Here is a 57671-nt window from a genome sequence, read left to right on the forward strand (position 1 = left end):
TCGTATGAACACTCTTCATCGAGTTAAATCGTTTTGTCGATTTCTCAATGCCTGTGAGTGTCCACACAGATTGCTTGATATATTGTTAAAGAGCAGTACCGCGATGATTCTCATCGGGTCAGGGCTGCGTATTTTACAGAACCCTTTTTCAGCGTCAAGCCCTTTTTTATCTGGTTTCGAGTGAGTGATGATTTTATCTTCACACCTTTGAAACCAAGGCTTGTTGCCAACTACTGAACTTGAATTTGAACAGTTATTTTGTTCTCGTTCGCCGTGTCAGTGGGAGCGCATTATAGGGAGCTTGAACTTTTGTGCAAGGGCTTTTTTCAGCATTTTACGATCTTTTTTGAGGCCCTAGAGTTAGTCACACGTTAAGCACTTTTTACCCCCAGAGTTATCCACATTTGTGAGTTTGTGGAACAAAAAACGCGTTTTAAAAGCAACAAAAAAGGCAATCCGAAGATTGCCTTTAATGACTTACAGTGTGTTAGCTCAGTTTGCCATGACACTGTTTGTATTTTTTACCTGAGCCGCAAGGACAAGGATCGTTGCGCCCTACTTTCTCACCATCACGCACAACTGGAGTATGTGCGGCGACTTCGGCATCGTGTTCGGCTTCATTTAAAGCCTCAGAAGTGGCGTGCTGATATTGATGTTGGATCCGCGCTTCTTCTTCACGACGACGGGCTTCCATTTCATCTACATCCGATTGAGCCTGTACCTGAACCTTGGACAGAATACTAATCACATCGTGTTTGAGTGACTCCAACATCTGCTGGAACAACTCGAAGGATTCACGCTTATATTCCTGTTTGGGGTTCTTCTGTGCATAACCACGCAGGTGAATACCCTGACGCAGGTGATCCATGGCCGCCAAGTGCTCTTTCCACAGGCCATCCAGAGTCTGCAACATCACGGCTTTTTCAAACTGACGCAGCACCTCATGGCCCACCATCTGCTCTTTGGCCTCATAGGCCTTGAGCCAAGATTCGATGATCCGCTCACGCAAGGTCTCTTCGTGCAGGTCTTCTTCTTTATCCAGCCACTCCTGCAGCGGCAAGTCCAGTACAAATTCCTGTTTGAGTCGCTGCTCGAGGCCGGCAACGTCCCAGAGCTCTTCAACTGACTGTGGTGGAATGTATTGATCGATAACGCCTGTGATCACGTCTTCCTGAATATTCTTGATGGTATCTTCGATGCTTTCGGCATCCATCAGTTCGTTACGCTGAGCGTAAACCACCTGACGCTGGTCGTTGGCGACATCATCAAATTCCAGCAACTGCTTACGAATATCGAAGTTACGGGCTTCCACTTTACGCTGGGCATTCTCAATCGCACGTGATACCCAAGGATGTTCAATGGCTTCGCCTTCTTCCATGCCCAACTTCTTCATCATGTTGGCAACCCGATCTGAGGCGAAGATCCGCATCAGGCTGTCTTCCATCGACAGATAGAAACGTGATGAACCCGCATCGCCCTGACGGCCGGAACGACCACGCAGCTGGTTGTCGATACGGCGAGACTCATGACGTTCAGTACCCAGGATGTGCAAACCACCGGCGGCGACTACGGCATCGTGACGTTCTTGCCAGTCGGCACGGATCTTGGCAATCTGCTCCTCGGTTGGGTTTTCCAGTTCCTCAATTTCCGCTTTCCAGCTACCGCCCAAGACGATATCGGTACCACGACCGGCCATGTTGGTGGCCACGGTTACCGCTCCACTACGTCCAGCCTGAGCAACAATTTCAGCTTCTTTTTCGTGGAACTTGGCGTTCAGTACCTTGTGAGGGATCTTTTCCCGATCCAACAGGTTGGACAGCAGTTCAGACTGTTCGATGGAAACTGTACCGACCAATACTGGCTGACCACGTTCACGACAACCTTTGATGTCCTGGATAATGGCGTTGTATTTTTCTTTGGCGGTGAGATACACCAAGTCAGCCATATCGTTACGGATCATCGGCCGGTTGGTGGGGATCACTACGGTATCCAGACCATAGATATGCTGGAATTCAAAGGCTTCGGTGTCAGCAGTACCTGTCATACCGGCCAGTTTTTCATACTGACGGAAGTAGTTTTGGAAGGTGATAGAAGCCAGAGTCTGGTTTTCATTCTGGATCTTCACGCCTTCTTTGGCTTCCACCGCCTGGTGCAAACCTTCAGACCAACGGCGCCCCTGCATGGTACGGCCGGTGTGCTCATCGACGATGATCACTTCGCCATCCTGCACTACATAGTCGACATCCCTTTCAAACAAGGTGTGAGCACGCAGCGCGGCGTTAACATGGTGCAGCAGTGAGATATTGGCGGCCGAGTAAAGTGAATCCCCTTCGGCCAATAGGCCAGATTGGGTCAGCAGGAGTTCAATTTTTTCCTGACCGCGTTCAGTCATGTGAACTTGCTTGGCCTTTTCATCCACGCTGAAGTCCCCCTCACCGACATAGTCGTCCGAGTCTTCTTTATCCTGGCGGATCAGATTAGGGATCAGCTTATTGACCTTAATGTAGAGTTCAGAGCTGTCTTCTGCGGCGCCGGAGATGATCAGCGGTGTACGGGCTTCATCAATAAGAATGGAGTCGACTTCGTCTATCAGAGCATAGTGCAATGGACGTTGTACCCGCTCCTGCGGTGAAAACGCCATGTTGTCGCGCAGATAGTCGAAACCAAATTCGTTGTTGGTACCGTAAGTGATATCTGAGTTGTAGGCGGCTTTCTTTTCCAGCTGGCCAAGACCGGCGACGTTAACTCCGACTGTCATACCAAGGAATTCAAACAGTGGGCGGTTAGTATCGGCGTCACGGCGAGCCAGATAGTCGTTCACTGTAATAACGTGAACACCCTTGCCGGTCAGCGCATTGAGATAGGCAGGCAGTGTGGCGGTAAGTGTCTTACCTTCACCGGTGCGCATCTCGGCAATGCGGTTGCTATCCAGCACCATACCGCCTATCAACTGCACGTCGAAGTGGCGCATCTCGAACACCCGCTTGGAAGCTTCACGCACAGTGGCAAAAGCTTCAGCCATAATGTCATTAAGGGTTTCCCCTTTTTCAAGCCGGTCACGGAACTCCTGGGTTTTGGCCTTGAGCTGCTCATCGCTGAGTTGCTCATATTCACCTTCGAGCGCGTTGATCTTGTTGACTATCTTGCCCAGGGCTTTAAGGGTGCGGTCGTTACGACTACCAAATACTTTTGTCAGTAATTTACCTAACATCTGAATCACTTATTCTGTTGTAGGCCAAGCCTCTTACGAGTCTGGCGGCCAGTTCCAATTAACCTGCTTTGCGGTAGACGTACTTCTTGGGATCTATCTGCTGTCCACCCCGCAACACTTCATAATGCACATGAGGTCCTGTCGAACGCCCAGTGCTTCCCATGGTGGCAATTTTCTCGCCCTTGGCGACCACATCACCTACAGTTACTGACAAAGCTTTATTATGACCATAGCGGGTGCGCAATCCGTTACCGTGATCTATCTCCACCAACTCACCATAGCCAAACATATTCCCGGCCCATGTCACCACACCACCACCGGTGGCGATCACATCGGCTCCTTCTGTACCCGCAAAGTCTATGCCTTTATGCACAGTTCTGCGGCCATTGAAAGGATCATTACGTAAACCGTAGGGCGAGGATAACCAACCTTTGTTGATTGGCCGCCCTGATATATAACGCTCTTCATCTATATGGAGATTGGAAGCCACTGTTTCAAGCAGTGACAACTGAGCATTATTACTATCAATTCCTGATGCCAGCCGATCCATATCGGAGATCAGCTGCTCCAGCTCTATGCTGGTGCCCAGCTCGCTCAGGCCGCCAATACCTACCTCGGCGCCGAAATCGAACTGTTCTTCAAGCTGGTAATTCTGGGCAAGAGTTTGCCCGAGAGCCTCAAGCCGGGTCAGTTTGGCCTGCATTCTAGCGACATGTGCCACCAAGGTTGCCAACTGAGTTTCGGTTGCCTGCTTGAGTTCTTTGACTTGTTTCTGTTGCTGCTCACGAGCTTGGCGCTCGTTGTCGACGTTGGCCTGTTGCGACTCAAATCGCTCGGCGTTGTAATGATAGAGCCCTGTGCCCGCAGCGAGGAGCAATATAGGCAACAGCAACCAGCGTTTGCCAGGTTGCCAGCGCGTCACGCCATTCCGACCTTGAATAAAAACTGTTACACTCATAGCCTAATTCAGCCATCTTATTATCATAATGAAGAAGCTCCCTCAGCACCTCAGCCAATTACTGCATCAGTCGGGACGTCTGCCCGATCTGGCCGAGAAAGCGGAGCTTTTGTTGTATCTGAACCAGCATGTCAAACAACTGCTGTCAGGCCCTGTCAGCGAACAGCTGAAAGTCGCCAATCTGCGCCAAAGTGTGCTGGTTATTGAAACCCCTTCCGCCGCATGGGCCGCCAGGATTAACTTCCAAAAAACCAAACTTCTTGCCCAACTTCAGGCAGAAACGCTCCCAATGCTTACCGCTATTGAGGTTAAAGTCAACCCGGCACTGGCAACATCGGGGGCAAAACCCCAAGTGGTTCACAGACAGTTGAGTGAAACCGCGGCTTCACATATCAATGCACTGGCCGAACACACAGAAGGTGAGCTGGGCCAGAAACTAAAACGGCTGGCTGCATTAGCCAGCCGTAAAAGGCAGTCCTAGTTTTACGATTAAGCCATCACCACATTGGATGGCATCATAAAGCTGACAGGTACATCCGCTTCTTTTTCGAAGCTGACCAACTCCCAAGCATCCTGCTGGGCAAGCAGAGCCCGCACCAACCGGTTGTTAAGAGCATGCCCCGTCTTGTAGGCACAGAACTCTCCGACTATGGCGTGACCCGCCACATACAGGTCACCAAACGCATCAAGAATCTTGTGCTTAACAAATTCATCCTCATAACGCAGGCCATCGGGGTTGAGGACACGATATTCATCAAGCACAACCGCGTTTTCCATACTGCCACCCAATGCCAGATTGTTGGCACGCAGGTACTCGATATCACGCATAAAACCAAAGGTTCTGGCGCGGCTGATATCTTTCACAAAGGCGGAAGAGGAAAAATCCATCACCATATGTTGTTGACTACGGGCAATTTCAGGGTGATTGAAGTCAATAGCAAAGTCGACTCTGAAACCTTTGAAGGGTCGCAGTTCAGCCCACTTATCACCGTCTTCAACACGCACTGTGTGCTTGATCTTCAGATATTTCTTGGCCGCTGACTGATCTTTGATCCCCGCGCTTTGCAGCAGGAATACAAAGGGGCTGGCACTGCCGTCCATGATGGGGATCTCGGGAGCATCCACTTCAATAACGGCATTGTCGATTCCCAAACCCGCGAGTGCAGCAAACAGATGCTCAATCGTTGAGATGCGAACACCTTCATCATTGACCAGAGCCGTACACATAGTCGTTTCACGCACCTGCTCTGCCTTGGCAGCAATCTCCACTGCCGGCTGCATATCGGTGCGCACGAGTACGATCCCTGTATTGACTGGTGCGGGCTTGATAGTCAAAGTCACCTTATTGCCGGAATGCAAACCGACACCTGTGGTCTTTACTATTTTTTCAACAGTTCTTTGAAAAATCATTTAGTTACCCGTATTCATCTCAACAAAAAGCTCTGCCTTGGACGATAAAATCGACACTTCTCGGGCGCAGCTGGTCGGATATCCTAGCATAAATCGGCAATTTCACAAAAATTTACCTACCTTCGCTTCCTGGAAACAAAGGGGAACACCCAATTTACACCCGTGATAACCGCCAGTATCAGTCGGCTTGCTTACGCAAAAACGCCGGAATATCCAAATAATCAAGCTCGTTCTTATGCGGATTGGCCGCAGGTTGGGACGCCGGAACTGCATTGCTCTTGTGAGCAACAGGCATAGCAGCTTCTTCCTGAGGCATATAGGTTTCGACCTTGGGCTCTGGCACAGGTTCCTGGCGCGGAGCAGGTTTGGATACCAACTGGATGTCAGGTTTTCTTTCCGATCCTATGCCGGTAGCAACCACAGTAACCCGCAGTTCATCACTCATTTCTGGATCGATAACAGCACCGACAACCACAGTCGCATTGTCTGAAGCATAAGCCTTGACGTGGTTACCCACTGTCTCAAATTCTTCGATACTCATATCCATGCCGGCAGTAATGTTAACCAGCACGCCACGGGCGCCTGCCAAGTCGATATCTTCCAGCAGCGGACTGGCAACAGCCGCTTCGGCCGCTTCTTCGGCGCGGTCTTCACCACGAGCGACACCTGTGCCCATCATGGCGTTACCCATTTCGGACATAACGGTTTTCACGTCGGCGAAGTCGACGTTAATCAGACCGGGACGGGTGATCAGTTCGGCAATACCTTGCACCGCACCCAAGAGCACATTGTTGGCTGCAGCAAAAGCATCCAGCAGTGATGTACCACGACCCAATACCTTAAGCAGTTTCTCGTTGGGAATAGTGATCAGCGAGTCAACATGCTTGGCCAGTTCAGTGATCCCCTGATCGGCGAACGCCATACGCTTCTTGCCTTCGAAGGGGAAAGGTTTAGTGACCACGGCCACTGTCAATATCCCTTCTTCGCGGGCAATCTGCGCCACCACAGGTGCGGCACCTGTACCCGTACCGCCACCCATACCGGCCGCAATGAAGATCATATCCGAGCCCTTGATAGCCTCACGGATATTTTCACGATCTTCTTCGGCTGCTGCGCGACCGACTTCCGGGTTGGCACCAGCCCCCAAGCCCTTGGTGACATCTCGTCCCAGTTGAATAGTGGTGCCCGCGGCAGACTTACGCAATGCCTGGGCATCTGTATTGGTGGCAACAAACTCAACACCTTCGATGTTGTGTTTCACCATATGCTCGACGGCATTACCACCGCCGCCACCGACGCCGATGACCTTTATCACCGCCTCGTCAGAATGAGTATCCATGATCTCAAACATGGTTGAATTCTCCGTATTACCTGCGTTTACGTAAGTTAAAACTCACCTTTAAACCAGCTCTGAACCCGATTCCAGAGACTGGTCACCCCTTGACGCTCGGGTCGTTCAAACTGACGTTCGATAACCCTGCGCGCGCCGTAATGTAACAGCCCAACACCTGTGGAGTAGATGGGCTGATCCACATATTCATACAAACCTTTCACCGGCAGCGGTGATGCCACCCTGACCGGCATGCCGAAAGTGGCTTCGGCAACATCCACAGCCCCTTCAATAGAGGCGGTACCACCGGTCAACACTATGCCGGCGGCAATTTGATCTTCCAGGCCACTGTCCTTGAGCTCTTTGAATACCAACTCGAACAGTTCCTGATATCTGGGTTCAACCACTTCGGCCAGAGTATGACGCGACATGGTTCTTGATGGTCGCCCCCCCACAGACGGCACTTCTATGCTGTCTTCACGGCTCACCATGGAGCTGCGGGCACTGGCATGCTGCACTTTAATCTGCTCGGCATGCGACAGCGGCGTGCGGAAAATTTTGGCGATATCACTGGTTACCTGATTGCCGGCCACAGGCACCACGGCGCAGTGACGCAGAGCGCCATTGGTATACACAGCGATATCTGTAGTACCGCCACCGACATCCACCAGACAAACACCCAGATCTTTTTCATCATTGGTCAGTACCGCATCGGCCGAAGCGATACCGGAAAACACCAGGTCGTCCACCTTGAGGCCACAGCGTTCAACACTCTTGGTGATATTCTTGGCCATATCATTGGCGCAGGTGACTATATGTACCTTGGCTTCCATCCGCATGCCGGACATGCCGATAGGGCTGCGGATCCCTTCTTGAACATCTATTGCATATTCCTGTGGCAGTACGTGCAAAATGCGGCGCTCAGTGGGGATCTTCACCGAACGGGCCGTGTGGATAACGTTGTCCACGTCTTCCTGGGTCACCTCTTCATCATTGATGGAGACCATGCCGTTTTCGTTCTGACAAGCGATATGCTTGCCGGAAATGCTCAAATACACCGAAGACACCTGACAGTCTGCCATCAGCTCGGCCTGATCCAAGGCCCGCTGCACACTGCGCACGATAGAATCGAGGTCGTTGACCCCGCCTTTATCCATGCCGCGTGATGGATGATTACCCAGACCGACGACACTGATTTCGCCATCGGGCAAGACTTCACCTATGATCACAGCGACCTTGGATGTCCCTATGTCCAATCCGACGATCAGATTTCTATCTTGGTTCTTGGTCATTAATTAACGGCTCTCTTCTTGTGCGTCTTCCCAGCCTACTGCCAGACCCGTGTCATAGCGTAGATCCACTCTGGCGACACTCTTTTCCTGTTTAACCAACTCCGGATACACGTTGATAAAACGCTGTATCCGCGCCATCTTGTCCTCTCGTCCCAATTCCAGCATGATGCCGTTGCCCAAAGTCGCCTCCCAGGCATGTCTCGGGCTGAGACTCAATCTATCCAGCTTGAAGCTGTTTATCCGCAGCAGTTCATCCATCTGCCGAAAGGAGGTCAATACCTCCTGTGCCATAGGTTCAGGTCCCACCAACCAAGGCAAATTTTCCAGCCCGGGTTGCGGTGGCGCCAGAAACACCTCTCCGTGTTCATTGAGCCATTCATCCTGATTCCAGTGCGCCACGGCAACCTGTTCTTGCAGATAAACCTTCAGCTTGGCCGGCCATTCGCGCCGAACCGAGGCCCTGTATACCCAAGGCAGGGCCTCCAGCGCCTGTTGCACCTCGGCCACATCAGCGCTGAAAAAGCTACGCTGCATCAAGTCCTGCAAGGCGCCGCGGATTTCCGCATCCGTGGTGTACTGGCGCTCGCCTTTTATCGCCACTGCCTCAATGGGCAAGGCCTCGGCATCATTCAGCACCAGTCCCAATTTCCAAGCCGCCATGCCAAATGCCGCCAGTACCAACAGCAGAAAGCCAATCCCGCTGCAGAGATACCAATTGACTCCGGCAAGCCTTGCCCGGCCCTTGTGCAACCTGTCCTTCAGCGCCATGGTCCTGCCTGTTAGCTTGGCGGAAAACCGGCCATTATATAGGGCTGGTTTTCTTGGTCAAAAGATACTGTTTTCAAGCTATTAAGCGATGAAAATCTATTCAGAAATCGTATCTTTGTTATCATCACTAAACCCCAATTCGCTGCTCGCCAATTGGCGCGCCAGGGCCCCTATGTTACCTGCGCCTTGAGTCATCAGCAGATCGCCGTCCTTGAGTACATCCGGCAGTATCTCCTGCAACTGCTCCGGCGTAGCGACATAGATAGGGTCAACCTGACCACGCAATCTGATGCTGCGGCACAGCGCGCGGCTGTCGGCTCCCGCGATAGGTGCTTCACCGGCGGGATAGACCTCCAGCAGCAATAGGCCATCGACCTGAGACAATACTTCGACAAAGTCCTCGTACAGATCCCGGGTGCGGCTATATCTGTGTGGCTGATAAGCCATCACCAGGCGCTTATTAGGCCAACCGGCACGAGCCGCCTTGATAGTGGCTGCGACTTCGCTGGGATGATGGCCGTAATCATCAACCAACATCACCTCGCCCTTGGGAGTATCGAAGGCCCCCAGGTGCTGGAAGCGGCGGCCAATTCCCTGGAACTCCGCCAGCGCCTGCACTATGGCGGCATCATCTATATCATCTTCACTGGCCACGGCAATCGCCGCCAAGGCGTTCAGCACATTGTGCCGTCCCGGCAGATTCAGCAGCAGATCCAAGTCATCCCGGCCCTTGCGACGCACGGTAAAACGGCATTGAGGCCCTTCTTGGCTGAAGTTAAGTGCCTGCACATCAGCCTCATCACTGAAGCCATAGGTCACCATGTGGCGCCCAATGCGCGGCATAATCTCTTTCACCACAGGATCATCGATACAAAGCACGGCCACACCGTAAAACGGCAGATTATGCAGGAAGTCAACAAAGGTGGTTTTCAACTTCTCAAAATCGCCGCCGTAAGTATCCATATGATCGGCTTCAATATTGGTTACCACACTCACCATAGGCTGCAGATGCAGGAAGCTGGCATCACTCTCATCGGCCTCGGCGATAAGGTAACGGCTATGCCCCAAGCGAGCATTGGTGCCAGCACTGTTAAGCAGGCCACCTATTACAAAGGTCGGATCTCGCTCGGCCTGACCATAAACACTGGCGATAAGGCTGGTTGTAGTGGTTTTGCCATGGGTGCCGGCAATCGCCACCCCATGACGGTAACGCATTAACTCAGCCAGCATCTCGGCACGGCGCACTATCGGAGTGCGGCTGGCTCTGGCGGCCGCGACTTCCGGGTTATCCGCTTTAATCGCGGTAGAAACCACCACCACATCAACGTTGACCACAGCCTCGGCACTGTGGCCGATAATGATGCGAGCACCCAGAGCCGCCAAACGTTCAGTCACGGCATTTTCGGCAATATCCGAACCACTGACCTGATAACCTTCGTTAACCAGAACCTCGGCAATGCCCCCCATGCCGGCGCCACCTATGCCAACAAAGTGAATGCGACGCACCCGGCGCATTTCCGGGATCATGGCGCGAAGCTGGGCGTATTTCTCTGCTCTGTTATTCATCTATTTCCTTTCTCTGCCAGTTCGATACAGACCTGGGCGACTTTATCGGTCGCATCCAGCACAGCGGCCGCTCTGGCTCTTTGCCCCATCAAGGTCAATTCATTTCTATCACTGCCAAGCAGGGCCAGCTTATTCGCCAGCCTGGACACATCGACAATCGGCTGCGGCAACAGGAAGGCCGCGCCCGCATCCACCAACACCTGGGCGTTGCGGGTCTGGTGATCATCCACCGCATGGGGATAAGGCACCAACAGGCTGGGCAGGCCAACGGCCGCCAGCTCAGAAACGGTTAGGGCACCGGCGCGGCAGATGACCACGTCGGCCCAACGATAGGCGGCTTCCATATCATCGATAAACTCAGCGACTTTAACTCTGCCGTCCTGTCCCAGCTGCTGATATTCAGCTTCCACCGGCGCCTGATTGCCCTTGCCCACCTGATGCCAAACCGTCACTGACTGTGACTTGCTGACCTCGGCAACCACAGCTGGCATAAGGTCGTTGAAGACCTTGGCACCCAGGCTGCCACCGACAACCAAAATTTTCAGCGCATCCTGATGCTGGGCTCTGGGCTGTCCCCCCAGAGTAATAAGCTCCTGGCGAATAGGGTTGCCAACCACTTCGGCCTTACCCGGATCGAAGGTATTGGCAAAGGCGCACAGCACCTTGGTGGCAATACGGGAAAGCAGCTTATTGGTCATCCCGGGAATGGCGTTTTGCTCATGCAACACCAACGGAATACCGCTGAGCTTGGCGGCAACGCCGCCCGGACCGCTGGCAAAGCCGCCCATGCCCAACACCACATCTGGCCGAAATTCGCGGATAACCCTGCGCGCCTGAACAATCGAGCGCAGCACCTTGAAAGGCGCTGCCAGCTTGCGCACTATGCCGTTGCCGCGTACGCCTTTAATGTCAATAAAATCTATATCAAAGCCGTGCTGAGGCACCAAACGCGCCTCCATCCGGTCTGCTGTACCCAGCCAACGCACCTGCCAGCCCTGCTGTGCCAGGCGTCTGGCCACTGCCAACGCCGGAAAAACGTGACCGCCGGTACCACCGGCCATCACTAAAATACGTTTGTTATTCAAATTGTTACCCTTCATGACTTCAGCCTCCCCTGCACCGCCTGGATCAGGCTGAGACGCCGCTCATGATCTATCCGGATCAGCATCATGACCGCAGCCGTCATCACCCAGAGACTACTGCCGCCATAGCTGATAAAGGGCAGTGTCAGCCCCTTGGTCGGCAAAATGCCGATACTGGCGCCCACGTTCACCACAGTCTGGAAACAGATCCAGATCCCTATGGCGTAAGCCAGATAACCTTCAAATGCCCGATCCATGGCCAAGCATTGACTGCCGAGACGAATCGCCCGCAGCGCTACGAACAGTAGCACTGCCAGCACGGCAACTATGCCGATAAATCCAAGCTCTTCCCCTATAACGGCGAAAATAAAGTCAGTGTGCGCCTCCGGCAGGTATTCCAGTTTCTGGATGCTATTACCAAGTCCCTGACCAAACCAGTCGCCGCGACCATAGGCCATCAGCGACTGAGTCAACTGGTAACCGCTGCCGAACGGATCCTGCCAGGGGTCGAGGAAGGAAGTTACCCGCCGCATCCGGTAGGGCTCCAGCAGCACCAAAGCCACAAAGGCCATAACCCCGGTCAGGATCAGCGCGAAGAAGTCCAGCAAACGGGCACCGGCCAAAAACAGCAGCCCGACTGTGCCAACAAATAGCACCACCACGGTTCCCAGATCCGGTTGCATCAGGATCAAGAAGGCATAGACGGCAAAAACCGCAATCGGTTTGTAAAAGCCCTTGGCGTTTTCACGCACTTCCTGATGCCGCCTAACCAGATAACCGGCCATGTAGACCGCAAAAACAAACTTGGCTATCTCGGCCACCTGAATTCTCACCGGCCCCAGAGACAACCAGCGTGTCGCCCCGTTTACAGTGGTGCCTACTGCCAGTACGGCCACCAACATGACGCCGACCAGCAACAGCATCAGTGGACTCAGTTGCTGCCAGCGCTGCATCTCTACCTGCAACACCACTGCGGCGATCACCACGCAGCCCGCCAAATAGAACAGATGCCGGGTCACAAAATGAAATGGATTACCAGTCAGGCTCTGGGCTTCCGGCATAGAAGCCGACATCACCATCACAAAGCCAAAGGCGATCAACGACAAAACAGCAAGCAGCAAACGCCGGTCATACAGTTGCATGCCCTGCGATTGCTTTTCACCGAACCAGTCGGACCAGCGCCACTTGAGGCTGGTTCCGAACAGGTTAAGTTGTCGCTCATCACTGCTCATCCAGCGCCTCCACCAGATGGCGGAAGTCATCGCCCCTGGCCATAAAGTTACTGTACATATCCAAGCTGGCACAGGCCGGCGACAACATGACTATGTCTCCGGAACTCGCCAGTTCGGCAGCCTTGTTCACGGCTTCTGCCATGGAGCCAACCTTGATGGCGCCCTCTTTCAGCGCCGCTATCTTGTCACCGTCCCGTCCCAGGGTAATTAGGTGAGTCACAGAACCCAGCACATTGGCAAGCGGCCGGAAATCAGCCCCTTTACCATCACCACCGGCAATCAGGATCACATCACCGAGATAGTCACTGAGCCCTTCAAGTGCTGCCACGGTAGCGCCCACATTAGTGGCCTTGGAATCGTTGATCCAAGTGGCGCCATTCTTGACCGCCACCAGTTCACATCTGTGCGGCAGGCCTTTAAACTCGCGGGCCACTCTGGCCATGGCTTCTTTATCCACTCCTGCCGCATCGGCTAACGCCATGGCGGCCAGCAGGTTGGCGTGGTTATGGCTGCCGAGCAGCGCCACATCCAACAGATTCATGATTTCACTGCTGCCGTGGAAAATTTTGCCGTCGGTGATCCCCCACTCATCCCCTTCGGGGTTACCCAGACCAAAGCTATTGTTGTTCATGGGTGACATGGGCTGCGTTTGCGGATCATCCCGGTTGAAAATCGCCAGTCGACTCAGTTCATATAGCCGCAGTTTGGCCTGGCGATAGGCTTCCAGGTCGCTGTATCTGTCCATGTGGTCTTCAGAAATGTTCAGGCAAGTGGATGCCAAACATTTAAGACTATGGGTTGTTTCCAACTGGAAACTGGATAGCTCCAGCACATAGTGACTAACGTTTTCGCCCAAAAGCTCCAGCGCCGGCACCCCTATGTTGCCGCCGATGGCAACCTGTTTGCCGCCGGCTTTGAGCATTTCACCGACCAGGGTCGTCACAGTCGACTTGCCATTGGAGCCGGTAATCGCCAGCACACATGGGCCCTTGTCAGCTATGGCGCGGGCAAACAACTCCACATCGCCAATCACTTCTATGCCCATATCCAGAGCCGCCCTTACTTCGGGGGTATCCATGGGGATCCCGGGACTGATGATGATCTGCTCCGCCTGCACCAGACCACGGCAATCGAAGCCGCCAAAGCAAAACTCCAAATCCGGAAATTCATTTTTCAGCGCCTCGGCACCGGGAGGATTGCGGCGGCTGTCCATCACCATAGGGGCATAGCCCTGAGCCACCAGATAGCGCACCACAGACAAGCCTGTGGCCCCCAATCCCAACACTATGTGCGAACAGCGACTCATCATGACTGCTTACCTCAACTTCAGGGTGGCCAATCCCAGCAGAACCAGGAACAAAGAGATAATCCAGAAACGCACTATCACTCTGGGCTCAGGCCAACCTTTCAATTCATAATGGTGGTGTATGGGTGCCATACGGAAAATCCGCTGGCCCCGCAGCTTATAGGATCCAACCTGAAGGATGACTGACAAAGTCTCCATTACAAACACACCACCCATAATCACCAGCAAAATCTCCTGGCGTACCAGTACGGCCATGGTGCCGAGCGCAGCCCCCAGTGACAGCGAACCTACGTCGCCCATAAACACTTGCGCCGGATAGGTGTTGAACCAAAGGAAACCAAGACCGGCACCGACTATTGCGGTACAGACGATCACCAGTTCACCGGCCCCCGGCAGATGTGGAATATGTAAGTAGCTGGCAAATTGCGCGTGGCCAGAGAGGTAGGCAATAAGCGCAAACGCCGCCGCTACCATAACGGTTGGCATAATCGCCAAACCATCGAGGCCGTCGGTCAGGTTAACCGCATTGCTCGAACCCACTATAGTGAAATAGGCCAGTACTACAAAAAACAGCCCTAGCTGCGGCATCACATCCTTGAAGAAAGGCACCACCAATTGGGTTTCACCCGGCAGAGATGCGGTCGCGTAGAGATAAAAAGCCACAGCAATCGCCGCCAGCGACTGTAAAATGTACTTCCAACGGGCCACCAGCCCCTTGGGATCCTTACGAACTACCTTACGGTAATCATCGAGGAAGCCGATGAGGCCAAAGCTGCCCAGGACGAATAACATCACCCAGACATAGCGGTTACCGAGATCGCCCCACAGCAGGACACTGATAAAGATCCCCGCCAGCACCAGTAATCCACCCATGGTTGGGGTGCCGCGCTTACTGAAATGTGACTCGGGGCCATCGTTACGCACCACCTGGCCTATCTGCAGCAATTGCAAACGCTCGATCAACTTGGGCCCCCACCAGAGCGCAAAGCTGAGGGCGGTCAACAACCCCAGAATCGCTCTGAAGGTCAAATAGGAAAACACGTTAAACCCGGTATAAAACTGGGTTAGATACTCCGCCAGATACACCAGCATCTACACTAACTCCCCACGCCCGAAGGCTGATTTAAGGGCCTCGACCACACGTTCCATACGCATGCTGCGTGAGCCCTTGACCAATACAGTGACACTCCCTGACAACTGATTGATATATTCGATTAAATTTTCCACCAAACGCCCTTGGGTATCCAGATGTTCCGTACCAAACCCCTGGCTGGTGTTCTGGGTTAATTGACCGCAGCAAAACAGGGCATCTATCCCGGCCTCCCGGGCATACTCACCCAGCTCGCGATGCAAAAGGGGGGCATTGTCGCCTAATTCCCCTAAATCGCCCAGTACCAGAATGCGATTTCCGTGAATTTCGTGAAGCCAGTTGATCGCCGCCTTGACCGAAGCCGGATTGGCGTTGTAGCTATCATCGATCAGCTGCACCCGCCCAAGCTCAGTGGGCAGCATGCGTCCCTTGACCGGCTGCATCTGTTGCAAGCCAGAGATAATGCTTGCCATATCCAGGCCCAGCGCCAAGCAAACCGAAGTTGCCGCCAGAGCATTGGCCACCTGATGTCGGCCGGCCAGCGGCAGCGCCAGCGAATACTCCTGCTGCTGCCAGCAAAACGTGCAGCGATAACGCCCCGAGGCATCGGCCTGTAAATCTTTGGCCGTCAGTTCGGCTGCTGCGTCAATGCCATAGCTTAACTGACGGTAGCCTAACGCAGCCTGACGCATTACCTCGGCGTATCTGTCATCGGCATTGATAATGGCGCAGCCGTCCGGAGCCAAGTGATTGAAAATTTCGGATTTGGCGGCCGCCACACCGGCCTCTGAGCCAAACCCTTCGAGATGAGCGCTGGCGACATTGTTCACTAGGGCAACATCCGGGCGCACTATGGCCGAGGTGTAATCAATTTCACCCTTGTGATTGGCGCCAAGCTCAAATACCGCGTATTCGTGTTCAGGCTCCAGGCGCAAGGCTGTCAGCGGCACGCCTATATCGTTGTTGAAGTTACCGGCGGTGTAGAGCACCTTGGCATGTTGCGACAATATGGTCGCCAACATCTCCTTGACGCTGGTCTTGCCGTTGGAGCCGGTCAAGGCAACACACTTGAGTGATACCAGGCTGCGTACCATGGCCGCCAGTTGCCCCAGGGACTGGTGAGGGTCGGCCACCAGCAGCTGCGGCACATCGAGTGCCAACTCGCGGCTGACCAGGAGCGCTACGGCGCCATTTTTGACCGCAGTAGGGGCAAACTCATGGGCGTCAAAGCGCTCTCCCTTGAGAGCGATAAATAAACCTTGGGTGCCTATATCACGGCTATCTGTGCTGACACTCTCAATCAGCTGCATTGCAGCAGTTGCCGGAATCAACTTGGCATTCAGCGCCGTGGCTATCTGTTGCAGGGTCAAAGGGATCATGCCTTGCCTCCGCTAAGTTCAAACGCCAAGGCCCGCTCATCATAGTGATGACGGCTTCCTGCCACTTCCTGATAGGTTTCATGCCCCTTGCCGGCCAATAAAATCACATCTCCCGCCTCTGCCTGGGCGCAAACCTGTTTAATGGCTGTCACCCTATCGACACAGGAGAGTGCCGCCTCGGGGCGAGTCAGCCCGGACATGACTTCATCAATGATTGTTTGCGGCTCTTCACTGCGAGTATTGTCGCTGGTGACCATCAAGCGGTCGGCAAAAGCCTCGGCTGCACGAGCCATCAGCGGTCGCTTGCCCTTGTCACGATCACCACCGCAGCCAAAGACACACCAGAGGCGGTTGTCGGTATGCAGCCGCAGCGCCTTGAGCGCTTGCTCCAGCGCATCCGGGGTATGGGCATAATCCACCACCAGCGAAAAACCTTTTCTCGATGGGAAGCACTCCATCCGTCCAGGCACGGGCTTCAGGGCAGGTGACAACGACAGCAGCTTTTGCAGCGGATAACCCATGGCATAGAGCGCCGTCAACGCTGCCAACAGATTAGAAAGATTGAATTCGCCCAGCAGCGGAGTTTCCAGCACGCCTTTACCTTCCGGCCAGTGGATCTCGGCGCGTACGCCCTTGGCGTGATATTGAGAGTTAACGGCAACAACTGCCGCTCTGGGATCTTGCTTAATGCTATAGCCGAGCGACTTGGCCTTGGGCAGTTCCTCGAACCAGGCCTGCCCTGTGGCGTCATCCAAGTTAATTACGGCGTGTTTGAGACAGGCAAACCGCATCAGCCTCAATTTGGCGGCGGCGTAAGCCTCCATGGTCTGGTGGTAATCCAGATGATCCCGGCTCAGGTTGGTAAACACCGCCACTTCAAAGGGCGCGGCTTCTACCCGTCCCTGCACCAAACCGTGGCTGGACACTTCCATGGCGCAGACGCTGACATCCATCTGCTCAAAAGCCTTGAGCTGGGCCATTACGGCCAAGGCATCACTGGTAGTATTGGTCGCTTCCTGGAGTTCACCCAGCAAACCGTTCCCCAAAGTGCCCATGACACCGGCCTTTTCGCCCAGCAAAGACACCCACTGGACGATAAGCTGGCTGACAGAAGTCTTGCCATTGGTGCCGGTGATCCCCACCAGGCGAGGCTTGACCGCGTGAATGCCATAGAACTGGGCCGCCAGCGCCGATAGCTGCCGACTCAGTTGAAAAAAATAGATGGTTAAGCCTTGCTCCCGCTCCACCTTGCCGTGGGCATCCGGATCGTCCGTATGCAGCAAGGCAGCCGCAGCTCCCTTGTTGAAGGCGGCGGCAACATACTCCCGACCATCGGCCTGATGTCCGGGAACGGCCACGAAAAGGCCACCTTCAACCACTTTCCGACTGTCGAGACAGGGCTCGGCCACCGTCTCCGCGCCGGAGTAATGAAACCAGGGAGCCAGCAGATCCCGCAATAACATCATTCTGCTCTCCTAGGTACCTGAGCCAGTTGTACGCGAGCATCATCACTCACAGGCTCCACATTCAACATCTGCAACGCGCCGGACATCACCTTGCCAAACACAGGTGCCGCCACCACGCCGCCGTAATATCTGTCCCCTTTGGGCTCGTTGATCACCACTACCATGGCAAGCCTGGGGTTGTTTGCCGGCGCGACACCGGCAAACAGGGCAACATAGTCATCGCCATAGCCACCGGCTATCGCCTTACGACTGGTGCCCGACTTACCGGCAACCGGATAGCCTTCAATGTGCGCCCGAGTACCTGTGCCGCCCTTCTCGGTCACGCCCACCAGCATGTTGATCACATCGCGGGCCACATCCGGGGCTATCACCCGGGTGCCTTCCGGCGGTTGCTTCAGTTTAAGAATCGATACCGGGTAAAGTATGCCGCCGCTACCCAGAGTGGCGTACATGCGCGCCAACTGCAGCGGAGTGGCTGTCAGGCCATAGCCGAAGGACAGAGTCGCCCGTTCAAAGTCAGACCATCTGTGTCTGTCCTGCACCAAACCGGCACTCTCGCCGGTCAGGTTGATCCCTGAATAGTTGCCGAGCCCCATGGACTGATAGGTACCCAAAAGCTGCTGCACCGGCATTTCCAGCGCCAACTTGCTGATCCCCACGTTACTGGACTTGATCAAAATCTTCGCCAATGACATATCGCCATAGTTGCGGACATCCCGCACCTGCCGGCCACCAATACGCATCCAACCGGGTGATGTCGGGATCAACTCATCATTCTTGACGATCCCGGCCTCCAGCGCCGCCACCACCACAAAGGGTTTCACTGTCGAACCCGGCTCAAAGGTGTCTGTCAGGGCGCGGTTACGCATCCTGTGACTCTGCAGGTTTTCCCGCGAGTTGGGGTTATAGGAGGGAGTGTTAACCATCGCCAGCACTTCGCCCGTGTGTACATCCAGTACCACCACGGAACCGGATGTTGCCTGGTTCATTTCGGTGGCCCGCTTGAGCTCACGGTAAGCCAACTGCTGAATACGCTGATCTATGCTGAGCACCAGATCATTGGGGCTCTCGCCCTCCTGGATGATATCCAGCCGCTCAACCACCCGGCCGTCACGGGACTTACGCACCTTCTGCTTGGAGGGAGTGCCGGTCAGCCAGCTGTTGTAGGTGTTTTCAATGCCTTCGATGCCGACATCATCAATATTGGTGATCCCGACCAACTGAGCGCTGATCTCACCGGCCGGATAGTAACGGCGTGATTCAGACTTGAGGTAGATACCGGGTAGCTTCAACTGCTCGATATAGTGTGCCACCGCCGGGGTAACCTGGCGCTTGAGGTAGGTAAAGCGTTTCTTGGGGTTGGACTGCACCCTGGCCAACAGGTCATCCAGCGGCTCGTGCAATACATCGGCCAGCGCCCGCCAGCGGCGCATATCATTGAAGCCATCCTTGTCGTGAACCACCTTGGGGTCGGCGTAGACGGCACGCACAGGCACACTGACGGCCAGCATCTCGCCGTTGCGGTCGGTAATAAGCCCTCTTTGCACCTGGTTGGAAGTGGTGCGCAGAGTACGCATATCACTCTCGTGACGCAGTTTTTCCGGTTCTATTACCTGGATGTAGGCGGCGCGTCCCACCAGTGAGACAAACAACAGGCAAACAAAAGCCACCACCACCTGCAGTCGCCAGTGGATCAGTTGGGGCTTTTGAATCCTTTTAGCCTGTTTTCTCATGGAAGTCTCACTACCACCTCTTCATTGGGTAAGGGCCTTATCATGTCCAATTCCTTGGTTGCAATCCGGGTTATCCTGCTGTGCTCCGCCTGCGACTGTTCTTCCAGTAACAGGTTGCGCCACTCGATATCCAAGCGATCTCTTTCCTGTAACAGCTTGTCCAACTCGCTGGTCTGGGTACGGCTGATGTGGCTGGTATATACCACAGCAACCGCATTCCCCAGCACCAGCATGCCCAGCAAGAGGATCCATTTGTGCTGCCAAAGATCCCGCAGCACTATACGCGCTAGATTGAGTTGCGACTTACTCACCGCCACCTCAGTAGGGCAAACGCTCGGCAATTCTGAGTACAGAACTGCGGGCCCGGGCATTAACGGCAATCTCTTCATCCGACGGTTTCAGCGCCTTGCCTATGGGCAACAACTGCCGTGAGCGATTAAGCTCAGCCTCGGTCACCGGCAAGCCGTAAGGTACTTCCTCACCTTTGCTGTGACGGCGGATAAAGCGCTTCACCATACGATCTTCAAGAGAATGGAAGCTGATGATCGATAACCGTCCCTTGGGCGCCAATACCTTCAATGCCCCTTCCAGCGCCTGATCTATTTGATCCAGCTCGCTGTTGATATAGATGCGAATCGCCTGAAACACTCGGGTTGCCGGATGCTTGTTGCGCTCTTTGTGTTTAGTGATCCTTTCGATCAAACCAGCCAGATCTTTAGTGCGTAAAAACGGCTTCTCATCACGATCGGCGGCGATACAACGGGCGATATGACGGGCGTTTTTCTCTTCACCATAGGTTTTGAACACCCAGGCCATATCTTCGATCTCGGCCCTGGCGAGCCACTGGGCCGCTGTTTGGCCCTGGCTGTTATCCATCCGCATATCGAGTGGGCCATCGCGCAGAAAACTAAAGCCACGTTCGGCATCATCCAGTTGCGGCGATGACACACCGAGATCCAGCAAGACGCCGTCTATCTTGCCCACCAGTCCCAGTTGCTCAACATAGTCAGCCAACTGGCCAAAACCGCCATGGACTATGGTGAAACGCGGGTCATCGGCAAACTGTTTCGCGGCTTCAATGGCCGCAGGATCTCTGTCAATGGCAATCAGCCGCCCCTGTTCACCCAGGCGGGAAAGGATCTGACGTGAGTGTCCACCCCGACCGAAAGTACCGTCGATATAGATGCCATCTGGGCGGATATTGAGCCCGTCTACCGTTTCTTGAAGCAGGACAGACAGGTGGGCAAAGTTTTGGCTCATCACTCTCTTCTTTAATCTGGTCTCACTCATCAGAGTGAAAAATCGGCCAGCCGCTCACTGGCGGTCAATCCCTGGCTCTTAATCATCTCCAGGCTGTCGGCCAACTGCTGCTGCCAGACCTGTTCATCCCAGAGTTCGAATTTGTTCAACTGCCCGACCAACATGGTCTTCTTTTCCAAGGAGGCATATTGTCTGAGCGGCGGAGTCAACAAAACCCGGCCATTGGTATCCAACTCACACTCCTGGGCATAACCCAGCATCAGGCGTTTCATCGCCCGCTCCTGCGGTTGGAAATCAGACAAGCCGAGCAGTTTGTCGGCAACTTTGTTCCATTCGTTTACCGGATAGATCAACAGACAGGGAGATTGGATATCCACAGTGATCACCAGCTTGCCCTGATGATCGGCATGCAGAGGCTCGCGGTATCGCGTTGGCATAGCGATCCGCCCCTTGGCATCCAGATTCAAAGCACTTGCGCCGGAAAACACTTGGTTTCATCCTTGCTCAGTTAATAGATCCACAAATATCCACAAATTCCCACAGATGCTAAGTTTAGGGACAGTCAACAAGGATTGTCAAGCAATGCAAACTCGAATAAAGCCAGTCACCAAGCGGGTTAGCAGCGTGTCACAACATTTTTTGCATTAACGAATTCCAAGTGGCAAAAAGTGGTGCAAACGCACCTGTCAGGGGAAAATTTCGACACAGGTCAGGAGGATTTTCACAGTGAAAAGAAATGATTGTGGAGAAGTTTCCCAAAAATGAGCATGTGAGTAATACGATCCAGCGCAAACTTTGTCATGACTCAAAAGACCCAGAACAAAACACTAAAGGAACAGAAAAACAGTTTGTCACCCTTATAACCTAACGCTGTCAGGTCATGCAGCGAACCGCTATTGTGAATACAAAGAAGCAATTTATTCTTACCCCAAAAACCCAAGGAACCAGAAAGAACAATAACAGTCTAAATTTTAAACACTCCTGGCCGATAAAAGGATATGAGGCTTACAGGCAATGCGGTGTTCAACTGGAAAAACATCGTAAAATCAGGGGGGACATCATGGGATTGGACAGCATTTACGCCATGTTGGCACGCCCGGTCAAAGCGGTATTTCAGCCCAAACGCGAAGTGGAGCAGGTCAAAACCAGCTCCGCCATAGCGCCCGACAGCCACGAAGCCCCGCAATCGCAACTGCCTCCCGAGATAGACAAACGTGAAAAAGTCGCTGATCGCCGCAAAGAGCAGAAAGGCTTTGCCCGCGAGCGGCGTAAACATAACCGCCGCCAGGAAGATGAAAAAAGGGATGAGTCCAGGGCGCAAGAAGAAGGCAAGGGTAAGATCATAGATATCGATGTCTGACCTTGCCTATGAATGTCATTGAATCAAGGCTTCACAGCTGCGCCGCCACCCGCTGGCGTATCTCGGCCAAATTGGTTTCACGAAGCAGTTTGCCATCCTCATAAACGGTTTGCAGCAGCCCCTGGGCTTCTTCAGTCACCGAAACATCGTCTCGCAGCACCAGCTCACCGTCTTGCATAACCACTTGCAGTAGCCCCTTGGCAGAACGCTTTTGGCTATCAGTCTTGGGTGCCTTGAAAATCGCCAGCGGCTCGCCGTCTTTTATCACGTGGGTCGCCTTGACTGCCGAGCCATGGGTATCTCGGGTGACATATTGATAGCTGTATGAGCCAATCCCCAGCACGACTTTGGAAGCAAAACCTTTATCCATCAAACGCTGCAGTATTTGTCGTTGACGCTCGAGCGTGATGGCATCGCCATAAATGGCACCCACATGGTTATCCAATAGCTTGTAACCCTTGTCAGTCAAGGTGCCGCCAAAAATCTCCCACAGGCACTCTATAAGCCCCTTCACCTCGCAGGCCATCAGGGTTTGGCGCTGCAGACCGATAAACTCACCATGCCAACTTATCGCCTCATAACCGTTATCGGCCGCCTTTTGCAATGCTTCATCCAGGCCGCATTCGCGGATAAGTGATTCAGGCGCCAGCTTATAACCGCTGAGAATTGTCACAGGGTCGCCGGAGTCGGGGCGGATCACCAGGGTGCCGTCACGCTCGAGGATCTCCTGCTTGAGTTCAGGTAAGTATTGAGTCACCAGAGTCCAGAAATCCCAGGTATCGGACACCACACTGAGGATCCCCTTGGGAGACTGGGTCTGCATCAGATAACGGAAGAAGGCGATCTCCCCTTCGAGGATCCAGGAACAGGTCACCGAGTGCTCGGTGGCATCCACTGAGGCGCCGACCAACTCCTTATCGACATCGGCACCATAGTACTTCTCGGCAAACAGCACCGCCGGAATGGTGTCGGTTCCAACAAAGCCGCTGGCCAAATGGCCAAAACCACTCATGGCAGCGGCCTGCTTACCGAACATGCCGCGAAAACTGAAGTCATGCCCCTGAAACGCTACCATCTCGGCGGGCAGGCCTGTCTTGTCGGCGAACTCTTTAAAGGTGCGCAGGTAAGCAACGGCCGTGGTGGCACTGGTTTGTATCGGCCAGTTTTCACAACTGAGCACGGTTTCTATCATGTTGGTCAACCAGGGGAAATCCGGATGGGTGTTGACTATAGTCAACGGCGGCACCAGATAAGGCACCAGAGTCCCCTCTTCCAGCGCCTTGATCCTCAGCGGTAAATACCCAAGGTCGTGGAGTTTTTCCAGGTAAGAGACATCGACACTGTACCCCAGCATGGCACTGAGAATGCGCTTGTGGGCGGCCACGGCCTGCGCCTTGGGCTGACGAAAGAAGCTGTCCCACTCCTCCATTAAATAGCTCTTGATAAAATACTGCAGTCCAACAAAGGCAACCTTGTCATTGTCCATTATGTTGGCATTGCGACCGCTGCGGGAAGTGAAGTTGGCATACACCTCGGTCACCTGAGGATGATAGGCGCGACCATGAAACTCTTTGTAGACATCCTTCTGCATTGAGGGGGCGATGATACTCATAATAAACTCCTTTTATTCAAACAGTTTCAAGGTGTGCAGCTCAACAATTTGCGACTCAAACGGATGCAATGGGCACACTGAATCTGTGGTAAACACGGCATCAATCAAACCTTCCAGCGGCTCTATTCCGCGAGAAAATAGGCCATGGGTCACATAGAGTCCCACTCGGGCGGCGCCTTTTTGTTTCAAAAGCCGCGCCAGCTCGATAAAGGTTCTGCCACCATCGCAAATATCATCCAGGATCAGCAGACTGCGGCCAGCAACATCGGCGTTCAACTCGGATGCCAATATGGCGCCCGTCGCCGGATCCCGGCGTTTATTGGCCTGAAAGACTTCGGCCTCAATCCCAGCGGCACTCAGCGCATCGGCAACCTTGGCAATCTTGTGGCTGGCACCCTTATCAGGCGCAAGCAGTGCCGCCTGGTGGGTTTGCAGCCACTGCTTCAGCTGCGCAAACTGACAAACCAACTGCGCCTGATGTACCTGCTCGGCCTCAAGCAGTTGCTCACTGACCGCCGAGTGCAGATCCCAGCAGCGGATCTGGCTGAAGCCGGCATTTCGCAGCAACCCCGTCATCACGGCGGCGGAAAAAGCCTCACCGGCGACGCAAACCCTGTCTTGGCGGGCATAGGGGAAATAGGGAAGTTGCAGTGAAACCTGAATGCCGGGGGCGGCGCGGTCCAAAGCATCTTTGATCAGCAGCAGCTGCATGATGGCATCACTGCTCTGCAACCTGGCACAGATAATCGCGCTCTGTACCTGTTGTCCATCAAAACCTGCCAGACGCACATGCTGCTCACCACCGGCAAACTGCCATTGCTCAACAGTCAACGCCTGTCTGGTCGCATCTTTGTTTACTAGCTCAATACTGATATCCATATCGCTCACCATTAAGTGTCTTATTGACACTTAATCTAAAACAGCTAGTTAGAGCAGTCAAGTTTATTTTGAGTCAAAAGGACACTTATATAAAAAGAAAAATTAAAACAATGGATAAGACAGTGGTAAACCAAAGAAGCTCAAATGACGTTTCAAGCTTCCAGGTTGCGTACAAAGCGATAATCGGCGGCTTCAGGCAATACCCGGTAGAGCTGGGGTGGGCGACCGACTTCGACCCGGCCCTCTCCACAGGGGGCGAGCACGCCGGCCTGCTCGATTCGCCGCCGGAAAGATTTCTTCTGCAGTGGCTTACCCAGAATAGCCTCGTGCACTCGCTGCAATTCGGCCAGGGTAAACAATTCCGGCAAGGCAAAAGCCGCCACCAGGCTGTAAAGCGCCTTTTGGCGTAAGCGCTCCTGTGCCAAGGTTATGATATCGGCGTGATCAAAGGCCAAGTGTTCGGGCAGCGACTGCAAGCTGAACCAGCGGCTCTCTTCAGAACCTTCCATGACGGGCTCAAGATGGGGCATCAACGCATAATAGCTGATGGTGACCGACCAGCCTCTGGGATCCCGGCGGCCATTGCCTATACTCTGTAACTGCTCCAGGTAGGGTGGCACTATGCCGGTCTTTTGCTTAAGTTTGCGCTTGGCCGAAGCATCGATATCCTGATCCTGCTGCAGATCAATAAAACCTCCCGGCAATGCCCACATCCCTTTGCAGGGAAACCCGGAACGCTTGACCAAGAGCACACACAATTGCCCTTCTCGTACACAGAGCAGCACGCTGTCGACACTGGTCAGCGGCAGCGGGTAGTCATGGATATTGTATTGCGCCAGATATTCGGCTTCGGTCGTCACTGTCATGGCGGGCTCACTTTGGTGTCTTTGGGGCACTATTCTGAGTCACTATTCAATGGGAGACAATAACAGCCGACAAGAAACCGCCCGGCACATCACAGTTCCTCGGTTTCATGCCAGTGGCGACAACGGTCCACCGCCTTCTGCCAACCGCGGTAATAAAGCTCCCGCCGTCCTTCATCCATGGCCGGCTCGAAGCAACGTTCAACATCGCTCCGGTGAGAAAGCGCTTCCACCGAGTCCCAGAAACCACAGGCAAGACCGGCCAAAAATGCCGCTCCCATGGCGGTAGTTTCGGTCAAGGCCGGCCGCAGTACCTGAGTATCTGTGATATCGGCCTGGAACTGCATCAGGAAGTCGTTACTCACGGCGCCGCCATCCACCCTCAGCTGCTTGAGTGCAACAGCGCTGTCTTTACTCATGGCATCCAGCAGATCCCGGCTCTGATAGGCGATGGATTCCAGCGCCGCACGTATGATGTGGTTGCGGTTTACGCCGCGGGTCAATCCTTGCAAAGAGCCGCGGGCGTTGGCGTCCCAGTAAGGGGCTCCCAGCCCGACAAATGCCGGCACCAGATAAACCCCATTGGTATCTTCTACCTTGGAGGCAAAGTACTCTGTGTCCTGGGCATCACGAATAAGCCCCAACTCGTCCCTCAGCCACTGTATGGTCGCGCCGCCCATAAATACCGAGCCTTCCAGCGCGTATTGCACCTCGCCCTTGGGGCCTACAGCCACGGTTGTCAGCAACCCATGCTCTGAGCGCACCGCCTTGTCACCTGTGTTCATCAGCAAAAAGCAACCTGTGCCATAGGTATTCTTGGCCATGCCGGGTTCGACGCACAGCTGGCCGAACAGCGCCGCCTGCTGATCCCCGGCCATGCCGGCGATAAGAATTTCACTGCCCTCACCGGCAATCCGGGTTGTGCCATAAACAGCCATCGACGGCTTGACCTCGGGCAACAACGAAGCTGGGATGTCCAGCGCCTGTAACAGGGTCTGATCCCAGCATTGTTTGTGGATGTTGTAGAGCATGGTGCGCGACGCATTGGTGGGGTCGGTCACATGTACCTTGCCCTCGGTCAGCTTCCATACCAGCCAGCTGTCGATAGTGCCAAAGAGCAACTCGCCTCTTTCGGCCCGCTCGCGGGCACCCTCGACATTATCCAGCAGCCACTTAATCTTGGTGGCCGAAAAATAGGGATCCAGTAACAAACCTGTATTGTCGCGGACATAGTCCTCCAGCCCCTCGGCCTTGAGCTGCTCACAGATCTCCTTGCTACGCCGGCACTGCCAAACAATGGCGTTGGCAATCGGCTTACCTGTGAGCTTATCCCAGATGACAGTGGTTTCCCGCTGATTGGTAATGCCGATGGCCGCCACTTCGTCACTGTGGATCCCGGCGCGGGCAATAACCTCTATCAGTGTCGAACTCTGGGATGCCCAGATTTCCATGGGATCATGCTCGACCCAACCCGGTTGCGGGTAGTGCTGACTGAACTCTCGCTGGGAGACGGCCACGATATTGGCCTGCTGATCGAAAATAATCGCCCGTGAGCTGGTAGTACCCTGATCCAGGGCAATAATATATTTCTTTTGCACGTGAAAGCTTTCTTGGGTTGGCTGAATTAATTTTGTTGCCAAGGCTGATCGCCCCGGGGTAAGCCGATTTCCGCTTCGGGAATATCACACTCCTGCGCCGGGTAATACCAAACGGCGGCAATCTTATCGCCCCTCAAGCTATAAACGCCCATATTACATTGGCTATTTTGCTCGCCATCCTGCTGCCAGCTGACCTTTTCCAGGGTGCTGACATAGTTACCCGAGCTCAGCGAGCCAAGAATACTGGCCTTGGCCCCCGGCAAAGTTTGAAAATAGTCGGTCATAGCCGCGCCCAATTCCGCATGCCCGGAAGCCTGTCTGTCGACCTTGGTGATGCTGACATTAAACCAAGTCACCTCTTCCGTGGTTTGCGCCAACATCAGCTCAATCTTTTGCTCATTGAAACCTTGAATAAACATACTGACAGGATCTGACTCAGCCAAACTCGGCATTGAAATCAGTGAGATAGCACTGGCAAACAGAAGTGGATATTTCATGGGCTTATTATTCTTTTGTTGGCAATAGCATGAATATAAGCCCTGAGACCGGTCACGCCAAGTATAAAACAGCCTTAGGTCTAACCTTGGTGACCATCAAGCCGGTCTGGCCTACCTGACAGATATGAAAAAGCCCCGCTCGGCGGGGCTCTTGTCTCATTCCTTGGCTGGAATGGTATTACATCTTGTAGGTCACTTGCAGACCCGCCAACCAGACGTGGCCGCTGGCATCGCCCTGGAAGGCAACCTGAGCCAGGCCCATCAGCTCCTGAGTCTCGTTGATAGGGGCATCACCGTGGGCGTGGATATAGGTCAGCCCCAGATCCACTGTCAGGTTCTTGCTGGGCGCATAACCGGCACCGACACTGAACCAGAGACGGTCGGTATCTGGAATAGTGATGGTACGGTATTCATCGTCAACCGCAGTCTTATCCAAGGCCACACCGGCACGCAGCAACCATGCGTTGTTCAACTGGTAGCTGGTACCCAGAGCAAAGCGCCAGTTGTCTTTGAAGTTTTCTTCCTTAACCAGATCGGATTCCAGGCCACCGACCGGCTTCTGCTCGCCGGGGAAATACGCCACCAGCTTGTTGAACACGCTCCAGTCGGTCCAGTTGATGCTGGCGTGCATCGCCCAGTTGTCAGTCAACTGATGGTAAGAAGCCAGCTCGGCAAATGCCGGCAGCTCCAATGGCAAGTAGCCTTCAACCTCGGCAGTACCGCCTGTATACACCAGGCCGCGCGCCTGACCATCCAGATCCAGCTCAACGTGGCTGTGATAGGCGATGCCCAAACGGTGATTAGCATTGATCTGCCAGCTGGCACCCACTTGCCATCCATAACCGAAATCATCACCTTCCAGATGCTTAAGCTCAGTGCCGGCAGCAGGCAGACGCGAAGTCACCTCTGCAGTCAAGCCAGGGATAGCACGAACACCTTCAATCCAGCCGGGAACCGAAGCACCGATTTCACCGTCACCATATACGCCGCGCAGACCGGCACCTACAGTGAAACGCTCATCAATACGGTAAGCGATATTGGTATTCAGCTCTACTGTGGTAATGGCTGTCTTGTTACCAAAAATAGAGGCGGCATGAGCGGCCGGCAGTTCGGTAGACAGACCATAGTTGGAGTTCAGAGCCAGGCCCCAGGTCCAGCTGTCGTTGAGCTGGTTGGAGTAATAGAAGTTAGGTACTGCAGCATTATCGGCCACATCGAGCGCATCAGCATTCATTGTGATAGGTTGCGGCAGCAAAGGCGATGCCAGCGAAACCCGCCCCGTGGCGTCAACGTCCGGCATCACATAGATGGCACCGGCAGAGATCTGTCGACCTTCAAGATAGCTGAGCATGGCAGGGTTACGCCCCTGAACCGCTGGGTTATCGGCCATGGCCGCTTCACCGGCGAAGGCACGTCCAAGTCCGGTTGCGGAAGATTCCGCCAGTTGGAAACCCGCCGCTTGTACCTGAGTCGTTGCACCCACAAAGCTGGCCGCAATGGCGACAGCAATAAGTTGTTTCTTCATTGTTATTCTCTGCCTATTCATTTAGCAATTTCTAAATAGAGTAATCACTCCATTTTGTTGCGGCGCAGTTTACTAACACAGGATATCTTTGCAAGCAGAAGGCAAAAAACAGAGTAAAACACCACAAAAATCACCACTCAAAGACAGAAAGGTGACCAAAATCACTTTAAAAGTGCTTAAAACAGAGAGTAAATGGCATTAACGTTTGCTGAAAAGGATTAAAAAAACACAACAAAGTCATTATAAATTATTGAAAAATAACACACTTAAAATAAAAACCCATAAAAACACTTGTTCACTTAATTTAAACCAGACAAACAGCATAAATCACTAAGTATTCAAAGCTCTAGTCTGCCGCCCTATAGATAAAACAATCAAATGGTTGTTTTTAAATGACAAATTCTAGTTTAAGACGGTCAACATACTTGTTTGGAACACAAGAGAGCAGCCCAGTTACCAAGCCACTGGTCTGCTCTCGTACAAGCGTACGCTGAAACAACAGGCAGGATTAGGCACGCCAGCCCGGTAGCCCGGCTTCATAATCGGCGATGGCCTGCTCATGGGACAGAGTCAAGCCGATGGCATCCAGTCCATTGAGCAGCTTATGACGGGCAGATTCTGCCAGTTGAAATGCAAAGCGTTTCCCGGAGGGTGAAACAACCTGGCACTGCTGCAGGTCGACCTTGATTTCACTGCCTTCGGTCGCCGCCACCTCCTCAAACAACTGCTGCACCTCAGCGGCCTCAAGGATCACCGGCAATAAGCCATTATTGATGGCGTTGCCGTAAAAGATATCGGCAAAGCTGGGCGCAATAATCACCCGCAAACCATAGTCGGCCAGGGCCCAAGGCGCGTGTTCACGGCTGGAACCACAACCGAAGTTTTCCCGCGCCAGTAAAATAGAGGCTCGCTGATATCTGGGCTGGTTCATCACAAAGGCAGGATCCGGCTGCTCACCGGCATCATCCAGATAGCGCCAGTCGTGAAAGAGATGGACACCGAAGCCATCCTTGGTGACCTTGGACAGAAACTGTTTGGGGATGATCTGATCCGTATCCACATTGGCGCTATCCAATGGCACCGCAATTCCCTGATGAATAGTAAAAGCCTGCATTTTATTTCTCCTGGCCTGCGTAGCGGATATCGACAAAGTGACCGGCAATGGCTGCGGCGGCGGCCATGGCAGGACTCACCAGATGAGTACGACTGCCGCGCCCCTGCCGCCCCTCAAAGTTGCGGTTACTGGTTGAGGCGCAGCGATCGCCGCTTTCCAGGCGATCATCATTCATCGCCAGGCACATGGAGCAGCCCGGCAAGCGCCACTCAAACCCGGCCTCGACAAATAGTTTATCCAGCCCTTCGGCTTCGGCCTGAGCCTTTACTTGTCCCGAACCAGGCACCACTATGGCGGTCACGCCGTCAGCCACCCGCCGACCGCGGATCTGCGCCGCGGCGCTGCGCAGATCTTCGATACGTGAATTGGTGCATGAACCGATAAAGACCTTGTTGATGGCCACATCCGTCATCAGGGTACCCGGCGTCAACCCTATGTAATTCAGCGCCTTTTCCATACTGCCGCGCACTGTGGCATCGGTTTCATCGGCGGGGTTGGGCACAGGTTTGTCTATGGCCACCACCTGGCCAGGATTAGTGCCCCAGGTCAGTTGCGGCGCGATTTCACTGCCTTCCAACTCCACATAGGCATCGAATACGGCATCTTCATCGGACTTGAGCATCTGCCAGGCTGCCAGGGCAGCATCCCAATCGGCGCCCTTGGGCGCAAACTGACGCCCCTCAAGATAGGCAAACGTGATTTCATCCGGCGCGACCATGCCCGCCTTGGCCCCCATCTCAATCGCCATGTTACACAGCGTCATGCGCCCTTCCATCGACAGGGCGCGAATCGCATCACCGCAAAACTCCACCACATAGCCGGTGCCGCCATCCATGCCTATCTTGCCGATAATCGCCAGCACCACATCCTTGGCGGTAATGCCTTCACCCAGTTGCCCCTTGACCTCGACTCTCATGGTCTTGGCCTTGAGTTGCCGCAGCGTTTGGGTGGCCAGCACATGCTCTACCTCCGAGGTGCCAATACCGAAGGCCAGCGCGCCAAAGGCGCCGTGGGTAGCGGTATGGGAATCGCCACAGACAATAACCGTACCCGGCAGGGTAATGCCCAGCTCAGGCCCCATCACATGCACTATGCCCTGATTGGGGTGGTGAATGTCATACAGACGCACACCAAATTCGCGACAGTTCTGCGCCAGGGTTTCAACCTGAGTGCGCGCCATGGGGCTCAAGGCGTCCAGACTGGCGCTCTTGGTCGAGGTGTTGTGATCCATGGTGGCAAAGGTCTTGTCCGGTGCCCGAAGTTGGCGCCCGGCCATCTTCAGGCCACTAAAGGCCTGGGGTGATGTCACTTCGTGCACCAGATGACGGTCGACGTAAATAATCGGCGCTTCTCCCGCCGGCGTCGCCACCAGGTGGGCATCCCACACCTTTTCATACAATGTCTTGCCCATTACACCCCCTCCCGAATCGCATTGGCGATATAGTCGCCCATCTCTGCCGTGGTCTTGGCATTATCCCGCTGCTCCGGCGCCAGCAACTCACAGGTAAAGAAGCCATCTACCAGCGCCTTGCCTACGGCGCGCTCTATCGCTGCCGCCGCCTCTTCCTGCTGCAGGCTGTGGCGCAACATCAAGGCCGCCGACAAGATCTGCGCTACCGGGTTGGCAATCCCCATGCCGGCAATATCCGGGGCACTGCCACCGGCCGGTTCATAGAGACCAAAACCACTGCTGTTGATGGAAGCCGATGACAACAGCCCCATGGAGCCGGTCAACATGGCGATTTCATCGGAAAGTATGTCGCCGAACAGGTTGGAGCACAGCATCACATCAAAATCCCAGGGACGACGCAGCAATTGCATGGTGGCGTTGTCGATATAAATATGTTCCAGTTCTACATCCGGATACTCGCTCGCGACCTGCTCGACCACTTCACGCCAAAGTACCGAGCAAGCCAGCACGTTGGCCTTGTCGACCGAAGTTACTTTGCCGCGGCGGCCGCGAGCGGCCTCGAAGGCGATATGGGCGATACGGCGGATCTCGGCGCGGCTGTATCTCATGGTGTCAAACGCCTCTTCGCTCTCGCCCTCCCCTTGACGCCCCTTGGGTTTGCCAAAGTAGATACCGCCTGTCAGTTCACGCACGCACAGCACATCAAACCCTTTGGCCGAGATGTCGGCGCGCAGCGGCGACAGATGTTCCAGCCCCTGATGTAACTTGGCCGGTCTGAGGTTACTGAATAAACCGAAATGGCCCCTCAGTGGCAACAGCGCGCCGCGCTCGGGCTGTTCATTGGGAGGCAGTTTTTCCCATTTGGGGCCGCCGACCGAGCCGAACAGAATCGCATCTGCCGCTTCACAGCCAGCCAGGGTCGATGCCGGCAACGGGCAGCCATGGTTATCTATCGCTATGCCGCCGACATCATATTCGGCGTACTCCATTGCCAGACCAAAGCGTTGCTCTACCGCCGTCAGCACCTTACGGGCCTGGGCCATGACTTCCGGGCCTATGCCGTCGCCGGCCAATACCGCTATCTGATAACTCATACGCCACCCAACTCCTTTCTCTGTTGTATTTTCTGTTTATGATCCGCCACCTGGTCGGCGCGCTGAATAAGGTTCATCACATGCACCAGGGCCGCGGCCGAAGCCTCGACCACATCGGTAGCCAAGCCGACACCGTGGAAATTGCGCCCCTGATACTGAGCCGTGATATCCACCTGCCCCAGCGCATTCTGGCCTTCGCCTTTGGCGCTCAACTTATAGCTGCAGATATCTACGCTCTGGCCGCTGGCACGGGCTATCGCCTTATAGGCGGCATCCACAGGGCCATTGCCGGTGGCGGCTTCGGTCACTAGCTCACCGGCGGCTTCAATACGTACAGTGGCGGTGGCCATGCCCTCGGTAGAGTCGGATTGCACCACCAGCTGCTGCAACTGGAAGTGGTCGTCGGCCGCCGCTCGGCCCTCCATATACACCAAGGCTTCCAGGTCATAGTCGAACACCTGGCCCTTCTTGTCGGCCAGTTTCAGGAAGGCGTCGTACAGTTGATCCAATGAATAATCCTGCTCTGAATAACCCATCTGCTCCATTCGATACTTGATCACATGGCGACCGGAGCGTGAGGTCATATTCAGGTGATTGCGATTCAGGCCTATGCTCTCAGGCGTCATGATTTCATAGGTGTTCTGCGCCTTTAACATGCCGTCCTGATGGATACCGGATGAATGGGTAAAGGCATTGGCGCCCACTATCGCCTTGTTGGCCTGAATCGGCATATTGCATAACTGGCTCACCATGGAGGAGGTGCGGTGAATTTCCTGAGCCTTGATGCCTGTCTCCAGCCCCAGGATGTCTTTGCGGGTCGCCAGGATCATGGCGATCTCTTCCAGTGAACAGTTCCCGGCCCGTTCACCTATGCCGTTGATTGTACACTCAATCTGCCGGGCCCCCTGTTGCACCGCCATGATGGAGTTGGCGACCGACAATCCCAAATCGTCGTGGCAGTGCACAGAGATCACTGCCTGATCGATATTGGGCACCCGGTTGAACAGGGTTTGAATAATGCCGCCGAACTCGCTGGGAATGGTATAGCCCACTGTGTCCGGAATATTGATGGTGCGGGCACCGGCTTCGATGGCCGCCTCAACCATGCGACACAGATTATCTATCGGAGTCCGGCCGGCGTCTTCGCAGGAAAACTCCACATCATCGGTAAAGCGCCTGGCATACTTCACCGCCCCTACCGCCATCTCCAGCACCTGGTCGAAGGAGCGCTTCAGCTTGCTCTGCACATGGATATTTGAGGTTGAAATAAAGGTATGAATGCGGAACTGATCCGCGACCGACAAGGCCTGGGCCGCAGCGTCGATATCTTTCTCCAGTGCCCGCGACAGGGCGCAGACCCGACTGTTTTTGATGGTACGTGCTATGGTCTGTACCGACTCAAAGTCGCCGGGAGAGGAAACCGGGAACCCCACCTCCATGATGTCGACCCCCAGGCGCTCGAGAGCCATGGCTATCTGCAGTTTTTCTTTCACTGTCAGGCTGGCTGCCAGCGCCTGCTCGCCGTCCCGTAAGGTGGTATCGAAAATAAACACTCTGTCAGACATCTGGATTCTCCATTCAGGGGGTTCGATTGATTTTTCCCGTGCCAGAAACAAAAAACCCCGCGGTTTCTGGCGCGGGGTTTTGAGTTCTGGCTTGCTAATCGACGTGCAAGTCTAGCTCCTCCGCGCAGGGACTGCGAGAGTAAGGAGGAGGAGAGACAGTTGCATTTGTGGGTTCATTTAGCCGTTCTATACCAGATAAAAATTCGTTTAAAGTGGGTTTATATTCTTCCCACCGGGTTCAAGAAGTTCAATAATTAACTGCCTCCTTGCTCGCTGTCAAGCCTATATTTCTCAGCATCAGTTGAAAATTTCGGCTTAAAGTGCTGATTTGCACCATTCAAGCCTTGGTGATCCAAAGCTAAATAGATGAATAAAATCTTGCCGATAGCATCATTTTTGTGCCAAAAATGATAAAAAATAGTTATTATCCCAACACGGTTTCGCCCGGCAAAACTCACCTTCACTCAGCGGAGAAAAAATGGATTTTCGCCTCTTGGCACTGAGCTTGCTCCTGTGGTCATTTTCTTGTGTGCTTTGGGCCGCGGAGCGGTTGGACACTCTGGCCAACACCCTCTATCAATATCCTACGCTGGCGCTGACCCAAATCAACGAGCTTGAGCGTCAGACCTCAGAGTTGAGCCAGGCCCAAGTGCTGAGATTACAATTATTTAAATGTGAAGCACTCCTGCAATTAGGAGACAACGGCGCCGCCATCAATCTAGCCGAACTGGGAGAAGCCAGAGCCAAGCAACTCAGGCTGGAACAGGCAGACAGTTATTTTCAAATTTGCCGCGCCGATGCCTATGCCAATTTCGATGATCTGAAGCAATCACTGCTGTTACTCGATGGCGCCATTGAGCAGGCCAAACGCCACAATCAACCCCAGGCTCTGGTCAACGCCCTGAGACTCAAGGGCCAGCTGGAAAACGACCTTGGCAACTATGGCACCGCCATTGAAGATCTGCGCCTGGCGCTGGACATCTACCCGGATATCAGCAGTCAAAATCCGTCCTGGCTATGGCCACCTCTGGCCTATGTTTACGGCGACATGGCCAGCCTGATGTATTCCACCGGTGACCTGCGCCAAGCGGCCTATTATCTCAAGTTGGCACTGGACACAGATGAAGCCAAAGGCAAGGTGCGCCATGTGCTGTTATTGATGGCCGCCAGAGTCGCGCTGGCGCAAGAGAATATGGCCCAAGCCGACAGCCTGCTGAAACAGTCCAAAATTCTGCTGCCCGAGATAGGCTCACCGCTGGAGCTTGCCAACAGTTACAGCCAGATAGCCGTGATAGAACTCGCCAGGGGCAGAACCGAGATTGCCGATGAGTTAGTGGGTATTGCCCTGCAGACCTATGAAAAACAAGGCAAAGTAAACAACTATATGCGTGCTACCCGGCTATTGGCCAGGGTACGTCTCGCCCAGCGCAACGACGATGAAGGCATAAGGCTGCTGATGCAGGCGGCGCAGCAGGCCGAGCAGCTGCAACTGGCCGATGAAGTGGCCTATACCCAACAGCTTATCAGTGACTATTACGCCGAAAGAGCAGAGTTCAAACCGGCATACGAGGCGATGAAACTGGCGGCCCAGGCCGCAGCCGAGGCCCAAAAGCAGCTCAACAATACCCGCTTTATGCAATACAAGGCCAAGCTCAGCCAGCAGGAACAGTTGCAGGTAGAAACCCAGCAGAACATTCGTCTTGCCAGTGCCGATCAGCGCTCCAAACTGAGCCAGGCTTACGGCGCCATCTCTGTACTGGCACTCGCCATCATAGGTGCGCTGATCTGGTTGGTCAGTCGCCGTAACCGCTGGCAACAACCGAGTACCGAGGCACTGGAAAAACTGCCTGCGGCCCAGCAGCTGGATGCCATGCTCAGCAGTGCCAAGAAGGGCAACTACCCCTTGAGCCTGTTATTGCTGAGTACCAGCCATATACGTCAGGTGGATCTTTCCGCCCTGCAGCGGGCGCTGGAACAGAAACTCAGAGAGCAAGACAGACTGCTGCGCTACAGTATGGATGAGATGGTGATCCTGCTGCCCTACACCTCGGTCCAGGGCGCCTTGCAGGTCAGCGAGCAACTCAAGCCGATAGTGCAGAGCTGGCAAGTAGATCACTGTATACCTATTGGAGTCGCGACGCTGCAGCAGCCCGATACCCTGGATAGCCTGGTGAAACGTGCCGGCGTCAACCAACTCAGTCAGCAGAAAGCCGCCGAGCAACATCAGTCACCGGCGAGATAAGCCTCTATCTCGTCGAGGAACTGATCGCCAAAGCGGGCCAGTTTGCGCTCACCAACACCATTGACCGCCAACATCTCACCCTGGCTGGTAGGCAAAATCGCCGCCATTTCCGCCAGGGTTGCATCGTTGAATACCAGATAGGGCGGAACGTCCTGCTCTTCCGCTATGCTGCGCCTTAACTGCTTGAGGCGGGCAAACAGCTTGCGATCGTAGTTGAGTGGCGCCTTGCTGCTGACGTTGCGCCTGCGGGTAACATGCAAGTCAATTCTAGGTTCGGCCAACATCAGTGCGACTTCGCCCCTGAGCACAGGCCTGGCGGCCGGATTCAGGCGAATACTCGAGCCGCGGGTAATATCCTGGCTCGCCAGCCCCAAATGGATAAGCTGTCTGGTCACACTGAGCCAGTGTTCATGGCTCTTGTCTTTGCCGACACCCCAGGTGGATAACTTGTCGTGCCCCCGGTCGACCACGGCGGCCGATTTGGAACCTCTGAGCACCTCAATCAGCTGGTTCATGCCAAACCTCTGCCCCAAGCGATATATACAGGACAGCACCTTCTGTGCATCCTCGGTGCCGTTGTAGCGTTTCGGCGGATCCAGGCAGATGTCACAGTTGCCGCAGGGCTCCAGCGCCGGTTCATCGAAGTAGTGCAGCAACACCTGGCGGCGGCAGGTCTGAGCCTCGGCAAAGGCCGCCATGGTATTGAGTTTATGCAGTTCCACCTGTTGCTGCGGCCCGGGTTCACCCTGCTCAATCAGGTGGCGCACCCGGCCGATATCGGCGGGCTCGAACAGCATAAAGGCTTCGGCCTCGAGACCATCTCGCCCGGCGCGGCCGGTTTCCTGATAATAGGCCTCTATGCTCTTGGGCAGATCGTAATGCACCACAAAACGCACGTTGGACTTGTTGATCCCCATGCCGAAGGCGACCGTGGCCACCACTATATCCAACTGTTCCTTGAGAAATCTGTCCTGGACACTGGCACGCTCGTCGCCGCTCATACCGGCATGATAGCCTTCGGCTGCATAGCCCTGTAGCCGCAGCCTTTCGGCCACTTCATCGACCCGGCGGCGGCTGGAGCAATAAACAATCCCGGCGGCGCCGTTCTGCGCGGCAATAAACTGACGCAATTGATTGGCAGCATTGAGCTTTTCCGCCACAGTATAGCGAATATTCGGTCTATCAAAGCTGGAAAGAAGCACATAAGGGGCGATATTGAGCCGCTGGCAGATATCATCCCGGGTCGCCTTATCGGCGGTGGCGGTCAGCGCCATCACAGGCACGCCGGGAAACAGCTGTTTCAGGCGGCCAAGCTGGGCATATTCGGGGCGAAAATCATGGCCCCACTGGCTGATACAGTGCGCCTCATCCACGGCAAACATCGACAGCGGCAGGGATTGCAGCCGCTCAATAAACTCATGCTGCAGCAAGCGCTCCGGCGAGACATACAACAGGCGGATCTCCCCCTGATGCAACTGGCGCAGCACCTTGAAGCTCTGCTCCCTGGGCTGGGATGAGTTGAGATAAGCGGCATTGACCCCGGTCTGCAGCAGGCTGTCGACCTGATCTTTCATCAGGGAGATCAGCGGCGAAACCACCAGAGTCAGCCCTGGCATTAACAATGCCGGCAGTTGGTAACACAGACTCTTGCCGCCGCCGGTGGGCATGATCACCATGCAGTCTTCCCCGGCCATCACACGTTCAATCACCTGGCGCTGCCCTTCACGGAAAGTGCGGTAGCCGAACACCTGCTGCAAGGCTTGCTGCATAGGGTCTTGGGGATGATTTAGGCTCTCGGGAGCGATATTCAGCGGCTGATCCATGACTGTCTGTGTCCAAAGAAGAGGCCGCTATTCTAAATGAAGCCAACACCAGAGTGCCAGCCAAGAGGGGATTTTTCCGCCCGGACTAGGCAAACGGCCATATTAGCGTTAGATTGATTGCTCTAAAAAACAACAACAGCAGGAAGCCCTATGAGCCAGGACATTCAAGCCGAGGTACTCGCCAAGGTAGCAGAAGTATTTGATAAACATGTGCCTTTTCACAATCTTCTCGGCCTTGGGATCCGCCGATACGACGCCTCTGGTGTCGAAGTGGAGATCAAAATGAAGCCGGAGCTAATCGGCAACATACATCAAAAAATACTCCATGGCGGGGTTACCGCAACTGTGCTGGATGTGGTTGGCGGCCTGACGGCATTTTCCGGCTTAGTTATCAGTCGCGACAACTGGACAGTGGAGCAGTTGCAACAGCGACTGCAAACCCTGAGCACCATAGATCTCAGGGTCGACTATCTGCGCCCCGGCTGGGGAGAAGTCTTCAGCGGCACAGGTACAGTGATCCGCGCCGGCAACAGGGTCTCTGTCTGTCGAATGGAGCTGCATAATGAAAAAGGCAGCCATATCGCTTTTGGTACAGGGACTTACATGGTCGGCTGAGAGGCTGTTTAAAACTCAAACACTGAATCTGTTGTCGATAACTTGAGCCGAGGGGCTTTGCCCCCTACAATCGCCCTTCTCTCCTTTTCGTCATTGTGTAGTACCTATGCCTGAAACCGAATACCGCAAGGGGGTCATTCTCGCCCTTTGCGCCTATATTTTTTGGGGCTTTGCGCCGCTGTACTTCAAGTTGTTGCATCATGTCTCGGCCCCCGAGATCCTGCTGCACCGCATCATCTGGTCCTTCGTCTTTATGGGGATCCTGATGCAGTTTATCGGTGGTTTCGGGCAGCTCAGGCTGTTGCTCAAGCGCCCGAAACAGTTGGCGGTACTGCTGCTGACTTCGATTCTTATCGCCGGCAACTGGCTGCTGTTTATCTGGGCGGTCAACAATGATCATATGCTGGATGCCAGCCTGGGCTACTTTATCAACCCGTTGTTCAATGTGTTGCTCGGTATGCTGTTTCTGGGGGAGCGGCTCGGGAGACTGCAATGGGTGGCGGTAACGCTTGCTGCTGCCGGGGTGGTGATCCAACTGGTTTCTTTCGGCTCGATTCCGCTGGTATCCCTGGGGCTCGCAGCCTCCTTCGGTTTCTACGCCCTACTGCGCAAAAAGGTCAATGTCGACGCCAAGACAGGCCTTTTGGTCGAAACCGCGGTGTTAATGCCGGCAGCATTGGGCTTTTTACTGCTGGGCGGCGGTGAAGCCGGCGCCAATATGCTCAGCAACAGTTGGGATCTCAACCTGCTGCTGATGGCCGCCGGTATCATCACCACCATCCCCTTGCTGTGCTTTGCCGGTGCAGCAGTGCGGATCCCGCTGATCATGCTGGGCTTCTTCCAGTACATAGGCCCAAGCATCATGTTTATCATGGCGGTGACCCTGTTCGATGAACCCTTCGATATCGAAAAGAGTATTACCTTCGGCTTTATCTGGGCCGCCCTGGTGGTATTTACTTTGGATATGCTGCGAAAACGCTCTCGCAGGTAACAAACACAACCGGCCCGGATGGAGTTTCCGGGCCGGTTAAACAATATTCAACATTTATCCCGGCAGGTTCTGCCCCAGTCCCTTAAGCAAACTCTCCGCTTCAGGCATACTCAGCAGCAGGCTGTAACCAAGGTCGGTCGGCAATAACAAAACGCTATCTGTTTCCGTCAGAGCCACAAACGCTTTGCTGCCATCGTTGAGCCGATACCACCCCAGGGTGTAACCGGGCAGGCCTATGCCCTGAGTACGCATGCCAAGCCTGGGGCCACTGGCATCGCCGAGACTAATCACTTTCGCCTCTGAGACACGAAGATGCTCTGGAGCCAGGCTCTGGCCGTAGAAAGGCACCTCGACCACCAGGCTTTGAGCCGTCAATTCCACCTTGGATGCCTGCGCTTGCCAAAATACCCATACAGATCCCACCAGTGTTACCAACAGTAAACCCGAGGCGGCGCTCTTGGCCGTTGCCGGCATCTTTCGCCTGCGGATAAACAGCAAGATGGCCGCCAACATCAGTATCAAGGCGATAAAACTGCCGCTGGCGACGCCGGTCAATGGCGCCAACTCGTAACTTCCACTGTTCATTTATAGCTCCTTAACAGATAGGCATAAGTGGTCTTAGCTTAGGCTTCTGAGACATAATATGTCAAAAAATAAAATCTCACAGTAATAAAAAGCGTGCTCGACTAAAACTGAAATCAAAACCCGAGAAGAGCCTTAATGTGGTCTGCAAGACTTTAATCCAAAGAAGGAGTGGATGATTTTAAAATGCAGGGGATTGATATATAAACAGAATCCATGACCAAGCAACTTTGGAGAAGGTTTACACTACGGAAACTGTGGCACTCATTCGACTCGCAAGCAAAAGCCTAGAACTAAACAATCTGGTAAATAATCACGAGGCTGACAAGCACCTGCAAGACGAATCAAACAGGGACGGATACGGCGCCGGACAATGCCGATTTATATCCTTAGCCGCATCCCTACCTTTTCATTCCTGGAGGATTAAATTAACTCCTTGGTGGAATGATATTATTCTCTTCCGTCAACCCAATTGAGGCCATCCAGGATTCAAAGTCCACCATATTCCCCGGCAGGACTATCTTGCTGCCAGGCTTACTCAGACCGCTGAGCTGCGCCAGATACTGTTCACCCAGTTGCATCCGCAATGCGTTTTTGCCACCGGGCGCAGCGATCACTTCGGCCAACTTTTCTATCGAACCTGCAGTCGCGCGGGCAATCGCCAGTATCTCCTCGGCCTTACCTTCAGCCTCGTTGATTCGGCGTTGCATCTCACCCTCTGAGTGGTTGATCATCTCCTGCTTCAAACCCTCGGAACGATTGATCTTGCTCTGCTTATCACCTTCGCTCTTGGCCAACAATGCCCGGCGTTCACGCTCGGCATTGACCTGCATCTCCATAGCGTTTTTCACGGTTTCCGGCGGCGTAATATTCTTGATTTCATATCTATGCACCCGAATACCCCAGGAGGCGCCGGCCTGATCCAGTACCTCTACCACCTTGGCACTAATCAAGTCGCGCTCTTCAAAGGTGCGATCCAGCTCCAGAGTACCTATCACGGAGCGGGTGGTTGTCTGCGCCAGTTGAATAGCCGCATAACGGTAATCGGTTACCCCGTAGCTGGCCTTGACCGGATCCACCACAGAAATATAGATAACCCCATCGACTTCGACATTCACTTCATCGCTGGAGAAACACTCCTGAGGCGGCACATCAATAGTTTCTTCTTTCAGGTCATGGATATAGGCGACCTTATCGATAAAAGGCAACAAAGCGTGGAAGCCGGCATCCAGGGTCATATGATATTTACCCAAACGCTCCACAATGTAGGCAGATTTGGTTGGCACCAAGCGAATCGACTGAAACAGCTTGATGATAAAGACCAGGAAGATAAGCCCCCAGATCCCCAGTACTATCATGTCGGTATCTATCTGTCCCAGATTCATTTGCGCGCTCCTTTGCTACCGGCAGCTGTATTGCTGACTTGCTGAATACCCTCGAAAAAACCTTCCATCTTCGCCAGTTCAGTAGGAACCACAGAAATATCTGCCTTCTGCAATATCTCACCGACCTGTTCGATAAACTGTTCTTTCAGCTGCATGTTCATCGCCTCGTTCCCACCGTTGACCGCCAGCGCCTTGGCAACCATGGCCATACTCTCGGCCTGGGCGTTGGCAACAATCGCAATCTCCTGCGCCGTACCCTGAGCCTCGTTAATGCGCTTCTGCTTCTGGCCCTCTGAGATGTTAATCGCTTCCTGACGCTCACCCTGAGACAGGTTGATCATCGCCTCTTTCTCGGCGCTGGCCAGGGTGATTTCAGCGCGCTTGCGGCGCTCGGCTTCCATCTGCTTCTCGAGGGTGTGGATCACATGCCTGGATGGGCTGATATTTTTGATCTCATATCTGAGCATCTTGATCCCCCAGGGATCGGACGCCTTGTCGATTTCGCGAACAATCGCCTCGTTGAGCGCGTCACGCTCTGAGAAAGTTTGGCTCAGACTCAGTTTACCTATCTCGGAACGCATTGTGGTTTGTGCCAAATTTACCGCCGCCAGACGGTAATCTTCAATACCATAGCTTGCCAGCTTGCCGTCCATCACCTTGAGATAAACCAGGCCGTCGACTTCCAGCTGGATATTATCCTTGGAAATACAGCTCTGCGGCGGTACATCAAGCACCTGCTCACGGGTATCGTGCCGATAAGCCACTCGATCGAAGAAGGGGATTAAAAAGTGAAAACCAGGCTGCAACACTGTGCGGAATTTTCCCAAACGCTCAATGACATGCACCTCACGCATGGGCACAATCAACATCAGCTTATAGAGAATAAACAGAACAAAGAGTATAAAAATGGTAAATGCAAACATAGAGTCCTTCCTGCTTGATTGATTATTCAGAGTCGTCGAGTGGTTCTACGACCAGAGCAATATTGTCGCGACAGATGATCTTCACCCGAGTACCGGCCGGGATCTCCGAGCCGTCTCCCAGAGCAGGCCAATCTGCCCCCTGAAATTCGACGCGACCGGTTTTTTCACCCGGTCCAATGGTTTCCTTGACCCGAGCCGGCAGATTAAACAGATCCAGCTCTTCGTCGGTATTGCCAACGTGAGAGTCGCCCCCCACCAAGCGTTGAGTCAGTTGCCTGAAGCTCAGCAGCAAAACGATTGAGGAGATAAACCACAGGGTCAGACTTTGTGCCAAGCCCTCAACCACCCCTACCCAGATGGCCCCGGCGACCACCAGACAGGCTGCACCGAGAAATACCACTATCCCGCCAGGCAATATCAGTTCGGCCAGCATCAGCACTATACCGACTAAGGCCCAATAAAGCATGGGATCCGAAGACGCCATATATCCCTCCCCCAGAAATCAAGTATCCATTCTCAGCACTATATCAGTAGTTACGCACCTTGGCGACATAATATGTCATACTGAGCAATTGAAACGGCCTTGAATGAGCCGCACAAATGACTTTCAGCTCACAAAATTCAACTTTTCTTTACATACCAGTTAACCCGTCTCGAATCCACAGCCCTTAAAATACAAATTAAGCTATTGAATAAAATATAAAACATCGTTAAACGACAAGTATTTCGGCCAGTTAAAAAATCTTTGAGTCCAACGCGGTTTTTCCCTATATTGCCATGGCTTTTTGACCGGCAATCGAATCACAGAATTCAGCCTTGACGAAATATTTCGTCAACAGATAGCTGCCGGCACAACAGCAAACCGCTTCTGACTCTACCAAAGGGAAACTCTAAGATGAAAAAAATCTGCCTGTGCGCAGCTTTGTTGCTCTCACCTCAAGCATTCAGCGAACCACTGGTGCAATGGTGGGATGTCAATGTAACCGCACTCTATGGCCAGGACTATGACCTGGCGCCATCCGACAAACAAACCACTTTTACCCTGGAAACCGCTGGCGGCTGGAAATACGGTGACTGGTTTGTGTTTCAGGACTTTATCAATTTCAACGGCCACAATGGCGGTAAAGACAACACCACTTATGGTGAGATCTCCACCCGTTTCAGCGCCGGCAAAATTCTCGGTAAACCTGTGGGTTTCGGTCCGGTAACCGATCTATCGCTGGCACTGACGTTTGAAGAGGGTGAAGGCCCGGTTGAGACGCTACTCTATGGTGTAGGTATGGATCTCAAACTGCCCTACTTCACCTATTTCCAACTCAACACCTATCGCCGTGACGCCCAAAACAGCGCCAATCTCAGCGATGGCTGGCAATTGACTCCGGTGTTCCGTATGGACATTCCCGTGGGCAACAGCAAGATTGTTTTCGACGGCTTTATTGACTGGGTATTCGCCGCCGATGAAGACGGCTACAAAGAAAATATCCACATCAACCCCCAGATAAAATATGACCTGGGCGCCACGCTCTTCGGTGAAGCCAAAAAGGATAAACTCTTGGTGGGTATTGAATATGATTACTGGCAGAACAAGTATGGTGTAGACGGTGTCGACCAGAACACCTATTCGGTAATAGCTCAGTACCATTTCTGAGCCGGATCATGCTTCATTAAAAAGGCGCTCGTTGAGCGCCTTTTCCATTTTTACCTATTAGGCCTAGGCCAGCAGTTTTCTGGCGGCGTTGACCACAATCGAAACCGCACTGACTTCAGTTTGCTTCATTGTTGCCTCGTTGGGGATCTCTTGTTGGGTACGGTTGACTATCACACCGGCCACACAAGCGGCACGCCAGCCTTGAGAAGCACACATGGTGAATAGAGTCGCGGACTCCATTTCATAGTTAAGTACCCCCATCTCCTGCCACTCTTTCATTGAACCGGCAAAACGGCGGGTTACCCGGCCACTGACGGTATCATAGCGTTCCTGACCCGGGTAGAAGGTGTCAGATGAGGCAGTAACCCCAATATGCGGTTCAATACCGGCATCACGGCAGGCGGCCACCATGGCGGTGGTACATTCGAAGTTAGCTACTGCAGGGAACTCCATTGGTGCAAAGTGCAAGCTGGCACCATCAAGGCGCACTGAAGCTTGAGTCACTATCACATCGCCCACATTCACATGAGGCTGAATTGCGCCTGTAGTACCGACACGCAGGAAAGTATCAACTCCCAATTGCGCCAGTTCTTCTACAGCGATGGAAGTCGAAGGACCACCAATACCGGTAGAGCAGATCACTACCGGCTTACCATCAATATAAGCCAGATAGCTGGTGTATTCACGATGGCTTGCCAGGAAAGTCGGCTTATCCATCAGTTCGGCGATACGTTTAACTCGTTCAGGATCGCCGGGCACAATAGCCAGTGTGGCGCCATCCAACATCTGCTTGGTCAAACCCAAGTGAAATACATCAGCCATAGTGAAAACCCCTTTCAATTTTGATTGTAAAATTCATCTCAATGAGACTCTATCCCAGTATGGAAGCGGATAAGATTAACTTGATCACAGATTTTACGGCAATAATTAAATATTAAGCCGTAACAGAGTTACCAAGTTAGCCACAATTGTCTGACTATTTTTACTGCAACTTGTTCAAAAGCATAGCAGTAAAAGTCCCCACTCACCTCCACCAAACGGTTAATCTTTCCGTTGACCAAGGTCACAAATTCGTCATTTCAAACAGAGTAGGGTTAACACTAATCCCCCAACCAACAGGAGTGCGCCAATGTTTCCGGAATACCGCGATCTGATCACCAGCCTCAAGAACAGCGATAGCCATTTTCAGAAGCTTTTTGATGAACACAATCTGCTGGATAAAGAGATAAAGAATAAGGAAAGCCAACTATCCAGTGAATTTACCCAAGAAGTCAAAGAGATGAAAAAGCGTAAACTGGAGTTGAAAGAACAAGTGTTCGCCATCCTCAAGGCGAACAGTTAATCTAAAACAGACAGGGCGCCTATTGGCGCCCTGTCTAAATCGATCTCAGCAAAAACCTCACTCTTCGCCAAGATTACAAGTAGTAGTCTTGCAAAGGTGGAAAACCATTGAAGCACACCGCCGAATAAGTAGTGGTATAAGCGCCTGTGGTCAACCAATAGAGTCTGTCACCTATGGCTAGCTCCTCCGGTAAACCGTAACTGTACTGTTCATACATGATATCGGCGCTATCGCAGGTAGGCCCGGCAATCACGCAAGGTTGCAGCTCCCCTTGAGCCTCAGTGTAAATCGGAAACTTAATCGCTTCGTCCATAGTCTCAATCAGCCCGGAAAACTTACCGACATCGGTAAATACCCAGCGCTCCAGTGCCGTATTGGACTTACGGCTGATCAATACCACCTCAGAGACCAACACTCCGGCATTGGCAATCAAGGAGCGCCCAGGTTCCAGCACTATCTTGGGCAGCTGCTCACCAAAATCCTCTTTGAGAAAGTGAATGATCTGCTCGGCGTAAGTAGTGAGACTATTGGTCTTGTCGATATAGTTGGCCGGAAAGCCGCCGCCCATATTGATCATCTCCAGCACTATGCCGTGTTCCTCTTTGAGCCGGTCAAAGATCACCTTAACTTTGCCGATTGCCGCATCCCAGGCTCCTATGTCCCGTTGCTGAGAGCCCACGTGGAACGACAAGCCATAGGGCTTTAACCCCAACTCCTTGGCCAGCACCAAAAGCTCATAGGCCATCTCATTCTGGCAGCCGAACTTACGCGACAAAGGCCAATCGGCGGTTTCTGTCCCTTCGGTGAGGATCCGCACATAGACCTTGGCCCCAGGGGCTTCTTCGGCAATCATCCGCAGATCGGCCTCTGAGTCGGAGGCAAACATAGTCACGCCACGCTGGTAGAAGGCTCTGACATCTTTGCGTTTTTTAATGGTATTGCCATAGCTTATCCGCTCAGGGGAAACCCCCAACTCCATCACCATATCCAGCTCAAAGATGGAAGCTATATCAAAATTGGCTCCCTTATCACGCAGCAAGCTGAGGATCTCGGGTGCTGGGTTGGCCTTAACTGCATAATAAACGCTGGCAAAGGGAAAGCTCTGCACCATATCATCATACTGTTTCGCGATGATCTTGGTATCTATCACCACAAAAGGTGTCACCTTATCACTGGCAAAAGCTTTGATACGCTCAAAGGTTTCATTGTCATAGTAATCAGCGACATCAATAGATTGAAATTGGCTCATTGGCCCTGCGTCTCCTCGACATTCAAGTGCGGCGAACAGCCTCGCCGAAGCGGGTTAAAATCCAGCGCAGTAAACGCTATTTCCGCCTCTCACGCAATGAATTTTTATACATTAAAACCAACTTTTTATTCCAAAAATTCAAACCCTAACAACTATAAAATAAAAGCATTAATAATCATGCAATTACTACTTTCACCCTCAAATACAAACCATAATTGCTGCTCGCTTGAGAGCGCTTGGTGTAAGCAGCTACCGGAAACGATAAAGCATAGCGGCAAGCAAGAGAGCAGGGGATATTCGATTTTATGGAAGGGTATGGCGAGTATTTTGCGATTATTTTCAATCGAGCATCCGGGTAAGCTGAATGCAGATATGTCAGGAACGGCATCCTACAGCTGATTTGGAGACTCTATGTCCGCAACACAGATAATGCCGGCGCTGTTTCTGGGCCATGGCAGCCCGATGAACGCCTTGCAAAACAACACCACCACAAAGCAGTGGCAAGAACTGGGACAAACACTCCCCAAGCCCAAAGCGATATTGTTGCTTTCGGCCCATTGGCTGACGCGGGGCACAGCCATTTCCACTGCAAGCCGGCCGCAAACCATACATGATTTCGGCGGTTTTCCCGCCGAGCTCTTTGCCATGCAATACCCGGCCGTCGGCGCGCCGGAGTTGGCGAAGCAGATTGCTGCCAGTCTGAGCATTCCAGTCGCTCGTATCGACTCGCAAGGCTTAGATCATGGCAGTTGGTCGGCCTTGGTTCACCTCTACCCCGAGGCCGATATTCCGGTATTTCAACTGAGTCTGGATCAAAACCTCAGCCCGCAACAACAGTTCCAGGTGGGACGCGAGTTAAGGCGCTGGCGCGAGCAAGGCGTACTGATCATAGGGTCTGGCAATGTGGTCCACAATTTGCGCGCCTTGGCACCAGGCAGCCCACCATTGCCTTGGGCGACCCGGTTTAATCAGGCCGTTACCGAGAGCTTAATGGCAGAAGAATACTCAGCGCTGCTGGACTATAAAACCTTGGTCGATACTGGCACGGCCGAGCTGTGTCATCCAACAGATGAGCATCTGCAGCCACTGTTTTACTTGTTGGGAAGTGCCTTTCCGGGAGAGCACAGGCTGCTGTTCAACAACAGCCTGGAGATGGGGGCTATCAGTATGTTGAGTCTGCAGCTCGGCTAAGACTTGAGCTGCCAAGGGCTCAGTCTTGCAGCCCGGCTTCTTTGAGAGCCTGCTTCAGAGCTTCGGCATCATCAAAATATTGCAGCTTGGTGATGGTCAACTTATCCAGAGAGATCAGGCTGGCGGCATCCTTGGCGGCGGGCAGTAATTTGCTGATCTCACCCTCTTTGTCCAGGGCAATACTGAAAGTCAGATCCCGCATCTGTGGGATGGCAACAAATTTGGCAATCAAGGATGGCATACCGCTGATATCAGCCAGGTAAAAGATACCCGCCTGTTGCAACGCCTGATTATCACGGCCTTCGAGTGCAGTTTTGATAATCTCACCCCCTTTCATACTGCGGCCAAACAACAGATACTTTGCCGAAGTGTCCAACACCATGGTGGCTTCATGCTGATCCTGCAGCGAAATGGGGGCCAATCTATCGCCCACAGTATATTCGGAAGCCTGGATCATAGGGCTGACCAGCATGGTCAGACACAGAGAAAACAAAAACGCAAAAGACTTCATATAGTTCCCTTTTAATTTGCCACAACAAAGAGGCAGAATACCCTGTTATTGAATACAAGTGAGTGACATGACTCAGGAATATTGTGTCCATATCTTGCGGCATTTCAGGAAAGGAGCCAAGCAATGAAAAATACCGGGTTGGAGCTGGAGTTGGCGCAGCTGCAAAATGTTTATGATTTGATAACCGAGTTTTTGGTGAAATACAGCTTCCAACTCCTGGGTGCACTGATCATCTTTCTACTGGGGTTGTGGCTAGCTGCAAAAGTGGCCAACACAGTAGGCCGTCAGTTGGAAAAACACAATGTCGATGTCACCCTGGCCACCTTTGTCACTCATTTGGTACGGATACTGATCATCATAATGATTGCCATCGTTGCCTTGGGTAAACTGGGGATCAGTGTCACTCCCATGGTGGCAGCCATAGGTGCCGCTTCACTGGGCGCCGGTTTAGCAATTCAGGGCATGTTGTCCAACTACGCAGCCGGGGTGACCATTATCGTCACCCGTCCCTTTATCGTGGGTAACACCATCACGGTCAAGGGAACCACAGGCCTGGTCAAAGATATTCGCCTGGGGCTGACCATACTGACCAACGAGGAAGGCGAGCAGATAAGTATTCCCAACAAACACATTATCGGCGAGATACTGCACAACTCCTTTGCCAACAAGTTAGTGGAAACCCACTTCAATATTGACTATAAAGCCGATCCCCAGCAGGCGATAGCCATAGCTCAGGCGGTACTCGGCAGCCATCCCAGTGTCGATGCCAACTCCCCATCACAGGTGGGTATCAATGGTTTCAACAGCACAGGCATAGATATAGGTGTGCGCTATTGGGTTCCCACTGCCAGCTATTTCCAGGATAAGTACCAAATAAATCTGCAAATCTGGCAAGGCCTGCAACAAGCAGGGATCCAGATCCCTTGCCCGGCACGGGACATAAGGATCACTGAGCGGCAAGAAGACTGATCACAAGCCTCTTTGCCACTCGGCTCGCAGGGCGAAACGTCCTGCGAGCGCCTCCTCAACCATTGCCAACAACCTGGCTTTGTCTCGCCCTAGTACGCCTTTCAACACCAAATAGTTGGAAGCATGATCCGAGCGGAAAATGGTCTGCTCCAACTCCAGCTCCTGCAGTAAATAACGCATCTCCTGCAACAGTTGTCTTTGATCCGGCATTTGAAAGTCGCCATCAAACGCACTATCCATTCTTTCCTGGCCAAGTGGCAGAGTTACCACCAGAGTGCTGAGATAATCCGGCTGCGCCGCATTCATCAGCCGCGCTGAATTAAGTGCGTGTTGCTTTGATAAGTCCACGCCACCCAGACCATTGAGTATCATCACAGATGACTTTATTCCGGCAGCCCGAATTTTCTCCAGCGCTGCCAGCGAGGAGGCGTAACTCTCTCCCTTGCCAATACGGGCCAGCACCTGGTCATCACCACTCTCACAACCGACATACAGCAAGGATAACTTGAGTTGCCGCAGCCGCTGTAGCTGCTCCACACTCTTATTGCCTAAGTTGCGTGGCAGGCAATAGCTGCTGATACGACTGACATTGGGCAAGTAGCGATGAATCAGCTCACAAATCTGTTCCAGCCTGGCAAAAGGCAAAGTCATGGCATCACCATCGGCCAAAAACACCCGGCTCACCTCAACTCCGGAAGCTGCAACCCGTCGCAGATCTTGCTCCACCTTTTCCAACTTAAACGCTCTGAAGCGCTTTTGCTCCTGGGTATACATGTCACAAAAGGCGCAGCGGTTCCAGCTGCAACCATTGGTTACCTGCAGTATGAGAGATTTCCATTCCGATGGCGGCCGGAACACAGGTTCAATATATGACAACATGCGGATCCTCCTTGATGACCCAATCACTATCACCCCTTTATGTTCCGGTAACGACCGGGCTTAAACTTTGGGGCTAACACTGAAGTGCTAAATTAGTCTGTTTTTTGCACAAAATCATGTTTTAAGCCATGTAAGCCTGTTACATTAGCCAAATACGTAACAACTGCAGCGCCTTATGGTCAGCGAGTGCCAACCTGGGTAAAAGTCACTATGATCGCCACACAAGTACCTGACAGACGAAAGCCGGATGCCGACCAGGTCAGCAATAGCATCCATTGGCATGCCATGACGGCCGAGCAACAACTCGCCTTCTATCGCTTACAGGGATATGGTTATCGCTTGCTGTTTGTACGTAATCTTCTCAGTGGCCCCTTGGCCATCATAGCTCAGCATGCGCAGCTGGCGACCATCTCCTCGGCAGGTGAGCTGGACTTGCAACCGGATATTCGCCTCCGAGCCTGAAAAATGCCCCTACCGGGGCATTGGTTTTAAAGCCTACTTCAGTTCATCCTGAAAATATCAGACGATAATTTCCTGATAAGTTTCTACATGATGAGACTCTACCAGCTCAGGCATCTGCTGATGGAAATAGTGCTGGATAGCGTCTTTGGCGCAGTGCTGTTCGAAAGATTCGATATCGACAAACTTCTCAATGAAAGTGATCCTGCGCGGCTCATCGCGACTCTGATTCAACTCGTAACGAATGCAACCATCCTCCTTGCGAGTATCCGGGATTAGTGCCGCCAGCACCTCAATCAAGGCCTGTTCTTTGCCTGGTTTGGCCAGAAAGCTGGCCACACATACTATTTGACGCTGGTTTATACGATATAATGACATTCAAGTGTCCTTCTTTTGAGCATGCAACAACATATCCAGGTGGGGAATGCCATCTTCCAGATAGACCTCTGAAACCGCTTCAAACCCCAAACTCTGATAAAACGCCCGCAGATACTCCTGCGCGCCAATCTTGATATCTTCAGCCGGCCACAGCTTTTGACAATTGACAATCGCCTCTTGCATCAGTTGTCTGGCACGGCCACCACCACGGGCCTTGGCCGCAACGGCCACCCGGCCGATACTGACCTGGGAATAACTGACCCCGGCAGGCAGCAACCTGGCATAGGCCAACAGCTCTCCGGAACTACCGCGGCCTAGTAGGTGCATGGCCCCCGCGACTCTGTCTTTTTCATCCAACTCTGGGTAAGGGCAATTTTGTTCTACCACAAAGATGTCCACCCTCAGTTTCATCAATTCATAGAGGGTGTCCGGGGTTAACTCTGTAAAGGGTAATAATTGCCACTGCACGGGTAGTTCTCTGTTATTTCTCGGAAACTCAGCCTACACCAGTCTGAAATCCGGCGCAAAATATCTCAGCAATGAGTGCGATAGGGGTAAAGATGTATGACCAAGAGACGCATGATCCAATCATTGGGCCAGCCCCTCGATGTGGTCGCTAAGACGGTGAGCGCCACAAAGAGAAGTACCGAGTTAAGCGCCAAGCCCTCTCCCGGCGTATCCTAGAACTATTGGGGAGAAAAACGAATTAACATCTGCAGTAGGTGGGATAGGTTTGGCGCCGGAGGCCGGTGACAGACTATCGATAACACCAGTAAAGGTTTGGTCGGGAAACGCATCTAAATAGGTCTGTATCGGCGAACCGGGTTACCAATGTGGAAGTCGGGCTCTGTCGAGTCCCCTTACCTCACACAACCCCATCCGGCACCAAGGGTCGAGCACAAGCAATATCAGTTTTTATATCAGCACTGTTTATGGCTTCCATAAATATTGACTGCCGACGTCACTAATCACATTCCAAGAGAGCCGAAAATAACGCTGACGGCCTCACTCATTGACATCATTAGACTCCTGAAGTTTGCAGTGGTATTTTACAACTGTCTCAGTAGATTTATTAGATACCCTATACTCAACCCACTGTTTCACAGGCGTAACAATAAAATGGATCTCAATCGGATACAGATTTTTGCACAAGTTGTTGATAAGGGAAGCTTTACCGCCGCAGCTAAGGCAATGGGCATCACCAAGGCGACCGTTAGCCGTAAGATAGCCGAGTTGGAACACAGCACTGGAGTACAGCTTTTACTACGCACCACCCGCAGCCTGAAACTGACTGAGGCAGGGTCTATTTACTTCAACAAAGTCAATAAAATACTCACGGACTTACGCAGCGCCGAAGATCAACTCAGCGCCAGTCAGCAAACTATCCGCGGCAACCTGCGTATCGTTTGCCCGATAGAGTTTGGCCAGCAGGCTCTCGGCCCTGTGATTGCCAAGTTTCTGGAAGACTATCCACAAATGCAGATTGAAGCCGAACTGACCAACCGCAAGGTAGATATGGTCGAAGAGGGGATCGATGTGATGTTTCATGTGCAGGGATTGGATGACCCGAGACTGGAAAACTTCCGCCTGATAAATGCCCACAAGATGCTGATGGCCAGCCCGGAATATCTGCAGAAATTTGGCACACCGGCCTCACCCGATGAGCTATTGAAGCACAAAGGAATACGCCTGGCATCACCATACATAGATGGCAACTGGCGAATATTTGATGGCAAGCAGTGGCAAGAGATCATTCCCGACAGTCGCTTGCAGGTCAACAATATCACCCTGGCCAGAGAAGCCGCCATAGATGGCCTTGGGATCGCCAGCCTACCTATGATGATTGCCTATGATGCATTGCAGCGAGGTGACTTGCTGCCGATACTGCAAGATTTTCCCATGGAGCATGTCACTGTCAATCTCATCTATCCCAAACGCGCCTATCTACCGAGAAAATGCCGCACCTTTATCGAATACTTCTATGAGGCCTTGTTCCAACGTTGGGGCAATCTGGTATTGGACACCCCTCCCTATGTCATTCCCCCGGAGAATTTGGCACAGATGACCCCGACCAATATCTGCTGTGACCATTGAGGGTTTGCTTTTACGATCTCCTTGGGCTATGGTGGGTGTTGGTCATATTTTCCCTTATTTTTAAGTGCTTGCACTTGCATTGATGTTGCGGAGGCTCATTATGTACAGTCACACTTTTTCTCTCAAGAGCACCTCACTGACATTTCCAGTGTAAGCCGGGTGCGGCCGCGCATCCGGCAGTAACAAAGTTTTCTATTCATTTTCCGTTTCAGCCTGTGAGGTTGTGGTGGTGTATAAATCTTTGTCTGCACTGGCAGATCTATTTTCATTCAAAACATCGCAGCTCTATCTGCAAAACTCGTTCAATGTCTCATTGAGACCACTGACCCTGGCATCGGTGATCGCCAGACTGGCGCAACCCTGTCCCGGCGGCGGTGTGGTGCACCCGGGAACCAAGGCGCGCCTGCAAAACCTGAAAACCGGCGAATTTCTGGAGGTAGAGTTGGTTTATCCACAACAACATGATCCCGACTCCGGCCGCTATTCGGTATTGTCCGATCTGGGCGAAGCCCTGCTCGGATGTACGCTGGATGAACTGATTGAAGTGGATGTACCAGGTGGCCCCGTGCTGTTTCAGATCTTATCGCTGAACCAGCCAAGGCCCTGCCTGCCAGCCTGATTGCATGCTTATAGACGCTTAACAAGAGGAGACAGTGCCTTGAAGTGTTTAATTCAGCCGTGAACTGCCCCGACAGGATGATCCGGGGTTTGGCTTAATCCTTTGACCACCGCCTCTTTCCCGGTCGGTCAAAGGGGAAACAGCCCTCTCTCCTGGCAAAGCGGCGGCGTGGAGAGGGGTCATTGAAGAGGAGATACGCTCATGAGTAAAGAAAAAGCGAAGAAAAAACCAACTAAATCCCTGAAAGAAAAACGACGGGAAAAGCGCGAAAAACGCGCAGATCAGGAGTAAGCCCAAGCTACTCCGAGAGCTTAGTTTCGAGCCACCTTTTGGGCGCCTTAAGGCGCCCCTTTTTTTCAAGGAAGAACAAGGGCACTTCCTTGGGCCAGTTGTTGCCTGTAAGCCTGTGGTGTACAACCGGCATACTTGCGAAACAAACTAATAAAGGGCGAGGTTTGATGATACCCCAGCGTCAATGCCACCTCTTTTACTGATATCGCTTGCCGCAGCAATTGTAAACTGTGGATAAAGCGATAACGTTGCCGCCACTCGGTATAGTTCATCCCAAGCCTTGCCTGGCACAAGCGCGCCAAAGTGCGTTCTGTTGTCCCCAAGGTATCTGCCCAGGCAGCAAAACTGCGCCCGCCCTCAGGTACGGCTTCCAGCTCGGCAGCTATGGCTTGCAACATGGGATGGTCGGTTACCGGTAAAAAAGGCTGCACTTCCCTGGCCCGACTCAATTGATCCAATAGCACCTTAAGCAGCCTTTGATCCTCAGGCGTATGGGCCAGCTCAACACCTCTTGAGTTCAAGTCCATCAAAATAGCTTCCGCTATCGGACTCAACTCCAGCAGGCAGATGTGCTTGGGCAGCCTGGTAGCCAGTTCCTGCGGCACATTCATTGAACTGTACTGCACGCAGCGGCGCATGTAGCTCTCATGTTTTATACCGGCCGGGATCCAGATACCGCACTGCGACAACGACATAAAGCGCCGCCCTTGAGCCACCAGCTCCATCAAACCACCGCGACTCAATTGCAGTTGCCCCCAGGTATGGCTGTGCATGGGTGTCAGCGTATCGGGTGAAAACTGCTGGTAATAGAAAAACACCTGTGAGCCATCACCGGGATGCTGCTCAGGTGGATGATAGATGTTGGCCATATGCAAATGTCCGAAGGCGGATTGAACTTGTCTGATAGCAGATATATATATCACATAAGACGTGGAATAATCTGCCCCTATTATCTATCTGTTAAGCCTTGTTCTTAGGGCTGAGGAGTCCTTTTTTGTATCTTTTTCCATTATTGGCGGTAGCCATCTGGGCCGGCAATAGTCTGGTTAATAAACTCTCCGCCGATGTTATAGCGCCGGAAGCCATCTCTTTCTACCGTTGGGCCTTTGCACTTTTGTTATTGACCCCAGTGTTGCTTCCCGGGGTTTGGCGCCGCCGCGCCATGATTCGCCCTCATCTTGGCAAACTCGCCGTGTTGGCCAGCTTGGGAATGGTGCTGAACCAAAGCCTGGCGTATTTTGCCGCCGCGACCACCAGCGCCACCAATATGGCGCTGATCACCTCTCTGGTGCCGGTTCTAAGCCTGCTACTGGCGGTGTCTTTGCTCGGAGTGAGGCTCTCCAAATTGGCTCTGCTGGGCGCCTTTATCTCTTTCAGCGGTTTGCTGTTTATGCTCAGCCAAGGCGACTTGGCCCGGCTGTCAACCTCTGTGGTACCCGGCGATCTCTTGTTGTTGCTGGCCGCCGTGGTCTACGCCCTCTATGGCGTGCTGTTAAAACGCTGGTCGCTGCAACTGCCGACCTGGGACCTGCTGTATATGCAGATACTGTTCGCCGTGTTCATGCTGTCGCCCCTGCTGCTCTTTGCCAGCAGTATCAGCATCACCCAAGCTTCACTGCCCTTGATAGCCTATGCCGCTATCTGTGCCTCGATTCTGGCGCCTTGGGCCTGGATCAAGGCGATTGCGTTGCTGGGCACAGAGAGAACCGCCATCTTTATGAACCTGATGCCAATCTTCACCGCAGTGCTGGCATCCACGTTACTGGGTGAGCAGTTGGGAGTCCCTCACTATGTCGGCGGTGCCTTGGTGCTGACCGGGGTCAGCCTGGTGCAGTATCGTGCGAGACGCCCAAGAGCCATGCTCAAGGCGGAAGCGCTTTAAAGGAAGGTTGTGGCAGCGACTGATTCGCCCAGGCTTTCACTCACTCTCTCACACAATCTTTCGCACGGCCCTGGCCACTTTGTAGTGAAATACTCTTGGGAAATTCTCGCAAAGGGCCAGGGCCATTGGCTGCGAACCGCGCCTTGCATTCAGGCATGCAAGCCGACACAGTGCACAGATAGAACTTGTTCGCGCTCCTTAGTCAAATACCATCTCAAAAGCAAAGCGTTATTCTCAAATATTCTATTGAAGCCGACAGCAGTATTTCGGCAACAGGCGTAAAATATCCAGGTCGGCCCAGGCCGACCAACTGGTTGAATCACGCCGGTGTCTGACTGACCGGTATGCCAGCTGTAAGTGGATCTTAAATTGCAGGAAGCGGGGAGAAAAACCCCAGCCAGGCTTTCGCTATCAATGGAATCAACACCATGAAAGAGCACAAAAACAGCAAAGAGCAAAAGAAGAAACCCATGCACTCTGCCAAGGAGAAGCGGGCCGCCAAAATGGCCAAGAAGCAGGCCAAACTCAATCCTGTGGAGAATATCAAACAAGGCAAATGACCCTCTCCCTTCACAGCCCCTGTTTGGCAATAGATAAAACGAAAGGCGCTCAATCGAGCGCCTTTCCCTTGTGCAGTGGAGTGTCAGCCGGAGCAGCAATCCCTCCGCAGCCAACGCCTGGGGATCTTATCGTAAATCACCTTGGCCATCAGCAGCGCCAGAACAATCCCCGACCAGTTAACCACGGCCTGTGGCAGTAACTGGTGCTCTTCCCCTATCTGCGGCATCACTTCAAAACCAAAGTTCGCCACCAGCAGGTTCACCAGCATTCCAGCCAGCAGCGCCACTCCGAGTACCCCGCCAAGATAGCCGTAAAGCGCCCGTTTACCCATCTCTTTAGCGACTACGCCTAGGGTGGCTATGTTGGTGGCAGGTCCCGCCAGCATAAACACCAACACGGCGCCCGGGGAAACCCCGGCCAGCAGCAAACCTGCCGC

General features: G+C 53.2%; 55 protein-coding genes (1 of these 55 running past the window's edge). 14 read left to right on the forward strand and 41 right to left on the reverse strand.

Annotation, left to right across the window (positions count from 1 at the left end; genetic code table 11):
* Positions 1–487: 487 nt before the first annotated feature.
* Complete coding sequence (secA, locus tag ACMHXE_RS07455; RefSeq protein WP_413731869.1) at positions 488–3211, reverse strand: preprotein translocase subunit SecA; 2724 nt, start codon at positions 3209–3211, stop codon at positions 488–490.
* A 58-nt stretch (positions 3212–3269) separates the two neighbouring features.
* Complete coding sequence (locus ACMHXE_RS07460) at positions 3270–4169, reverse strand: M23 family metallopeptidase (RefSeq protein ID WP_101056274.1); 900 nt, start codon at positions 4167–4169, stop codon at positions 3270–3272.
* Positions 4170–4197: 28 nt separating this feature from the next.
* Here ACMHXE_RS07460 and ACMHXE_RS07465 point away from each other — a divergent pair, with 28 nt between their 5' ends.
* The gene (locus tag ACMHXE_RS07465) at positions 4198–4650 is read left to right on the forward strand and encodes a DUF721 domain-containing protein (protein ID WP_025010897.1); all 453 of its coding nucleotides are present in this window, start codon (positions 4198–4200) and stop codon (positions 4648–4650) included.
* Positions 4651–4658: 8 nt separating this feature from the next.
* Here the strand turns inward: ACMHXE_RS07465 and lpxC are convergent, their stop codons facing one another.
* The 15 genes from lpxC to mraZ form a co-directional block, all read right to left on the reverse strand.
* Entirely contained in the window at positions 4659–5579 is a 921-nt protein-coding gene (gene lpxC, locus ACMHXE_RS07470) for a UDP-3-O-acyl-N-acetylglucosamine deacetylase (protein WP_101056273.1), read from the reverse strand.
* Between the two features lie 178 nt (positions 5580–5757).
* Positions 5758–6930, reverse strand: a complete 1173-nt coding sequence (gene ftsZ / locus ACMHXE_RS07475; protein WP_101056272.1) for a cell division protein FtsZ — start codon at positions 6928–6930, stop codon at positions 5758–5760.
* A 35-nt stretch (positions 6931–6965) separates the two neighbouring features.
* Positions 6966–8201: a cell division protein FtsA gene (gene ftsA, locus ACMHXE_RS07480; RefSeq protein ID WP_039035199.1), complete on the reverse strand. Its 1236-nt coding sequence runs from the start codon at positions 8199–8201 to the stop codon at positions 6966–6968.
* A 3-nt stretch (positions 8202–8204) separates the two neighbouring features.
* Positions 8205–8969 (reverse strand): cell division protein FtsQ/DivIB, encoded by a 765-nt coding sequence (locus ACMHXE_RS07485; RefSeq protein WP_101056271.1) that lies wholly within the window; start codon positions 8967–8969, stop codon positions 8205–8207.
* A 96-nt stretch (positions 8970–9065) separates the two neighbouring features.
* On the reverse strand, positions 9066–10535 hold the full coding sequence (murC, locus tag ACMHXE_RS07490; protein WP_165564348.1) for a UDP-N-acetylmuramate--L-alanine ligase: 1470 nt from the start codon (positions 10533–10535) through the stop codon (positions 9066–9068).
* Positions 10532–11635: an undecaprenyldiphospho-muramoylpentapeptide beta-N-acetylglucosaminyltransferase gene (murG, locus tag ACMHXE_RS07495; RefSeq protein WP_101056269.1), complete on the reverse strand. Its 1104-nt coding sequence runs from the start codon at positions 11633–11635 to the stop codon at positions 10532–10534. Before murG ends, murC begins: the two co-directional genes overlap by 4 nt.
* Entirely contained in the window at positions 11632–12849 is a 1218-nt protein-coding gene (gene ftsW, locus ACMHXE_RS07500; RefSeq protein WP_039035202.1) for a cell division protein FtsW, read from the reverse strand. Before ftsW ends, murG begins: the two co-directional genes overlap by 4 nt.
* Positions 12839–14158 carry a UDP-N-acetylmuramoyl-L-alanine--D-glutamate ligase gene (gene murD, locus ACMHXE_RS07505; protein WP_101056268.1) on the reverse strand — a complete coding sequence of 440 codons (1320 nt, stop codon included), beginning with the start codon at positions 14156–14158 and terminating at the stop codon, positions 12839–12841. The genes ftsW and murD overlap by 11 nt, the downstream gene beginning before the upstream one ends.
* A 6-nt stretch (positions 14159–14164) precedes the next feature.
* The gene (mraY, locus tag ACMHXE_RS07510; RefSeq protein ID WP_101056267.1) at positions 14165–15247 is read right to left on the reverse strand and encodes a phospho-N-acetylmuramoyl-pentapeptide-transferase; all 1083 of its coding nucleotides are present in this window, start codon (positions 15245–15247) and stop codon (positions 14165–14167) included.
* Positions 15248–16624 carry a UDP-N-acetylmuramoyl-tripeptide--D-alanyl-D-alanine ligase gene (locus ACMHXE_RS07515; protein ID WP_101056266.1) on the reverse strand — a complete coding sequence of 459 codons (1377 nt, stop codon included), beginning with the start codon at positions 16622–16624 and terminating at the stop codon, positions 15248–15250. It lies immediately after the preceding gene.
* Positions 16621–18090, reverse strand: coding sequence for a UDP-N-acetylmuramoyl-L-alanyl-D-glutamate--2,6-diaminopimelate ligase (gene murE, locus ACMHXE_RS07520; protein WP_101056265.1), 1470 nt, complete (start codon positions 18088–18090; stop codon positions 16621–16623). The genes ACMHXE_RS07515 and murE overlap by 4 nt, the downstream gene beginning before the upstream one ends.
* Positions 18087–19823: a penicillin-binding transpeptidase domain-containing protein gene (locus ACMHXE_RS07525; RefSeq protein ID WP_101056264.1), complete on the reverse strand. Its 1737-nt coding sequence runs from the start codon at positions 19821–19823 to the stop codon at positions 18087–18089. The genes murE and ACMHXE_RS07525 overlap by 4 nt, the downstream gene beginning before the upstream one ends.
* Positions 19820–20134 (reverse strand): cell division protein FtsL, encoded by a 315-nt coding sequence (gene ftsL / locus ACMHXE_RS07530; RefSeq protein ID WP_039035250.1) that lies wholly within the window; start codon positions 20132–20134, stop codon positions 19820–19822. The genes ACMHXE_RS07525 and ftsL overlap by 4 nt, the downstream gene beginning before the upstream one ends.
* A gap of 7 nt (positions 20135–20141) precedes the next feature.
* Entirely contained in the window at positions 20142–21083 is a 942-nt protein-coding gene (rsmH, locus tag ACMHXE_RS07535) for a 16S rRNA (cytosine(1402)-N(4))-methyltransferase RsmH (protein WP_101056263.1), read from the reverse strand.
* Positions 21084–21112: 29 nt separating this feature from the next.
* Positions 21113–21571 carry a division/cell wall cluster transcriptional repressor MraZ gene (gene mraZ, locus ACMHXE_RS07540; protein WP_039035209.1) on the reverse strand — a complete coding sequence of 153 codons (459 nt, stop codon included), beginning with the start codon at positions 21569–21571 and terminating at the stop codon, positions 21113–21115.
* A 569-nt stretch (positions 21572–22140) separates the two neighbouring features.
* Between mraZ and ACMHXE_RS07545 the strand changes: the two genes are divergently transcribed.
* Positions 22141–22443: a hypothetical protein gene (locus ACMHXE_RS07545; RefSeq protein ID WP_373296845.1), complete on the forward strand. Its 303-nt coding sequence runs from the start codon at positions 22141–22143 to the stop codon at positions 22441–22443.
* 31 nt (positions 22444–22474) lie between these two features.
* Here ACMHXE_RS07545 and ACMHXE_RS07550 read toward each other — a convergent pair whose 3' ends face one another.
* From ACMHXE_RS07550 to ACMHXE_RS07600, 11 genes are all read right to left on the reverse strand, one after another.
* Positions 22475–24055 carry a nicotinate phosphoribosyltransferase gene (locus tag ACMHXE_RS07550; RefSeq protein WP_101056261.1) on the reverse strand — a complete coding sequence of 527 codons (1581 nt, stop codon included), beginning with the start codon at positions 24053–24055 and terminating at the stop codon, positions 22475–22477.
* Positions 24056–24067: 12 nt separating this feature from the next.
* Positions 24068–24934: a ribose-phosphate diphosphokinase gene (gene prs / locus ACMHXE_RS07555; RefSeq protein WP_157822682.1), complete on the reverse strand. Its 867-nt coding sequence runs from the start codon at positions 24932–24934 to the stop codon at positions 24068–24070.
* 152 nt (positions 24935–25086) lie between these two features.
* Positions 25087–25800 (reverse strand): NUDIX hydrolase, encoded by a 714-nt coding sequence (locus tag ACMHXE_RS07560; protein ID WP_101056259.1) that lies wholly within the window; start codon positions 25798–25800, stop codon positions 25087–25089.
* A gap of 89 nt (positions 25801–25889) precedes the next feature.
* Positions 25890–27395, reverse strand: coding sequence for a glycerol kinase GlpK (glpK, locus tag ACMHXE_RS07565; protein WP_101056258.1), 1506 nt, complete (start codon positions 27393–27395; stop codon positions 25890–25892).
* A gap of 26 nt (positions 27396–27421) precedes the next feature.
* The gene (locus ACMHXE_RS07570) at positions 27422–27892 is read right to left on the reverse strand and encodes a nuclear transport factor 2 family protein (protein WP_101056257.1); all 471 of its coding nucleotides are present in this window, start codon (positions 27890–27892) and stop codon (positions 27422–27424) included.
* Between the two features lie 178 nt (positions 27893–28070).
* Positions 28071–29417: an outer membrane protein transport protein gene (locus ACMHXE_RS07575; RefSeq protein WP_413731875.1), complete on the reverse strand. Its 1347-nt coding sequence runs from the start codon at positions 29415–29417 to the stop codon at positions 28071–28073.
* Positions 29418–29925: 508 nt separating this feature from the next.
* Positions 29926–30531 (reverse strand): 3-isopropylmalate dehydratase small subunit, encoded by a 606-nt coding sequence (gene leuD, locus ACMHXE_RS07580; protein ID WP_101056255.1) that lies wholly within the window; start codon positions 30529–30531, stop codon positions 29926–29928.
* A 1-nt stretch (position 30532) separates the two neighbouring features.
* Positions 30533–31942: a 3-isopropylmalate dehydratase large subunit gene (leuC, locus tag ACMHXE_RS07585; RefSeq protein ID WP_165564337.1), complete on the reverse strand. Its 1410-nt coding sequence runs from the start codon at positions 31940–31942 to the stop codon at positions 30533–30535.
* On the reverse strand, positions 31942–33036 hold the full coding sequence (gene leuB / locus ACMHXE_RS07590; RefSeq protein ID WP_413731878.1) for a 3-isopropylmalate dehydrogenase: 1095 nt from the start codon (positions 33034–33036) through the stop codon (positions 31942–31944). Before leuB ends, leuC begins: the two co-directional genes overlap by 1 nt.
* The gene (gene leuA / locus ACMHXE_RS07595; protein WP_226684854.1) at positions 33033–34601 is read right to left on the reverse strand and encodes a 2-isopropylmalate synthase; all 1569 of its coding nucleotides are present in this window, start codon (positions 34599–34601) and stop codon (positions 33033–33035) included. The genes leuB and leuA overlap by 4 nt, the downstream gene beginning before the upstream one ends.
* Before the next feature lie 254 nt (positions 34602–34855).
* A complete protein-coding gene (locus ACMHXE_RS07600) occupies positions 34856–35059 on the reverse strand; it encodes a hypothetical protein (protein ID WP_146144605.1) in 204 nt (67 codons plus the stop codon).
* A gap of 20 nt (positions 35060–35079) precedes the next feature.
* Here ACMHXE_RS07600 and ACMHXE_RS07605 point away from each other — a divergent pair, with 20 nt between their 5' ends.
* Positions 35080–36843 carry a diguanylate cyclase domain-containing protein gene (locus tag ACMHXE_RS07605; protein WP_101056252.1) on the forward strand — a complete coding sequence of 588 codons (1764 nt, stop codon included), beginning with the start codon at positions 35080–35082 and terminating at the stop codon, positions 36841–36843.
* Here the strand turns inward: ACMHXE_RS07605 and recQ are convergent.
* The gene (gene recQ, locus ACMHXE_RS07610) at positions 36825–38612 is read right to left on the reverse strand and encodes a DNA helicase RecQ (RefSeq protein ID WP_373296844.1); all 1788 of its coding nucleotides are present in this window, start codon (positions 38610–38612) and stop codon (positions 36825–36827) included. The genes ACMHXE_RS07605 and recQ overlap by 19 nt on opposite strands.
* 204 nt (positions 38613–38816) lie before the next feature.
* Here recQ and ACMHXE_RS07615 point away from each other — a divergent pair, with 204 nt between their 5' ends.
* Positions 38817–39281, forward strand: coding sequence for a thioesterase family protein (locus tag ACMHXE_RS07615; RefSeq protein ID WP_044733531.1), 465 nt, complete (start codon positions 38817–38819; stop codon positions 39279–39281).
* Positions 39282–39387: 106 nt separating this feature from the next.
* Positions 39388–40272, forward strand: coding sequence for an EamA family transporter RarD (gene rarD / locus ACMHXE_RS07620; protein ID WP_101056250.1), 885 nt, complete (start codon positions 39388–39390; stop codon positions 40270–40272).
* 54 nt (positions 40273–40326) lie between these two features.
* Here rarD and ACMHXE_RS07625 read toward each other — a convergent pair whose 3' ends face one another.
* The 4 genes from ACMHXE_RS07625 to ACMHXE_RS07640 form a co-directional block, all read right to left on the reverse strand.
* Positions 40327–40857 (reverse strand): PH domain-containing protein, encoded by a 531-nt coding sequence (locus ACMHXE_RS07625; RefSeq protein WP_101056249.1) that lies wholly within the window; start codon positions 40855–40857, stop codon positions 40327–40329.
* A gap of 425 nt (positions 40858–41282) precedes the next feature.
* Complete coding sequence (locus ACMHXE_RS07630; protein ID WP_101056248.1) at positions 41283–42239, reverse strand: SPFH domain-containing protein; 957 nt, start codon at positions 42237–42239, stop codon at positions 41283–41285.
* Positions 42236–43162, reverse strand: a complete 927-nt coding sequence (locus ACMHXE_RS07635; RefSeq protein ID WP_101056247.1) for an SPFH domain-containing protein — start codon at positions 43160–43162, stop codon at positions 42236–42238. The genes ACMHXE_RS07630 and ACMHXE_RS07635 overlap by 4 nt, the downstream gene beginning before the upstream one ends.
* 22 nt (positions 43163–43184) lie before the next feature.
* The gene (locus ACMHXE_RS07640; RefSeq protein ID WP_101056246.1) at positions 43185–43646 is read right to left on the reverse strand and encodes an NfeD family protein; all 462 of its coding nucleotides are present in this window, start codon (positions 43644–43646) and stop codon (positions 43185–43187) included.
* Between the two features lie 411 nt (positions 43647–44057).
* On the opposite strand from ACMHXE_RS07640, the gene ACMHXE_RS07645 reads away from it, so the two are divergent.
* Entirely contained in the window at positions 44058–44810 is a 753-nt protein-coding gene (locus tag ACMHXE_RS07645) for an outer membrane protein OmpK (RefSeq protein WP_101056245.1), read from the forward strand.
* 63 nt (positions 44811–44873) lie between these two features.
* On the opposite strand, the gene udp is transcribed toward ACMHXE_RS07645, so the two are convergent.
* Complete coding sequence (udp, locus tag ACMHXE_RS07650) at positions 44874–45632, reverse strand: uridine phosphorylase (RefSeq protein WP_101056244.1); 759 nt, start codon at positions 45630–45632, stop codon at positions 44874–44876.
* A 307-nt stretch (positions 45633–45939) separates the two neighbouring features.
* Between udp and ACMHXE_RS07655 the strand changes: the two genes are divergently transcribed.
* The gene (locus ACMHXE_RS07655) at positions 45940–46152 is read left to right on the forward strand and encodes a YdcH family protein (RefSeq protein WP_101056243.1); all 213 of its coding nucleotides are present in this window, start codon (positions 45940–45942) and stop codon (positions 46150–46152) included.
* 73 nt (positions 46153–46225) lie between these two features.
* Here the strand turns inward: ACMHXE_RS07655 and ACMHXE_RS07660 are convergent, their stop codons facing one another.
* Positions 46226–47401 (reverse strand): type III PLP-dependent enzyme, encoded by a 1176-nt coding sequence (locus ACMHXE_RS07660; protein WP_101056242.1) that lies wholly within the window; start codon positions 47399–47401, stop codon positions 46226–46228.
* Positions 47402–47812: 411 nt separating this feature from the next.
* On the opposite strand from ACMHXE_RS07660, the gene ygiD reads away from it, so the two are divergent.
* Entirely contained in the window at positions 47813–48592 is a 780-nt protein-coding gene (ygiD, locus tag ACMHXE_RS07665) for a 4,5-DOPA dioxygenase extradiol (RefSeq protein ID WP_101056241.1), read from the forward strand.
* Between the two features lie 19 nt (positions 48593–48611).
* Here the strand turns inward: ygiD and ACMHXE_RS07670 are convergent, their stop codons facing one another.
* On the reverse strand, positions 48612–49103 hold the full coding sequence (locus ACMHXE_RS07670; RefSeq protein ID WP_101056240.1) for a hypothetical protein: 492 nt from the start codon (positions 49101–49103) through the stop codon (positions 48612–48614).
* A 123-nt stretch (positions 49104–49226) separates the two neighbouring features.
* On the opposite strand from ACMHXE_RS07670, the gene ACMHXE_RS07675 reads away from it, so the two are divergent.
* Entirely contained in the window at positions 49227–50072 is an 846-nt protein-coding gene (locus ACMHXE_RS07675) for a mechanosensitive ion channel family protein (protein WP_101056239.1), read from the forward strand.
* Here ACMHXE_RS07675 and ACMHXE_RS07680 read toward each other — a convergent pair whose 3' ends face one another.
* Positions 50073–50951 carry a radical SAM protein gene (locus tag ACMHXE_RS07680; RefSeq protein ID WP_101056238.1) on the reverse strand — a complete coding sequence of 293 codons (879 nt, stop codon included), beginning with the start codon at positions 50949–50951 and terminating at the stop codon, positions 50073–50075.
* 210 nt (positions 50952–51161) lie between these two features.
* Between ACMHXE_RS07680 and ACMHXE_RS07685 the strand changes: the two genes are divergently transcribed.
* Positions 51162–51413: a hypothetical protein gene (locus tag ACMHXE_RS07685; protein WP_025011550.1), complete on the forward strand. Its 252-nt coding sequence runs from the start codon at positions 51162–51164 to the stop codon at positions 51411–51413.
* 57 nt (positions 51414–51470) lie between these two features.
* On the opposite strand, the gene ACMHXE_RS07690 is transcribed toward ACMHXE_RS07685, so the two are convergent.
* Positions 51471–51788: a putative quinol monooxygenase gene (locus tag ACMHXE_RS07690; protein WP_101056237.1), complete on the reverse strand. Its 318-nt coding sequence runs from the start codon at positions 51786–51788 to the stop codon at positions 51471–51473.
* On the reverse strand, positions 51789–52256 hold the full coding sequence (locus ACMHXE_RS07695) for a GNAT family N-acetyltransferase (protein WP_198552052.1): 468 nt from the start codon (positions 52254–52256) through the stop codon (positions 51789–51791).
* A gap of 651 nt (positions 52257–52907) precedes the next feature.
* Between ACMHXE_RS07695 and ACMHXE_RS07700 the strand changes: the two genes are divergently transcribed.
* Positions 52908–53882 (forward strand): LysR family transcriptional regulator, encoded by a 975-nt coding sequence (locus ACMHXE_RS07700; protein ID WP_101056236.1) that lies wholly within the window; start codon positions 52908–52910, stop codon positions 53880–53882.
* 229 nt (positions 53883–54111) lie between these two features.
* Complete coding sequence (locus tag ACMHXE_RS07705) at positions 54112–54501, forward strand: GreA/GreB family elongation factor (RefSeq protein ID WP_224867961.1); 390 nt, start codon at positions 54112–54114, stop codon at positions 54499–54501.
* Positions 54502–54857: 356 nt separating this feature from the next.
* Here the strand turns inward: ACMHXE_RS07705 and ACMHXE_RS07710 are convergent, their stop codons facing one another.
* Positions 54858–55661 (reverse strand): AraC family transcriptional regulator, encoded by an 804-nt coding sequence (locus ACMHXE_RS07710; protein ID WP_101056235.1) that lies wholly within the window; start codon positions 55659–55661, stop codon positions 54858–54860.
* Positions 55662–55786: 125 nt separating this feature from the next.
* On the opposite strand from ACMHXE_RS07710, the gene ACMHXE_RS07715 reads away from it, so the two are divergent.
* Together ACMHXE_RS07715 and ACMHXE_RS07720 are read left to right on the forward strand one after the other, a co-directional pair.
* A complete protein-coding gene (locus tag ACMHXE_RS07715; RefSeq protein ID WP_101056234.1) occupies positions 55787–56674 on the forward strand; it encodes a DMT family transporter in 888 nt (295 codons plus the stop codon).
* A 428-nt stretch (positions 56675–57102) separates the two neighbouring features.
* Positions 57103–57234 carry a hypothetical protein gene (locus ACMHXE_RS07720; protein ID WP_263619495.1) on the forward strand — a complete coding sequence of 44 codons (132 nt, stop codon included), beginning with the start codon at positions 57103–57105 and terminating at the stop codon, positions 57232–57234.
* A gap of 83 nt (positions 57235–57317) precedes the next feature.
* Here the strand turns inward: ACMHXE_RS07720 and ACMHXE_RS07725 are convergent, their stop codons facing one another.
* Positions 57318–57671, reverse strand: partial view of an SO_0444 family Cu/Zn efflux transporter gene (locus ACMHXE_RS07725; protein ID WP_101056233.1) — the 3' end only. 981 nt of this gene lie beyond the right edge of the window; the window shows 354 of its 1335 coding nt (coding positions 982–1335); its start codon lies off the right edge, out of view — the gene reads right to left on this strand; it ends in the stop codon at positions 57318–57320.

Source organism: Shewanella sp. BJSY2023SW007 (assembly GCF_047314525.1).
Classification (GTDB): domain Bacteria; phylum Pseudomonadota; class Gammaproteobacteria; order Enterobacterales; family Shewanellaceae; genus Shewanella; species Shewanella chilikensis.

What these genes read in the sequence shown, in the direction of transcription:
- ftsA (WP_039035199.1), bottom strand. Translation starts at nt 8,201, where the DNA reads ATGACCAAGAACCAAGATAGAAATCTGATCGTCGGATTGGACATAGGG.
- ftsZ (WP_101056272.1), bottom strand. Translation starts at nt 6,930, where the DNA reads ATGTTTGAGATCATGGATACTCATTCTGACGAGGCGGTGATAAAGGTC.
- murG (WP_101056269.1), bottom strand. Translation starts at nt 11,635, where the DNA reads ATGAAGGGTAACAATTTGAATAACAAACGTATTTTAGTGATGGCCGGT.
- mraY (WP_101056267.1), bottom strand. Translation starts at nt 15,247, where the DNA reads ATGCTGGTGTATCTGGCGGAGTATCTAACCCAGTTTTATACCGGGTTT.
- ACMHXE_RS07660 (WP_101056242.1), bottom strand. Translation starts at nt 47,401, where the DNA reads ATGAGCCAATTTCAATCTATTGATGTCGCTGATTACTATGACAATGAA.
- rarD (WP_101056250.1), top strand. Translation starts at nt 39,388, where the DNA reads ATGCCTGAAACCGAATACCGCAAGGGGGTCATTCTCGCCCTTTGCGCC.
- leuA (WP_226684854.1), bottom strand. Translation starts at nt 34,601, where the DNA reads ATGTCTGACAGAGTGTTTATTTTCGATACCACCTTACGGGACGGCGAG.
- ACMHXE_RS07655 (WP_101056243.1), top strand. Translation starts at nt 45,940, where the DNA reads ATGTTTCCGGAATACCGCGATCTGATCACCAGCCTCAAGAACAGCGAT.
- ACMHXE_RS07485 (WP_101056271.1), bottom strand. Translation starts at nt 8,969, where the DNA reads ATGGCGCTGAAGGACAGGTTGCACAAGGGCCGGGCAAGGCTTGCCGGA.
- ACMHXE_RS07460 (WP_101056274.1), bottom strand. Translation starts at nt 4,169, where the DNA reads ATGAGTGTAACAGTTTTTATTCAAGGTCGGAATGGCGTGACGCGCTGG.
- ACMHXE_RS07720 (WP_263619495.1), top strand. Translation starts at nt 57,103, where the DNA reads ATGAAAGAGCACAAAAACAGCAAAGAGCAAAAGAAGAAACCCATGCAC.
- ACMHXE_RS07680 (WP_101056238.1), bottom strand. Translation starts at nt 50,951, where the DNA reads ATGTTGTCATATATTGAACCTGTGTTCCGGCCGCCATCGGAATGGAAA.
- ACMHXE_RS07625 (WP_101056249.1), bottom strand. Translation starts at nt 40,857, where the DNA reads ATGAACAGTGGAAGTTACGAGTTGGCGCCATTGACCGGCGTCGCCAGC.
- ACMHXE_RS07670 (WP_101056240.1), bottom strand. Translation starts at nt 49,103, where the DNA reads ATGAAGTCTTTTGCGTTTTTGTTTTCTCTGTGTCTGACCATGCTGGTC.
- ACMHXE_RS07515 (WP_101056266.1), bottom strand. Translation starts at nt 16,624, where the DNA reads ATGATCCCTTTGACCCTGCAACAGATAGCCACGGCGCTGAATGCCAAG.
- ACMHXE_RS07635 (WP_101056247.1), bottom strand. Translation starts at nt 43,162, where the DNA reads ATGTTTGCATTTACCATTTTTATACTCTTTGTTCTGTTTATTCTCTAT.
- prs (WP_157822682.1), bottom strand. Translation starts at nt 24,934, where the DNA reads ATGGATATCAGTATTGAGCTAGTAAACAAAGATGCGACCAGACAGGCG.
- ftsW (WP_039035202.1), bottom strand. Translation starts at nt 12,849, where the DNA reads ATGAGCAGTGATGAGCGACAACTTAACCTGTTCGGAACCAGCCTCAAG.
- leuD (WP_101056255.1), bottom strand. Translation starts at nt 30,531, where the DNA reads ATGCAGGCTTTTACTATTCATCAGGGAATTGCGGTGCCATTGGATAGC.
- ACMHXE_RS07700 (WP_101056236.1), top strand. Translation starts at nt 52,908, where the DNA reads ATGGATCTCAATCGGATACAGATTTTTGCACAAGTTGTTGATAAGGGA.
- udp (WP_101056244.1), bottom strand. Translation starts at nt 45,632, where the DNA reads ATGGCTGATGTATTTCACTTGGGTTTGACCAAGCAGATGTTGGATGGC.
- ACMHXE_RS07465 (WP_025010897.1), top strand. Translation starts at nt 4,198, where the DNA reads ATGAAGAAGCTCCCTCAGCACCTCAGCCAATTACTGCATCAGTCGGGA.
- murE (WP_101056265.1), bottom strand. Translation starts at nt 18,090, where the DNA reads ATGATGTTATTGCGGGATCTGCTGGCTCCCTGGTTTCATTACTCCGGC.
- ACMHXE_RS07675 (WP_101056239.1), top strand. Translation starts at nt 49,227, where the DNA reads ATGAAAAATACCGGGTTGGAGCTGGAGTTGGCGCAGCTGCAAAATGTT.
- ygiD (WP_101056241.1), top strand. Translation starts at nt 47,813, where the DNA reads ATGTCCGCAACACAGATAATGCCGGCGCTGTTTCTGGGCCATGGCAGC.
- ACMHXE_RS07640 (WP_101056246.1), bottom strand. Translation starts at nt 43,646, where the DNA reads ATGGCGTCTTCGGATCCCATGCTTTATTGGGCCTTAGTCGGTATAGTG.
- ACMHXE_RS07630 (WP_101056248.1), bottom strand. Translation starts at nt 42,239, where the DNA reads ATGAATCTGGGACAGATAGATACCGACATGATAGTACTGGGGATCTGG.
- ACMHXE_RS07645 (WP_101056245.1), top strand. Translation starts at nt 44,058, where the DNA reads ATGAAAAAAATCTGCCTGTGCGCAGCTTTGTTGCTCTCACCTCAAGCA.
- murC (WP_165564348.1), bottom strand. Translation starts at nt 10,535, where the DNA reads ATGAATAACAGAGCAGAGAAATACGCCCAGCTTCGCGCCATGATCCCG.
- ACMHXE_RS07615 (WP_044733531.1), top strand. Translation starts at nt 38,817, where the DNA reads ATGAGCCAGGACATTCAAGCCGAGGTACTCGCCAAGGTAGCAGAAGTA.
- ACMHXE_RS07575 (WP_413731875.1), bottom strand. Translation starts at nt 29,417, where the DNA reads ATGAAGAAACAACTTATTGCTGTCGCCATTGCGGCCAGCTTTGTGGGT.
- leuC (WP_165564337.1), bottom strand. Translation starts at nt 31,942, where the DNA reads ATGGGCAAGACATTGTATGAAAAGGTGTGGGATGCCCACCTGGTGGCG.
- ACMHXE_RS07710 (WP_101056235.1), bottom strand. Translation starts at nt 55,661, where the DNA reads ATGGCCAACATCTATCATCCACCTGAGCAGCATCCCGGTGATGGCTCA.
- ACMHXE_RS07605 (WP_101056252.1), top strand. Translation starts at nt 35,080, where the DNA reads ATGGATTTTCGCCTCTTGGCACTGAGCTTGCTCCTGTGGTCATTTTCT.
- ACMHXE_RS07525 (WP_101056264.1), bottom strand. Translation starts at nt 19,823, where the DNA reads ATGAGAAAACAGGCTAAAAGGATTCAAAAGCCCCAACTGATCCACTGG.
- secA (WP_413731869.1), bottom strand. Translation starts at nt 3,211, where the DNA reads ATGTTAGGTAAATTACTGACAAAAGTATTTGGTAGTCGTAACGACCGC.
- ACMHXE_RS07685 (WP_025011550.1), top strand. Translation starts at nt 51,162, where the DNA reads ATGATCGCCACACAAGTACCTGACAGACGAAAGCCGGATGCCGACCAG.
- ACMHXE_RS07560 (WP_101056259.1), bottom strand. Translation starts at nt 25,800, where the DNA reads ATGACAGTGACGACCGAAGCCGAATATCTGGCGCAATACAATATCCAT.
- ACMHXE_RS07690 (WP_101056237.1), bottom strand. Translation starts at nt 51,788, where the DNA reads ATGTCATTATATCGTATAAACCAGCGTCAAATAGTATGTGTGGCCAGC.
- lpxC (WP_101056273.1), bottom strand. Translation starts at nt 5,579, where the DNA reads ATGATTTTTCAAAGAACTGTTGAAAAAATAGTAAAGACCACAGGTGTC.
- ACMHXE_RS07570 (WP_101056257.1), bottom strand. Translation starts at nt 27,892, where the DNA reads ATGAAATATCCACTTCTGTTTGCCAGTGCTATCTCACTGATTTCAATG.
- ACMHXE_RS07550 (WP_101056261.1), bottom strand. Translation starts at nt 24,055, where the DNA reads ATGAGTATCATCGCCCCCTCAATGCAGAAGGATGTCTACAAAGAGTTT.
- recQ (WP_373296844.1), bottom strand. Translation starts at nt 38,612, where the DNA reads ATGCAGCAAGCCTTGCAGCAGGTGTTCGGCTACCGCACTTTCCGTGAA.
- murD (WP_101056268.1), bottom strand. Translation starts at nt 14,158, where the DNA reads ATGATGAGTCGCTGTTCGCACATAGTGTTGGGATTGGGGGCCACAGGC.
- leuB (WP_413731878.1), bottom strand. Translation starts at nt 33,036, where the DNA reads ATGAGTTATCAGATAGCGGTATTGGCCGGCGACGGCATAGGCCCGGAA.
- rsmH (WP_101056263.1), bottom strand. Translation starts at nt 21,083, where the DNA reads ATGAGCCAAAACTTTGCCCACCTGTCTGTCCTGCTTCAAGAAACGGTA.